General features: G+C 43.9%; 58 protein-coding genes and 1 pseudogene (1 of these 59 running past the window's edge). 21 read left to right on the top strand and 38 right to left on the bottom strand.

Annotated features, from left to right (window positions below; genetic code table 11):
• The 11 genes from IDJ77_RS22350 to IDJ77_RS22300 all read left to right on the top strand — a co-directional run.
• Positions 1–684, top strand: the 3' portion of a protein-coding gene (locus IDJ77_RS22350; protein WP_191191209.1) for a TraG family conjugative transposon ATPase. 1,782 nt of this gene lie to the left of the window's left edge; 684 of the gene's 2,466 nt are visible here — the last part of the coding sequence; the start codon falls outside the window, past its left edge; its stop codon occupies positions 682–684.
• 20 nt (positions 685–704) lie between these two features.
• A complete protein-coding gene (locus IDJ77_RS22345; protein ID WP_191191208.1) occupies positions 705–1,085 on the top strand; it encodes a hypothetical protein in 381 nt (126 codons plus the stop codon).
• A 64-nt stretch (positions 1,086–1,149) separates the two neighbouring features.
• A complete protein-coding gene (locus IDJ77_RS22340; RefSeq protein ID WP_191191207.1) occupies positions 1,150–1,842 on the top strand; it encodes a conjugal transfer protein TraI in 693 nt (230 codons plus the stop codon).
• The gene (locus IDJ77_RS22335; protein WP_191191206.1) at positions 1,829–2,509 is read left to right on the top strand and encodes a hypothetical protein; all 681 of its coding nucleotides are present in this window, start codon (positions 1,829–1,831) and stop codon (positions 2,507–2,509) included. The genes IDJ77_RS22340 and IDJ77_RS22335 overlap by 14 nt, the downstream gene beginning before the upstream one ends.
• Positions 2,510–2,555: 46 nt before the next feature.
• Entirely contained in the window at positions 2,556–3,167 is a 612-nt protein-coding gene (locus tag IDJ77_RS22330; RefSeq protein ID WP_191191327.1) for a TerB family tellurite resistance protein, read from the top strand.
• Positions 3,168–3,177: 10 nt separating this feature from the next.
• Positions 3,178–4,392: a conjugative transposon protein TraJ gene (traJ, locus tag IDJ77_RS22325; RefSeq protein ID WP_191191205.1), complete on the top strand. Its 1,215-nt coding sequence runs from the start codon at positions 3,178–3,180 to the stop codon at positions 4,390–4,392.
• A gap of 56 nt (positions 4,393–4,448) precedes the next feature.
• Complete coding sequence (traK, locus tag IDJ77_RS22320; RefSeq protein WP_191191204.1) at positions 4,449–5,075, top strand: conjugative transposon protein TraK; 627 nt, start codon at positions 4,449–4,451, stop codon at positions 5,073–5,075.
• Entirely contained in the window at positions 5,072–5,293 is a 222-nt protein-coding gene (locus tag IDJ77_RS22315) for a hypothetical protein (RefSeq protein ID WP_191191203.1), read from the top strand. The genes traK and IDJ77_RS22315 overlap by 4 nt, the downstream gene beginning before the upstream one ends.
• A 51-nt stretch (positions 5,294–5,344) precedes the next feature.
• Positions 5,345–6,394, top strand: coding sequence for a conjugative transposon protein TraM (gene traM, locus IDJ77_RS22310; protein ID WP_317174366.1), 1,050 nt, complete (start codon positions 5,345–5,347; stop codon positions 6,392–6,394).
• 24 nt (positions 6,395–6,418) lie between these two features.
• A complete protein-coding gene (locus tag IDJ77_RS22305) occupies positions 6,419–7,414 on the top strand; it encodes a hypothetical protein (RefSeq protein WP_191191202.1) in 996 nt (331 codons plus the stop codon).
• Between the two features lie 67 nt (positions 7,415–7,481).
• Positions 7,482–7,664, top strand: coding sequence for a histone H1 (locus IDJ77_RS22300; RefSeq protein ID WP_191191201.1), 183 nt, complete (start codon positions 7,482–7,484; stop codon positions 7,662–7,664).
• A gap of 60 nt (positions 7,665–7,724) precedes the next feature.
• Here the strand turns inward: IDJ77_RS22300 and IDJ77_RS22295 are convergent, their stop codons facing one another.
• The 3 genes from IDJ77_RS22295 to IDJ77_RS22285 all read right to left on the bottom strand — a co-directional run bounded on the left by IDJ77_RS22295 (position 7,725) and on the right by IDJ77_RS22285 (position 9,637).
• A complete protein-coding gene (locus tag IDJ77_RS22295) occupies positions 7,725–8,453 on the bottom strand; it encodes a hypothetical protein (protein ID WP_191191200.1) in 729 nt (242 codons plus the stop codon).
• Between the two features lie 27 nt (positions 8,454–8,480).
• Positions 8,481–8,771 carry a hypothetical protein gene (locus tag IDJ77_RS22290; RefSeq protein ID WP_191191199.1) on the bottom strand — a complete coding sequence of 97 codons (291 nt, stop codon included), beginning with the start codon at positions 8,769–8,771 and terminating at the stop codon, positions 8,481–8,483.
• Between the two features lie 137 nt (positions 8,772–8,908).
• Positions 8,909–9,637, bottom strand: coding sequence for a hypothetical protein (locus tag IDJ77_RS22285; RefSeq protein ID WP_191191198.1), 729 nt, complete (start codon positions 9,635–9,637; stop codon positions 8,909–8,911).
• 485 nt (positions 9,638–10,122) lie between these two features.
• Here IDJ77_RS22285 and IDJ77_RS22280 point away from each other — a divergent pair, with 485 nt between their 5' ends.
• The 6 genes from IDJ77_RS22280 to IDJ77_RS22260 all read left to right on the top strand — a co-directional run bounded on the left by IDJ77_RS22280 (position 10,123) and on the right by IDJ77_RS22260 (position 13,177).
• Complete coding sequence (locus tag IDJ77_RS22280) at positions 10,123–10,671, top strand: hypothetical protein (RefSeq protein ID WP_191191197.1); 549 nt, start codon at positions 10,123–10,125, stop codon at positions 10,669–10,671.
• A gap of 81 nt (positions 10,672–10,752) precedes the next feature.
• The gene (locus IDJ77_RS27885; protein WP_262892802.1) at positions 10,753–10,881 is read left to right on the top strand and encodes a hypothetical protein; all 129 of its coding nucleotides are present in this window, start codon (positions 10,753–10,755) and stop codon (positions 10,879–10,881) included.
• Between the two features lie 4 nt (positions 10,882–10,885).
• Positions 10,886–11,053, top strand: a complete 168-nt coding sequence (locus tag IDJ77_RS22275; protein WP_191191196.1) for a hypothetical protein — start codon at positions 10,886–10,888, stop codon at positions 11,051–11,053.
• 5 nt (positions 11,054–11,058) lie between these two features.
• Complete coding sequence (locus IDJ77_RS22270) at positions 11,059–12,126, top strand: DUF932 domain-containing protein (RefSeq protein ID WP_191191195.1); 1,068 nt, start codon at positions 11,059–11,061, stop codon at positions 12,124–12,126.
• Between the two features lie 52 nt (positions 12,127–12,178).
• On the top strand, positions 12,179–12,325 hold the full coding sequence (locus tag IDJ77_RS22265) for a hypothetical protein (protein WP_191191194.1): 147 nt from the start codon (positions 12,179–12,181) through the stop codon (positions 12,323–12,325).
• Between the two features lie 645 nt (positions 12,326–12,970).
• Positions 12,971–13,177 carry an SDR family oxidoreductase gene (locus tag IDJ77_RS22260; RefSeq protein WP_191191193.1) on the top strand — a complete coding sequence of 69 codons (207 nt, stop codon included), beginning with the start codon at positions 12,971–12,973 and terminating at the stop codon, positions 13,175–13,177.
• Here the strand turns inward: IDJ77_RS22260 and IDJ77_RS22255 are convergent.
• The 4 genes and pseudogenes from IDJ77_RS22255 to IDJ77_RS22240 all read right to left on the bottom strand — a co-directional run.
• Positions 13,170–13,418, bottom strand: a pseudogene (locus IDJ77_RS22255) (helix-turn-helix domain-containing protein); the annotation flags it as partial. The gene IDJ77_RS22260 and the pseudogene IDJ77_RS22255 overlap by 8 nt on opposite strands.
• 24 nt (positions 13,419–13,442) lie before the next feature.
• Complete coding sequence (locus tag IDJ77_RS22250) at positions 13,443–14,876, bottom strand: carboxylesterase family protein (RefSeq protein ID WP_191191192.1); 1,434 nt, start codon at positions 14,874–14,876, stop codon at positions 13,443–13,445.
• A 209-nt stretch (positions 14,877–15,085) separates the two neighbouring features.
• Positions 15,086–15,436, bottom strand: coding sequence for an MmcQ/YjbR family DNA-binding protein (locus IDJ77_RS22245; RefSeq protein WP_191191191.1), 351 nt, complete (start codon positions 15,434–15,436; stop codon positions 15,086–15,088).
• 172 nt (positions 15,437–15,608) lie between these two features.
• Positions 15,609–16,079 carry a nuclear transport factor 2 family protein gene (locus IDJ77_RS22240; protein ID WP_191191190.1) on the bottom strand — a complete coding sequence of 157 codons (471 nt, stop codon included), beginning with the start codon at positions 16,077–16,079 and terminating at the stop codon, positions 15,609–15,611.
• 136 nt (positions 16,080–16,215) lie between these two features.
• Between IDJ77_RS22240 and IDJ77_RS22235 the strand changes: the two genes are divergently transcribed.
• Together IDJ77_RS22235 and IDJ77_RS22230 are read left to right on the top strand one after the other, a co-directional pair.
• Positions 16,216–17,085 carry a helix-turn-helix domain-containing protein gene (locus IDJ77_RS22235; RefSeq protein WP_191191189.1) on the top strand — a complete coding sequence of 290 codons (870 nt, stop codon included), beginning with the start codon at positions 16,216–16,218 and terminating at the stop codon, positions 17,083–17,085.
• A gap of 157 nt (positions 17,086–17,242) precedes the next feature.
• Positions 17,243–17,635, top strand: a complete 393-nt coding sequence (locus IDJ77_RS22230) for an MmcQ/YjbR family DNA-binding protein (protein ID WP_191191188.1) — start codon at positions 17,243–17,245, stop codon at positions 17,633–17,635.
• A gap of 209 nt (positions 17,636–17,844) precedes the next feature.
• Here the strand turns inward: IDJ77_RS22230 and IDJ77_RS22225 are convergent, their stop codons facing one another.
• The 24 genes from IDJ77_RS22225 to IDJ77_RS22110 form a co-directional block, all read right to left on the bottom strand.
• Complete coding sequence (locus tag IDJ77_RS22225; RefSeq protein WP_191191187.1) at positions 17,845–18,576, bottom strand: SDR family oxidoreductase; 732 nt, start codon at positions 18,574–18,576, stop codon at positions 17,845–17,847.
• Positions 18,577–18,698: 122 nt separating this feature from the next.
• Complete coding sequence (locus IDJ77_RS22220) at positions 18,699–19,607, bottom strand: helix-turn-helix domain-containing protein (protein WP_191191186.1); 909 nt, start codon at positions 19,605–19,607, stop codon at positions 18,699–18,701.
• 714 nt (positions 19,608–20,321) lie between these two features.
• Positions 20,322–21,524, bottom strand: a complete 1,203-nt coding sequence (locus tag IDJ77_RS22215; protein WP_191191185.1) for an efflux RND transporter periplasmic adaptor subunit — start codon at positions 21,522–21,524, stop codon at positions 20,322–20,324.
• Positions 21,517–22,782, bottom strand: a complete 1,266-nt coding sequence (locus tag IDJ77_RS22210) for an efflux RND transporter periplasmic adaptor subunit (RefSeq protein ID WP_191191184.1) — start codon at positions 22,780–22,782, stop codon at positions 21,517–21,519. Before IDJ77_RS22210 ends, IDJ77_RS22215 begins: the two co-directional genes overlap by 8 nt.
• The gene (locus IDJ77_RS22205; protein ID WP_191191183.1) at positions 22,757–23,980 is read right to left on the bottom strand and encodes a TolC family protein; all 1,224 of its coding nucleotides are present in this window, start codon (positions 23,978–23,980) and stop codon (positions 22,757–22,759) included. Before IDJ77_RS22205 ends, IDJ77_RS22210 begins: the two co-directional genes overlap by 26 nt.
• The gene (locus tag IDJ77_RS27880; RefSeq protein ID WP_191191182.1) at positions 23,977–25,872 is read right to left on the bottom strand and encodes an efflux RND transporter permease subunit; all 1,896 of its coding nucleotides are present in this window, start codon (positions 25,870–25,872) and stop codon (positions 23,977–23,979) included. The genes IDJ77_RS22205 and IDJ77_RS27880 overlap by 4 nt, the downstream gene beginning before the upstream one ends.
• A complete protein-coding gene (locus IDJ77_RS27875; RefSeq protein WP_191191181.1) occupies positions 25,869–27,143 on the bottom strand; it encodes an efflux RND transporter permease subunit in 1,275 nt (424 codons plus the stop codon). Before IDJ77_RS27875 ends, IDJ77_RS27880 begins: the two co-directional genes overlap by 4 nt.
• Before the next feature lie 49 nt (positions 27,144–27,192).
• Positions 27,193–27,441 (bottom strand): heavy metal-binding domain-containing protein, encoded by a 249-nt coding sequence (locus IDJ77_RS22190; protein ID WP_224751194.1) that lies wholly within the window; start codon positions 27,439–27,441, stop codon positions 27,193–27,195.
• 124 nt (positions 27,442–27,565) lie between these two features.
• Positions 27,566–27,934 (bottom strand): HYC_CC_PP family protein, encoded by a 369-nt coding sequence (locus IDJ77_RS22185; RefSeq protein WP_191191180.1) that lies wholly within the window; start codon positions 27,932–27,934, stop codon positions 27,566–27,568.
• 53 nt (positions 27,935–27,987) lie between these two features.
• The gene (locus IDJ77_RS22180) at positions 27,988–30,012 is read right to left on the bottom strand and encodes a copper-translocating P-type ATPase (RefSeq protein ID WP_191191179.1); all 2,025 of its coding nucleotides are present in this window, start codon (positions 30,010–30,012) and stop codon (positions 27,988–27,990) included.
• 10 nt (positions 30,013–30,022) lie between these two features.
• The gene (locus tag IDJ77_RS22175; protein ID WP_191191178.1) at positions 30,023–30,244 is read right to left on the bottom strand and encodes an SHOCT domain-containing protein; all 222 of its coding nucleotides are present in this window, start codon (positions 30,242–30,244) and stop codon (positions 30,023–30,025) included.
• A 29-nt stretch (positions 30,245–30,273) separates the two neighbouring features.
• Positions 30,274–30,732, bottom strand: coding sequence for a 5-fold beta-flower protein (locus tag IDJ77_RS22170; RefSeq protein WP_191191177.1), 459 nt, complete (start codon positions 30,730–30,732; stop codon positions 30,274–30,276).
• Between the two features lie 129 nt (positions 30,733–30,861).
• Positions 30,862–33,537 (bottom strand): multicopper oxidase domain-containing protein, encoded by a 2,676-nt coding sequence (locus IDJ77_RS22165; protein ID WP_191191176.1) that lies wholly within the window; start codon positions 33,535–33,537, stop codon positions 30,862–30,864.
• Between the two features lie 2 nt (positions 33,538–33,539).
• Entirely contained in the window at positions 33,540–34,007 is a 468-nt protein-coding gene (locus tag IDJ77_RS22160) for a heme-binding domain-containing protein (RefSeq protein ID WP_191191175.1), read from the bottom strand.
• Positions 34,008–34,012: 5 nt separating this feature from the next.
• Positions 34,013–34,609 carry a DUF3347 domain-containing protein gene (locus IDJ77_RS22155; RefSeq protein WP_191191174.1) on the bottom strand — a complete coding sequence of 199 codons (597 nt, stop codon included), beginning with the start codon at positions 34,607–34,609 and terminating at the stop codon, positions 34,013–34,015.
• Positions 34,610–34,690: 81 nt separating this feature from the next.
• Positions 34,691–35,191, bottom strand: a complete 501-nt coding sequence (locus tag IDJ77_RS22150; protein ID WP_191191173.1) for a DUF3347 domain-containing protein — start codon at positions 35,189–35,191, stop codon at positions 34,691–34,693.
• Positions 35,192–35,268: 77 nt separating this feature from the next.
• Positions 35,269–35,745 (bottom strand): hypothetical protein, encoded by a 477-nt coding sequence (locus IDJ77_RS22145; protein WP_191191172.1) that lies wholly within the window; start codon positions 35,743–35,745, stop codon positions 35,269–35,271.
• An 83-nt stretch (positions 35,746–35,828) separates the two neighbouring features.
• A complete protein-coding gene (locus IDJ77_RS22140; RefSeq protein WP_191191171.1) occupies positions 35,829–37,079 on the bottom strand; it encodes a hypothetical protein in 1,251 nt (416 codons plus the stop codon).
• A gap of 154 nt (positions 37,080–37,233) precedes the next feature.
• Positions 37,234–37,674 (bottom strand): GNAT family N-acetyltransferase, encoded by a 441-nt coding sequence (locus IDJ77_RS22135; protein ID WP_191191170.1) that lies wholly within the window; start codon positions 37,672–37,674, stop codon positions 37,234–37,236.
• A gap of 52 nt (positions 37,675–37,726) precedes the next feature.
• On the bottom strand, positions 37,727–38,443 hold the full coding sequence (locus IDJ77_RS22130) for a class I SAM-dependent methyltransferase (protein WP_191191169.1): 717 nt from the start codon (positions 38,441–38,443) through the stop codon (positions 37,727–37,729).
• An 838-nt stretch (positions 38,444–39,281) separates the two neighbouring features.
• A complete protein-coding gene (locus tag IDJ77_RS22125; protein WP_191191168.1) occupies positions 39,282–39,845 on the bottom strand; it encodes a helix-turn-helix domain-containing protein in 564 nt (187 codons plus the stop codon).
• 24 nt (positions 39,846–39,869) lie between these two features.
• Positions 39,870–40,082 (bottom strand): heavy-metal-associated domain-containing protein, encoded by a 213-nt coding sequence (locus tag IDJ77_RS22120; RefSeq protein ID WP_191191167.1) that lies wholly within the window; start codon positions 40,080–40,082, stop codon positions 39,870–39,872.
• A gap of 18 nt (positions 40,083–40,100) precedes the next feature.
• Positions 40,101–42,335 (bottom strand): heavy metal translocating P-type ATPase, encoded by a 2,235-nt coding sequence (locus IDJ77_RS22115; protein ID WP_191191166.1) that lies wholly within the window; start codon positions 42,333–42,335, stop codon positions 40,101–40,103.
• Positions 42,336–42,482: 147 nt separating this feature from the next.
• Positions 42,483–43,535 (bottom strand): hypothetical protein, encoded by a 1,053-nt coding sequence (locus IDJ77_RS22110; protein ID WP_191191165.1) that lies wholly within the window; start codon positions 43,533–43,535, stop codon positions 42,483–42,485.
• 158 nt (positions 43,536–43,693) lie between these two features.
• Here IDJ77_RS22110 and IDJ77_RS22105 point away from each other — a divergent pair, with 158 nt between their 5' ends.
• Together IDJ77_RS22105 and IDJ77_RS22100 are read left to right on the top strand one after the other, a co-directional pair.
• Positions 43,694–43,915, top strand: coding sequence for a YdeI/OmpD-associated family protein (locus tag IDJ77_RS22105; RefSeq protein ID WP_191191164.1), 222 nt, complete (start codon positions 43,694–43,696; stop codon positions 43,913–43,915).
• Positions 43,916–43,928: 13 nt separating this feature from the next.
• Complete coding sequence (locus tag IDJ77_RS22100; RefSeq protein ID WP_191191163.1) at positions 43,929–44,540, top strand: class I SAM-dependent methyltransferase; 612 nt, start codon at positions 43,929–43,931, stop codon at positions 44,538–44,540.
• Here IDJ77_RS22100 and IDJ77_RS22095 read toward each other — a convergent pair whose 3' ends face one another.
• The 7 genes from IDJ77_RS22095 to IDJ77_RS22065 all read right to left on the bottom strand — a co-directional run bounded on the left by IDJ77_RS22095 (position 44,541) and on the right by IDJ77_RS22065 (position 56,808).
• Entirely contained in the window at positions 44,541–45,776 is a 1,236-nt protein-coding gene (locus tag IDJ77_RS22095) for an MFS transporter (protein WP_191191162.1), read from the bottom strand. It lies immediately after the preceding gene.
• A complete protein-coding gene (locus tag IDJ77_RS22090) occupies positions 45,769–46,944 on the bottom strand; it encodes an efflux RND transporter periplasmic adaptor subunit (protein ID WP_191191161.1) in 1,176 nt (391 codons plus the stop codon). The genes IDJ77_RS22095 and IDJ77_RS22090 overlap by 8 nt, the downstream gene beginning before the upstream one ends.
• Before the next feature lies 1 nt (position 46,945).
• Positions 46,946–51,292, bottom strand: a complete 4,347-nt coding sequence (locus IDJ77_RS22085) for a CusA/CzcA family heavy metal efflux RND transporter (protein ID WP_191191160.1) — start codon at positions 51,290–51,292, stop codon at positions 46,946–46,948.
• Between the two features lie 72 nt (positions 51,293–51,364).
• Positions 51,365–51,709, bottom strand: a complete 345-nt coding sequence (locus tag IDJ77_RS22080) for a hypothetical protein (protein WP_191191159.1) — start codon at positions 51,707–51,709, stop codon at positions 51,365–51,367.
• Positions 51,710–51,925: 216 nt separating this feature from the next.
• Positions 51,926–52,354: a PepSY-like domain-containing protein gene (locus IDJ77_RS22075; RefSeq protein ID WP_191191158.1), complete on the bottom strand. Its 429-nt coding sequence runs from the start codon at positions 52,352–52,354 to the stop codon at positions 51,926–51,928.
• 858 nt (positions 52,355–53,212) lie between these two features.
• On the bottom strand, positions 53,213–55,603 hold the full coding sequence (locus tag IDJ77_RS22070) for a phosphoketolase family protein (RefSeq protein WP_191191157.1): 2,391 nt from the start codon (positions 55,601–55,603) through the stop codon (positions 53,213–53,215).
• 5 nt (positions 55,604–55,608) lie between these two features.
• Complete coding sequence (locus IDJ77_RS22065) at positions 55,609–56,808, bottom strand: acetate/propionate family kinase (protein ID WP_191191156.1); 1,200 nt, start codon at positions 56,806–56,808, stop codon at positions 55,609–55,611.
• Positions 56,809–57,671: the final 863 nt, after the last annotated feature.

Here is a 57,671-nt window from a genome sequence, read left to right as displayed (position 1 = left end):
GGCGGTGAATTTGACTACCTGCTGAATGCTACGGAGAACCTTGACCTGCTGAATGAGCGCTTTATCGTGTTTGAACTGGACAATATCAAGTCGCATGAGATTTTGTTTCCAGTAGTTACGATCATCATAATGGAAATGTTCATTTCCAAAATGCGGAAGCTGAAAGGCAAGCGCAAAATATTGGCGATAGATGAGGCCTGGGTGGCTATAGCCAAATCCGGCATGGCTCATTTTATCAAGTTTCTCTATAAAACGATCAGGAAGTTCAATGGTATTGCCGCGTTGATTACCCAGGAGGTGGAGGATTTAATCAGCTCACCGATCATCAAGGAAACCGTGATCAATTTGTCCGATACCAAGATCCTGCTGGATATGCGCAAGTTCATGAACAAGTTTGATAAGATACAGGAGGTGTTGGGTTTATCGGATAAAGCCAAAACAATGCTGTTATCGCTCAATAAGTCCAACGAGCCGGGCAAAAACTACCGGGAAATTTTCGTTGACCAGGGCGGCCAGTCCATGCATGTTTACCGTAACGAACTTTGCTTAGAAGAGTATTTGGCATACACGACTGAGGAAAAAGAGAAGATGAAGGTTACGGAATATGCAGCGCGGTTCGGCGATATCGCCGGGGGGATCGCCTCGCTCGCCGCTGAGATTAGGCTTGGCAAAAGTGTATTATAAATTTTATTAATCAATATCATATGAAAGAGCAATTCAAATCATCAGCATTTATCCTTTTGGCCGTAGCTGCCCTATCGTTCAATGCTTGTAAAAGTGGCCTGTCATCGGGTGACATCGCAGGAACTTATGTCAATGATGCACAAAGCGAAGCCAGCATCGCCCATGATACGCTTGTCGTAGAAAAAGCCGGGGATGATAATTACTTGCTGCACCGCAAGACTGGTTTCCGGTTGGTTGTAAACGGCAAGCCGGGTAAATACCTGTATGAAACCGAGGAGTGGACAGCGGTGGCTGACCCTAAAACAGGTGTATTGACCGAGAGCCGTAAGGGAAAAGTGATCAAATTTCCGGATAGCCACAGCATGACCGTTGGTAAACGGCTCTACCGGCGGTTGAATTAACCACATTATTCACCACGTAAGCGCCTGCACCTCTTATTCGCAGGCGTTTATATAATCCATTTATATGCAAAAAAAATTAAGAACCTATATGGTTGTATTGCCGCTTAGTGCCATGACGATCCTGGTCGCGCTGCCATCCGGGGCGAATGCGCAGATCGCGATAGCCGAGGTGATCAAGGCGGGGATCAAAAAGGTCATTAAGGCGATTGATCTGAAGATACAGCGTTTGCAGAACAATACGATCTGGTTGCAGAACGCGCAGAAGACTATTGAGAACCAGTTGTCCAAACTAAAGTTGACGGAAATATCGGACTGGACGGAAAAGCAAAGAAAGCTGTACGCTACCTATTATGATGAGCTGGTCAAGGTAAAGGCGATGCTTGCTACTTACCAGCGGATCAAGGACCTGGCCGAAACGCAGACGGCCATCGTAAAGGAGTATCACTGGGCTATGGCCTTGTTCAATAAGGACAAGCATTTTACGCCGGATGAGCTTACGCACATGGAGGGCGTTTACAAGGGCATTCTGGATGAAAGTATCAAGAACCTGGATCAGCTCTTTATCGTGGTGAACTCTTTTAAAACGCAGATGAGCGATGCCAAACGGCTGGAACTCGTTAATGAGGCGGCAGCCAAAATGGATGCCAATTACAGCGATCTGCGCGAGTTCAATAACCAGAATATCACGTTAAGCGTCCAGCGGTCGCGATCACAATTGGAAGTTAAACAAGTCAAACAAATGTATGAAATCAATTGAGGTAAAGGCTGAAAGGCGAAAGCTAAAAGGTTTATGGAAGCGTGGGATATGTCTTGTTACTTTCTTCCTGATTCTTGCCGCTACACAAGTTCAGGCGCAGACGTTCTCAGAGTGGTGGAGCCAGAAAAAAACGCAAAAAAAATATTTGATCCAGCAGATCGCCGCTTTACAGGTGTATATCGGTTTCCTGGAAAACGGATATAATATCGTTCATTCGGGATTAAACACGATCAGGGATATCACCAACGGGGAGTTTCATCTGCATGACCTGTACATCAGTTCGCTTAAACAGGTCAACCCGGTGATCCGCAATGATAAGCGGATCGATGAAATTGTGGCGATGCAGGAATATATCGATGAGGCGTTTGGTAAGGTTACGGGTAGTCCGGTTTTAAGTGCTGATCATCGGGGTTATATTAATTCCGTCAGGGATCAGGTATTTGCCGAATGTAATGCGGATATGGACGAACTGTTATTGGTCATTACTTCCGGCAAGGTCGAGATGAAAGATGACGAACGGATCGCCCGGCTTAATAAAGTTTACTTGTCTATGCAGGATAAGACCGCCTTTACGCAAAGTTTTTGTAACCAGGTCGCTTTATTGATCAGGCAGCGAAGCGATGAGTTGGAATCTTTAAAACAGTTAAGGAGGTATTATGAATATTAAGCTCAGCGCACGTAGCCTAAAGCGGAAAGCTTTACCGGGGCTGCTGATGTGTTTTGGCCTTTCGGCTTTTTGTGTGGAGCCTGCCAATGCGCAATCCGACGAGATACAGCAATTGCTGCTAAACGTCGAAAAGCTGGCGCAGTTCAAAAGTATCCTGTCGGATATGAAAAAGGGTTATACCATTTTAAGTACCGGTTACAATTCTGTGAAGAACATCGCCCAGGGTAATTTCTCGCTGCATGAGGCTTTTATCGATGGTCTATGGCTGGTCAGCCCGGAGGTGCGGAAGTATGGGCGGATCGCGGATATTATCCGCGCGGAGGCGGCGCTGATCTCGGAATACCGGTCGGCTTACCGCCGCTTTACTTCCGGCGGGAACTTTACGGTAGCTGAACTGGATTATCTAAGTAAGGTTTACGGACAGCTATTGAAAGAAAGCGGTGCAAATATGGACCAACTGGTGATGGTGATTACGGCTAACCAATTGCGCATGTCCGATGATGAACGTTTGCAGGCCATTGACCGCATCTATGCAGATACGGATGATAAACTGGTTTTCCTGCGCTCCTTTAACCGGCAGACGAGTGTACTTGATTATCAGCGACAGCGTGAAAAGATGGATGTGGGTGCGATGAAACAGTACTATAACCTTAAATAACTAAATACTTATGAAAAGATTTTTTAACTCCCCCTTTAGGGGGCTGGTGGGCTTACTGTTGCTTTTTTTATTGCCGTCCGTTTCTCATGCCGAGGGGATTGCTGATACCATTGGAGGTATGCAACCTGTTTTGGATAACGTTTATAACGAGATGATCCCGCTTTGCGGTAAGCTGATCGGCGTAGCGCAGGGGTTGGCAGGATTCGGGGCATTATGGTATATCGCTTCTCGGGTATGGCGGCAGATCGCCAACGCCGAGCCGATAGATTTTTATCCGTTGTTACGTCCTTTTTGCCTGGGTGGCGCTATTGTTATGTTTCAAATCTTGGTGATCCCGGTGCTGAATGGTGTGTTACAGCCGGTGGTTTCGGCTACGGCTGGAATGGTAAGCAGTTCGAATGATGCGGTGGCGGCGTTGCTGAAAAAGAAAGAGGAGGCGGTAAAGAACAGTGAGCAGTGGAAGATGTACGTGGGGGAAACCGGCAGCGGCGATTCGGATAAGTGGTATCGCTACACGCACCCGAAAGATCCGGACCGGGAAGATGAAGGTATGCTGGAGGGTTTGGGCAATGATATCAAGTTCTGGGCGGATAAGAACTATTATAATTTCCGAAACTCGATCAAGGAATGGTTATCCGAGGTATTGCAGGTGCTGTTTGCTGCCGCTGCGCTGTGTATCAATACGATCCGTACATTTTATCTCATTGTCCTGGCCATATTAGGGCCGCTGGTGTTCGGTTTCGCTGTCTATGATGGTTTCCAGCAAACTTTATCGGTCTGGCTGGCCAGGTATGTCAATGTGTTTATGTGGCTGCCGGTGGCCAATATCTTCAGCGCGATCCTGGGTAAGATCCAGGAGAATATGCTCAAGATCGATATTAGCCAGATCGGCCAGCAGGGCGATACGTTCTTTTCTGTTAACGATAGCGCTTACATGATCTTTATGGTTATTGGGATCGTGGGTTATTTCACGGTGCCGAACGTGGCGGGGTATATCGTTCATGCCGGTGGCGGTAATGCGTTATTGCAGAAAGTAACGGCTATTGTTTCGGGTACCACGTCGACCGCGGCACAGTACGGCCAGGCAGGCGGTGCAGCGTTAGGCTCGCGCATGGCCAGAGGCGGGATAAACGTTTTAACTGCGCCGGGTGATATCGCCGAAGGGTACCGGAATGCCGGGCAAGGCAATGACTACCAAAAGGACAAACTATCCGGCAAGTCGTAATCAACAGAATTTTTAATCATTAAATCATTCCCCCTTCAGGGGGTTAGGGGGCATTTATGTTCAAACAACTCAGAAATATCGATACGGCTTTTCAGCATATCAAACGGTTCAGCTTGTTTTTGATTACGGCCAATGTGCTGGTCCTGTGTTTTTGCATCTGGAAAAGCTACAGCCTGGTCGATGAAGCGCAGAATCGGGTGCATATCCTGTACAATGGCAAGGTGCTGGAAGCACTGGCTTCCGACCGGAAGTTAAACCTGCCGGTGGAACTCCGGGATCATATCAAGACCTTTCACCAGTACTTTTTTAACCTGTCGCCGGATGAAAAGGCGATACAGGCGGGTATTACCAAAGCTTTGTACCTGGCGGATGAAAGTGCGAAGCAGGCTTATGATAACCTGCGCGAACAGGGTTATTACAATAACCTGATCTCAGCTAATATATCGCAGGAAATTACAGTGGACAGTATTAAGGTTGATGTGAACAGCTCGCCTTATGGTTTTACCTGCTATGCCACTGAAAAACTGGTGCGTTCGACCAGTACGATTTTCCGGAAACTTGTGACTCAGGGCCAGGTCAGGGATATGAAAACGCAGACGGATAATAACCCACATGGCTTTCTGATCCAGCATTGGGAAACCCTGGTCAATACGGATGTTGACCCTAAAGCGCTCAAACCATGAGGCTGTTCCGGAAAAAAGAACGGCCCATGAGCGCCAGGCAGGAACAGGTCGCGGGTAAAATAGCAGGCGACATACTCCAGTATCAGCGCAGGGCAGCGGACTACCTAAACCGCAAAACGGTTCACTTATCGGGCAAAGCAAGGCTTTGCCTGCTGGTTTTATTTTGTGCGGCCTTCGGCAGTTATTGCCTGTTCGTGCTGATCCGGGCGTTCCACTAACCCAATTATTCACTATTAAACTACATGAAATTTATGACACAAAATCAAAGAGTGGACAAGCGAAAGATCTTGTTATTCCTCCCCTTGCTTTTATCGCCTTTTCTCGCGCTGGGCTTTTATGCGCTTGGGGGCGGTAAGGGCGTGACGGGTAACGGTGTGGCCGTTTCCAAAGGTATCAATACCGAACTGCCCGGAGCGCAGTTTAAGAAAGCGGAGCCGGCCGACAAAATGGATATTTATAACCAGGCTGACCGGGATTCGGTTAGAACGGGTGGTAACGAGATCGCTGATGTGGCTGGCCGGCTAGGTTTCAACCCTGCCGATGACCCGCAGACCAAACAGATCAACGAGAAGCTGGCGGCTATAAATAAGCAAATCGCCGCGCCTGCGGTTCCCGCGGCAACGAGTTATGCACCTGTTCAGGCTCCGGCTGCGCCCGATGTTTCCGTTTCCAAAGATGTGGCCAAACTGGAAGCGATGATGAAGAATATGCAGCAGCAGAACAGTGGTGAAGACCCGGAAATGAAGCAGCTGAACGGGATGATGGATAAGATCCTGCAGATCCAAAACCCGGAACTGGTCAGACAAAGTCTGAAAAGGGAGCATGTGGCGGCACCGGACAGCTTGTTTAAAGCGATACCTGCGGTGATCTCCCGTGACCAAAAGGTCACTGATGGGGCGGTGGTGGAATTGCGCTTGCTGGATACAGTTATCGTTAATGGGCAGGTGATCCCGAAAAACCACAAGCTATACGGCCTGGCATCGATCAGCAACCAACGCCTGAATCTGGAGATTAGAAATGTGGGCTTGGGTACTTCTATTATCCCGGTGAATTTTACGGTGTTCGACGCGAAGGATGCGATGATCGGCATTAATGCGCCGGAAGCAGAATTAGGGGGCGCGGTAGGTACGGGCAGCAGCAATGCTTTGCAAAGTATGCAGTTCCTTTCGATGGATCAGACATTGGGCGTACAGGCGGCTGGGGCGGGTATTGAAGCGGCCAAGGGTTTGCTATCGAAAAAGGTCAAGCGGATCAAGGTTAAGCTCAAAGCAGGTTACCCTTTGCTTTTGCGGGATAACACCAGGAAAAATCAACAGTAATTATTCATTTAAAAACCATGATCAATGAATCGTAACAATTTGGAGAATTTAAAGGGCGAGCTGAAAGCCCTGGGCTTTGATGACAAGATCATTAAAGATATGGAAGCCAATATGGAGAAGAACCTCCCTGGTTTCCAGCTAAAAACACAATTGCCCGCCGACAAGGGGCAGATCGATGTGACCCTGAATTTCAGGCAGTCCGGCCAGTCGGATTACTATTATTTTAATCGCTATGATCTGGCATATAGTAAAACCAAACCGCTGGAGAACGAGCAGAAATATATTGTGATTTCGCCGGGCGATAATAACAAGAACCTGATGAAGAAGTTCGACAGCCCGGTGGAGGCCATCGATTTTTTCAAATCGCAGAAAGGAAAGAGCGAACTGGCTATTGGTAAAGCAACGGGTAATGACCTGCCATTCAAAACGACTTTGGCCACGATGAACGAGGGTAAGGTGGATTATGTGGCAAAGGAGTTTCAAAAGGACTTTTACAGCCCGGCGCTGACCAATCACTTTTATGTGGAAAAAGGTGCGGGTTTCCCGGTTAATCAGGCGGCCAATCTTTTACAGGGCCGTTCTGTGTACCGCGAAGATTTGGTGAACCGCGCCGGGGAGCAATACAAGGCCTGGTCTACTTTCCTGTTTGATAAGCCAAAAGATAAATACGGCAATTACGAGGTAAAGCAGTTTAGCGAGGGTTATGGCTATGATGTCAAAAAAGCCGTAGAAGAATTCAAGATAAAACTGGATGCCGATCCGAAAAAACAGGAGCAGTTAATTACTGACCTGAAAAACGGTAACCGGCCGGTGGTTACGGTAGAGGGCAAAGACGGGAAGGATATAAAGCTGCGTATCGAGGCGGTTCCCCGATATGGCAATATTAACTTCTACCAGGTGCAAAACGGTGCGCCGGAAAAACGCGAGGACTTCCTGAAATTACCGAAACAGGAGAAAGAACGCTCCAAAGGTACCGGCAAAGAGAAGGGTCAGGCTGAAAGCCAGGGAATGACCGTGTAGCCCATTCCTAATTAATTAACCATTTTTTTATACATTCACTTTTTTTTAAATTTTAAAATCATTTATTATGTCAACATTTCAGAAATTAAAAGATTTAGTAGCCGCTACGGAAGCTGATGCTGTCGCATTTCACGAGAAAAACAACAAAGCAGCCGGAACCCGTCTCCGTAAAGCTTACCAGGAGATCAAAGTACTTGCCCAGTCCGGCCGTGCCGAGGTAACAGAAATCAAAAACAAAGAAGCTAAATAAAAAGCAATAGCTGCTTTTGGGGAGGAAGCCCTGTTCCGCTTGGTTCAGGGCTTCTTATTTTTACGCCTGATTTAAAACCAGTGCCATTCTTAGCATCGTGTGGTAATGGTCAAGTTCGTGGTGAAGGCCGAGCCTGGTGATCAGGTAATCGATCCGCATATCTGAAATATTGTCGCTAACCTGCTGATCGGGTTCTTTTAAAATTCCGCTTTCCTGGTAAAGCGGGGATAATAGCATTTGTTCCTGCAACCCATTGGCGACCAGAATCATATCTGTTTTCGGGTCCCATTCAGTAGCCAGTAACTTCAGTTCTTTAAAACTCAGGTACGGTAAAATATTGACCTGCATTTCCGGAAGGAATATCTCAGCCATCGTCTCCATCCGCTCTTCGTTGAAGAAGCCCTCGTCGTCGGCACCCGCGAGGATACATATAAAGCTGATAAAGCGCTCCTTCGTGGCGACCCATTTCGTCGGCCACCAGGAGGGGTTGAAGAAATCGTTTAACAAGTCCGGCTCCCAACCCTGCATCCGGGACATGATGATGGCCAGCGTTGCCATAAAATAAGATTGTACCTCTCTCTGGGTAGTGACCATTCTGGCCATCAATACCGGGGCCGTAAATAAAGAGCCTTTTGACCCAAAGGCCTCACAAATCGCCAGGATCTCCTTGGGGTTGTCGGTGCCCCGCAGTATGTGCAACAGGAACTTTTCCTTATCCCTGTTTTCATCCAGATCAGTATCCCAGCCCTCCAATGCCATTTCGGCAATAATCGAATCCTTGTTATACATAGTGTATTTTTCACCTTTCATCCGTCCTTAGCCGATCAACCGCAGTTCGGGTTCACCTATATCTACCAGCTTTTCAATTTCCACCCTTTGATCGCTGTACATAAATATGATCTTATTTTCATTGCCCGGGTCAAATTCATATTCCAGTTCTTTGGCGAGATCGTTGAAGGGCCCGGGCAGCAAGTACCATTTCAAAAAGAAATTCGGTGACACGAAAATAGCGTGCAATTGGTACGGATTGATCGGTTTATAATCCCCTTCGGCCTTGTCCAATTGGTTCCAGCTATCCAGGAATTCAACTAATTCTGCTTTTTTCATACTCTGTATATTTAATAGGTTCTTGTTTCGTGATCGTTTGACGGTGTATGGTCTCTTTGCTCATCATATAGGTCTTCCTAGAGCCTGTAAAGCATTCTGCCCATCGTAAAGCCCACAATGTACAATGATGCCGTTTTTTACAATTCTTGTTGGTTCAGACATTCGGTTATCTTCAGCACGAAGCGGTAATATTCGAGATTGCCTTTCAATTTTAAACGGGCTACCAGGTAATCACACTGTAAATCCATCAGGGTGCCCGTTAAGAAGCTGGTGTCGCTTTTGCTGATACCCGCTTCTTCTGCGTCTGCTAATAACTGCTCTTGGGCCATCTTATCCAGTACCACACGATAATCTTTTTCAAAATCCGAATCACTTTGACATATCTTAAAATCTGCAAACGTTGGATAGGGTGATAGGTCGATCTCCATTTCTTCGGCAAGTATTGCTCCGATCCGGTTGACCTCACTTTCATCATGGCCTATCTTGATATAGATGTCGGCAATGACTTGCACATAACTTAGAAAAGTATTTGTGCTTCCATTCCAGCGGGGTTTCCAATGCCCGGTTTTAAAATACTCAGCAGGCAGTATGCTTCCTCTTGTTTTGGCCCGTGCCTTGATCAGGTCGATGGCGATATCCGTGAGCACTTTTGTTTCATCATTACATGTGTTCCGTTGGCCCAATAATGCAGGTACCGCGAGCACGGTACCGGATGCACCAAGTGCGTCAAGGAGTAGGGTAAGATCTTCGTAGTTTTCGGCACCGCATAATTCCTGTAGTACCATATACTCTTTTTCTTCCTGTTCCCGCCCAAACAGGCCACCAGCCAGCATCTCACGGGTGATCTTTAAAACGTTTTCATTCATAGCATTAGGATAGAATATTACAAACTTAAGTAATTTGTTTAAGCCTATCCAGCGGTAAAAGGGTGGTAAATTGGTATATACCCTTTTCTATCATTAAGACAGCGGTTCCAGCCGCTTCATTCCGTTCCGTCACTCAGCAGCTTCACCGCGTTTAAAAGCGCTCGCAATTTGGGCGTCGCTACCGCATAGCCCAAACCGCAAGCACTTTTGGCCTTCCACTTATAAAGCATTTTAAAAGACTGACCAAGTTATTATTAGGCTGTTTGAGCAACAAATTTCTGATCCGCGTGGCTCCCAGTCAAGGCCAAGCCCTGCGGGTTTTGGAAAAAAAATCTCCACACCTCGCTACGCTCGGGTAGTATTTTTTTTCCAAAAGCCTTGCCTGGAATCCCCGCTAAATCAGGAGAGGTTGCTTAACAAAAAGCCAGAAATGGCTCCTGCCGAAATGTAGTAGGCGGGGCGAAACAAATTTAATTCATTAAAAAATGGAAACTAAAGTTAAAGACAACGGACAGACTAAAGTAGCAAACACCGTTAATGCAGACAAAAAACCTCAATTCGTAGCAGGTAACCCGGTAAATGTGGTATCAAAAACCGAACCGGCAAAAGACGAACCAAAGAAAGATGCGGAGAAACCGCCGGTACAAACACCGCAGCAACCTGAACCGCCGAAAGCCGAAGTATTAAAGACCGAGGTTAAGGCTGAACCTATAAAGGAAGAGCCTAAAAAATTCGTGCTGAATTTAGAGGGTACGTTGAAATTCATCGAGGAGATGCACCGTAAGGCTAAGCAACGCACTAAGCTACAGGACACCATTAAAAATTTAGATGATTTTGAGGTAGAGTTGCGGGATGAAGCAGATACCACCGACACCAATTATTACAATGGTTGCGTTTTGACGATTGAAGATGATAACCGCAGGAAGTTTGAAACAAAGAACCCAACCATCATTTGGACAGTAGCACAGTTGGTTAACAATATGTGCGTAGAAAAACTGGCTGAAATTGAAGCGGGTATCGTGATACCGCAATAGGTAGTCAATAAGAAACGCCCCCTTTCCCAAAACTTCAAAGGGGGCGTTATTAAAATCTTTTCAAATCTTAACTAAGCGCAAATGTATCAACTATTTATAGAGTTAACCAACCAAATATTTTGGGAGGGTTACGCCGAACAATTAGCAAAAGAAAACCCCGCAGGGTTTCAAATGGAACTGGCACAGTTTACAAACGATTATAATTTATAAGATTATGTACGACACCATTTATTTACTGGTCAAAGCGACCATACAAACAAGGCATAAAAATGTACACGAGGCTATTACCGAGATACAGCAAAAGGCCACCTGTACCATCAGCAACACCAAAAAGGTAAAAATACACGAACTGAAATTTATGGACTACAAACTAAAATCTTAAACATCATGGCACACGATATTAATTTCAACGAACTTACAGGAAAACACAGCTTTTTTTCAGTTAAGGGAAAGGCTTGGCATGGTTTAGGTCAGGTAATCAGCGATTACCCGACCAGTGCAGAGGCGATCAAACACGCGTGTTTAGATTACCACATAGAAAAACGGCCTTTATTTACTTATGATACAGAAAATCACAACGGCGACCCCGAAACGGATATTATTATACCCGAAATAGAAGTGCCGAATTTTTACGCTACCGTACGCACGGATACAGAGCAGGTTTTAGGAGTAGTAGGTAATGATTACCAAATCTTACAGAACTTAAACGCCTTTACTTTTTTTGACACAATTGTAGGTGGCAAGGACGGCATTTTATACGAAACAGCAGGGGCTTTATCCAACGGCTCTAAAATTTTTATCACGGCGAAACTGCCCGACTACATCCGTGTCGGGCGCAACGATTGTGTGGAAAAATATCTTTTCCTTTCCACCTCGCACGATGGTTTGGGCAGTATACAAATCGCATTTACGCCAATCAGGATCGTTTGCGCCAATACATTAAACGCTGCTTTACGTAACCATACCAACTGCATTAAAATACGGCACACTGCAAGCGCAAACGATAAGCTAAAGGAGGCACATAAGATGATGGGTATCGCTAATAGTTTAGCCGATGAACTGGAAGCGATCTATAACCGCTGGTCAAGGGTTCGGATAACCGACAGGGAAGTTAAAAGATTGATACAATTGGCGATGGCACCAAGTAAGGAGGTATTAGCCAATGTACAGCAGGGGGCGGACGATGAGCTGTCAAGTCATTTTAATAATATGGTAGATAACGTATTTCAATACGCCATGATCAGCCCGACCCAACAAGAGGACACCACCAAAGGAACAGTGTTTGGGGCTTTCAATGCCGTGACGGGTTACTTTCAAAATGTCCGCAATTTTAAGAACGATGAGGCGAAATTTAAATCTATCATGTACGGCACAGGATTACAAAGAAGCCAGTCGGCTTTTGACCTCTGCCATGAGTTTACACAACACGGCTCATCCACTTTATTATTTAATTAATCAGGCAGGGGGATTTTATCCCCCTGTTATTTGCTCATTTAATACCATCCTTATGAAATCTATTAATAAGTATAACAATATCCAAAAAGCAAAAACCTTGCACCAGTTTCCCCCCAATGACATAAAAGGCTTTATTGCTTTTGTCAATGCCCATGCCGAACAGACCATTGCGCAAAAAGACGAGTTAGCCAAAAATTAGGGTAGCCAGCCTTTCAATTTAGATTTTTGGGTACAGCTTGCTGAAGAAGTTGTCAGGAAAACAAAGTTCTATAACGGTAAACTGGTAACCAACAGCGAGCTATTTTCCGAGAAACTACTTGACGGTAATTTAGCCATCTATACCAATAACTGTTTTGACCTGTATGCCAAGCAAGTCGATTGCCCGGCAAAGTTTAAACTGGCTATCGCTTTGTTTGTCCTGCCTTAATTTATCATAGCCCCCCAAACGGGGCTTAATTCTTCTTGAAAATCGAAATTATGGTGCAATTTATCATCAAATATCAAGGCTTAATACTTTTAATATTGGGCTTATTTATCCGTTATCATATCGGACGGCGCAGGTTTAACCGCAGAAGTATTGCAGGGGTGCAAATCTTTAGCAGTTATCTAAAAGGAAATATAATCACTATCATAGAAAACATTTTTATCCTTGTGGGTGCTGCGCTGATATTAGCAAGGCTTATAAGCCTAATTCTAAATTTATAAATTAACTGTTTTAGCCTTAAAATACATCTGTAAACGCTCAAAATCCCGGGCGGCCCTTACGGGCATCAAAAGTCTTTTCAAATATTAGAGGATTGCCAATAAAGATTTGTAAAAATGTTCAATGCTACATGCATAATATATGTCCGATTATCCCATATTAGATAGCCTAACCGTTGACGAAGCCATGAAACAATTAATGGTACAAACCGGCGGCATCCAGATGGGACACACGGCCGATCCGGAAGAAGTAGCCTCTTTGGTTCACTTCCTGATATCACCATCAGCCGCTTATTTGACCGGTGCGATCTACGCGATAGACGGCGGCTCATTACCGACGGTTAGTTAAATGCAGCCCGGAACTCTAATGGTGACAGATTCGTTTTCTTTTTGAACAGAGTGCTGAAGGACTGCGCATGTTCAAACCCTAAAGCATAAGCGATCAGTCTTTCATGAATATGCTGCTGGGTATTTTGGCCGGTATGCATTCGCAGCAAATCGCTCAAATAATTTGGTGACAGATTCATTTGTTCAGCGATGAATTGCACGGTTCGCAAACTCCCGACTTCGCTATTAAAATAGTTGTTAAGTCAAGATATTATGTCTAACTGCTCTCAGGTACGTTCGATGCCCTCGAAGGTACGCAGGACCTCGGCCGCGTGGGGGGTGGGGTCGTATGGTGAGTTGCCGATGTCGTGTGAGGTGGGTTTCGTGGTTACGGCGTTCCAAAGCCGGTCGTAGTTGCCTGCGGCAAAGTCGAGGAGGGTATCACGGATGAAGTTGTCACGGGTAGCTTGCTCATCGCTTTGTCCAGGGCGTGCTTGCCCGACGATGCCATACATCTCCGTGCCGTGTACGGCTGGCGCACCCTCGACAGGGCCAACGGTGAGCAGGTGGGCGTTGCCACCTGCGGCGGCGTGGGCGAGAGCTGCACGAGCGGCGGGAAGGGTAAAGAAGTAATCGGTGAACAGCGCCCCGCGGACCTCAACCGGAGTGCGTCCGTTGACATCGTAGGTGGCGACGATGCGCCGGGCACGGCTTCGGGGGATCCGTGACTTCGTTACTAGTTCGTCGACGATGTTGTCGATACTGCCGGGGTCGAACTTCCCGGTCGCGTTGATGACCCACCAGTCCGCTTCATTCGTCGCAGTGCTAAAGAGAATATCGACGTCGCGGTGACGTCCAGATTCGAGGACGCGTAGCGGCGTGTCAGCGAGAACAGCCCCGGTCTGAGAGCGGTCATTCACGATGCCAATAGTCGTGTTGTCGATGCCGTGTCGGTCGCCGATGTCGCGCGGGCTGACCTTGATGAGCGTCTCGGCGAGGAGCTTTGCATCCAGGGTGAGCAGTTGTTCGGGATCGTCCGCAATGCCGAGTTCGTTCAAAAACGTGATCGCGAGTTCTTCGGCCCACCAGGCTGGAACGATCCGAGATGCGCCGCCGGAGAACGCAGCGAGACGCTGATAAAGACCGTCGGCCGACGGAGCAGCGAGGAGCCCGATCGTAGAGTATGCGCCGGCGCTATGGCCGGTGACAGTGACCTTCTGAGGGTCGCCACCGAAGCGGGCGATGTTCTCCTGCACCCATCTGAGCGCGGTGATGATGTCCTGCAGGCCGAGGTTGGTGGCGTCCGCGAACTTGCCCCCGTACTGGGAAAGCGAGAGCCACCCAAAAGGGCCGAGCCGATAATTCAGTGATACACCAATGGCGCGGCCGGTAGCAGCGAGCCCGGAGAGGTTTGATGTGGTTTGTGTGTTCGAGCCGAGTTCGAAGCCGCCGCCGAAGATGTAGACGATAACAGGGAGCAGTTCGCCTCCGGCGTCCTCGGGTGCCCAGACGTTGAGGTTCAGGCAGTCCTCGCTCAAGTCGTTGTCGGCCTCGAGCCAGCTCGTGTCGCCGGCTTGGAGCGGCGCGGGGCCCTTTTGGTCGTAAGGCAGGTCCGGGTTGAACGGCAGCAAAATGGGCCGGCGGAAGCGTTTTGCGGTGGCGTAAGGAATACCCAGCCATGAGCGGATCGCTTGGGTGGTGGTCGATTTTTTTCTACTCATAACATTTAAAATTTATACTAGTCATTTTTACATGGGTTAGGGATAACGGCTTACACATTAACAATGGTTTGTGTAAAATTGAATATCGTAAACCTTTTAACAATGAAGTGAGAATCGCGCCGAAAAACGTTACAGTTTTTACAGCCTTCACTAATTTTGACGCACCCATGCCATAGATTCTATATAAGTGACATTACTACGCCCTGATTTTATGTACTTTTCCTTAATACACCATCTGCGACAAGTTGGTAAGATTTAGTAACAAGATCCTGAATTAATTCCCAAGAGACATCCCCGTTTAAATCTACACTTATCCAGTGTTTTGGACTCAAGTTGAATGGTTTGTCGATGCCCTCGTGTCCCCTAAGCTCATCAACAAAGTTAGGATCACATTTTAATGTACAACGATCAAATTTATCAAGGTCGAATAAGCAAAACATTTTCTTACCAACATAAAATACAAGGATAGACTGCGAATTTTTAAAGAAACCCTCGAACGGCATGCCTTCTTGTGTATCAGGGAATGACAGACAGAAATCTCTGAACTCTTCTACATTCATATAATATATTAGCCGGTCTGGTGATGAAGCTTGTCAGCTCCAAATTGGGAATTTGTCAAAGGCAATCGGCACCCATACCTCATCCCAAATAGCATTTTTATTCCATTATACACTGGTATCTAAAAATATCCAGGTACAATTTTTAAAAGCTAATTCCTGTAAAATGTTTGCATTAAACAATTTCTTTGCCTTTAAAAACACTGAAGTCCATATCCATGGGACGTATTATTGACCATGTTGAATGGATCACATACCATTCATCGTCGTTTTCTTTTTGAAATACTTCAATGCAATTATAATCCACATCTACCAAGTTTGTTTTGGCAAAAAGCTGATAAGTTAATACTGCCATATCTTGCCCAAACTGCACTCTTGGGTCACGAACCTCGAAGCTTTCCGCCTTTAAATTTCCTTCAACCTTTTTTAACAGAGAGGCCATGTCTTCAAACCGCTCCATACGCTTTGTTTCTACAGCATCAAAATACGTAAAGCTGCGTTTTGACCAAAGCCGTTCATAGCCCGATATATCACCATTAAACCACTTTTCAAGTGCCGATTCTTCCAACCCTATTATATAATCTGCCCTGGCTCTCTCATCATCATTTTGATAATCCCAGACTTTGTTTGATTCTTTTTCTTTCATAATAAGCGATGTTTTACCTGTACAAAATTAGCTTGTTACTAACGGTCATATATGAATTTTAACGGAAAGAAATGTCACTTTTCAGGACAGGTTTTTATATTAACACTACTTTTATAGACTGAAAACTAATTGCTGAATGAAATCGATACATCAATATAATTTCTACCGAAAAAAATATGGTATCGATTTACCTATTGACGTGGTTGCAATCAAAGATTTCAAAAGGTTTATCGAAAAAAATCCAACCCACCGCTTATCTTATTTTGACTTAACATTTATTGTCGAAGGCAATGAAGAATTGGTTATTAACGATTCCAAAATGATGGTAAAGCGGGGCGATATTGTGTGCTCAATTCCAGGGCAAGTGTGGAGTTGGCAAGAAAATACTAAACTTGAGGGTTATGCATTAGTCTTTGAAGAGGACTTTCTTCTTTCCTTTTTCATGGATAGGTATTTTTTAAGAAATCTTAGTTACCTACAAGTTCGCCGTCCATCGCCATTATTAACTGCAAATGAAGATCAATTTGAGATACTTCTGCAACATTTGAATTCCCTAAGATCTGAAATATTAAAAGTAGCTGATTGTAACACCGATATTTTAAGGGCCTTGTTATACCTTATTTTAAGTCTGTTGGGAAATTGCGAATTGAGAGCCTTGAAGAATTCCGAACAAAAGCAAGTTACAATCATAAACCGGTATATTGAATCGTTTACCAGTTTGGTGGATGCTAATTTTATGACAAATCGTGATCTTTCATTTTATGCGGATAAGTTATTTATCACAACCAACTACCTGAACAAAATAGCAAAAGAGGTTTTGGGATCAACAGCTAAAAAATTCATATTAAATAAAACAATAGGTGAATCTAAAAATTTACTCAACTACACCAGTTTGTCTATTGCTGAAATAAGTGATAGACTCAATATCGAAACCCCGTCTTATTTCATTCGTATGTTCCGCAAACATACTGGTATGACACCAAAAGAATTTAGAAATAATTGTTAACTCCTAAAGAAGCGATTCAGCTTCAATAGTCCTGAAAAGTGACACTTTAATCCTTATATGTATTTAAAGGTAGGCGGGTTATTATATAATTTTGGAGTGAAGAGTACTAAACTCTTTTTTTCGAACCATGACAAATTAAAAAGAAAAACATGCTACTATGAATATCGAAGAATTTAGAGCATACTGTTTGTCATTCAAAGGGGCTCATGATAAAATGCCCTTTAACAAAGCAACTTCCGATTATGATAAAAACATATTGACTTTTAGTGTAGTGGATAAATGGTTTTGCTTTGTGAATATCGAAGAGTTTGATTTTTGTGATCTGAAATGCGATCCAATGGAATCAAAACGGCTTCAATATGAATACGAAGGGATTACTCCAGGCTATCATATGAATAAAGACCATTGGATAAGTGTTCATTTTAAAAAGGATGTTCCAAAAAGCAAAATTGAATCTTTAGTTCAGGATTCGTATGATTTGATTGTTGCGGGGTTGACTAAAAAACAGCAGAAGAGCCTGATAAAAGTTCAAAATAATATGATAAAATAAACTCCTGAAGAATATTTGTCATATCTCACAAGGGTTTAATCGCGTATAAATTTTTCCGGGAACCTGGTATCTGCCCGGATATTTTAACATTTTCCGTCCGGATCAAATAACCCGGCACCGGTAAGGGCGTTAAAATATCCGGGTAAACAAACCGGCCTTACTCAAATAAGTATAACTTCATATTTCGGGTATAAAATATGGCTCAGTATTTACCATGGTAAGACCTCGCCAGACTCTGAAAAAGTACCCGTTGGTCCATTGTTATCCAGCAGGGCTAATGCTACGCCTGTTTTCGCACCGTCTTCAGGTGTAAGTGGCGCTTGATCTGAGCCAATTGATGTTTTAACCCAGCCAGGATTTGCCACGTTTACTTTTATTTTAGTTTCGCGAAGTGCGTGAGCCAGAAAAACTGTAAACTGGTTTAAAGCTGTTTTTGATGCACTGTAAGCATACGGTTTTAAAGCGTACAGCCAATGAGCTTCATTCAAATGAACGCCAAAGGAACCAGAAACGCTGCTGATGTTCACAATACGCCCCGCCTCGCTTTTTTTAATCGCCGGCAATAAAGCCTGGGTCAGCTCCACTGTTCCAAAATAATTAATGTCAAAAGTATCACGAAGAGTTTGTAATGTAACGGTTTCGGTGTTATTTCCGAACCATGCACTGTCTAAAAATACGGCTGCGTTGTTCACCAGGATGTCCAATGCGCCGTACTCGCCTTCAATGTAGTTTTTAACGTTTTCTATATCAGCCGAATCACTAATATCCAGTTTTATGTAGGTAACGTCTAACGACAAGCCCTGTAAAACTGCTTCTGCTTTTTTACCTTCAGTTTCATTTCTTGCCCCTAATAAAACCTTAATGTTATGTTGTGCAAGTTGTTTCGCTGTTTCAAAACCTATGCCCTTATTGGCACCGGTCACTAATGCTATCTTTGTCATGTTTGTAAATTGTTTAAAACGATACAAAGGTAGAACGGATAGTAACGCCGGTGTTAGCGCATATAAAACCAATCCTTACTAAAATCAAACTTAATGTTTCGGATCTTTAAAATAGCGAACTATTACTTATGGAATTTTCTGTAATCTGTAGGAGAACTGTTTGCGTTCTTTTTAAAAAACAAATTAAAATGGGAAGGCTCCTCGAAACCGAGTGCAGAGGAGATCTCCGCAATGTTCCAGTTGGTTAATTTTAATAAGATCTTAGCCTCCTGAACAAGCCTTGCTGCGATGATCTCACTTACGGTCCTTCCTTTAGATAATTTTACCTGGCGGTTCAAATAATTGGGATGGAGCGACAGGCTGTCTGCGAAATCTTTTGACGTTTTAAATTTGATCGCATGCTGCGGGGATTCTATGGGAAACTGCGATTCTAATAATCTGATGAAGGAACAGGCGATCACCTCGGTCGTATTATTTGTTTTTACGAAAGAGTTAGCCGGAGCTAGGTTTTGTGCATTAAAAATGATTTCAAGTAAATAAGTGCGTTGCAGATTAACGTTAAAGGCGCTATTTACTTGTTTTTCATTGAATATTTTAAGGTAGATATCAATAAAATCTTTCGTTTGCTCTTCGGTAAGCGAGTAGACGTTCTGCCTGCCTGGTTTATAGATTGGGAATTCAAGTAAACGATAACCACTGTTAGCTTTAGTAATAAACTCCTCTTTAAACATGCAGCTGATCCCGGAGTATCCCAAACCAGTCGCGTGTATCCCAAAAGGAATCTTGGTAGTGGTAAAAAGTAATGAGTTGCCCGAAATATCAATGTTTCTATCTTCAAATTCAAGTCGGTATTCCCCTTGCAATAAAGTGGCGGTGTAAAATACCTTCCTACTATATTCAAATGAAAAAATGGGGTTATCAGCTATGCTCAGATCCTGTATATGAAAATTATCTGCATCATTTTTAATACTGTCTGATATTGCAGAGGATTTGGAGGGAGCAGTAGAAGATGAATCATCAGCTATTATCATATACTAAAGTAGGTAAAAAAAGTATAAAAATTTAATTGATGCTGGGATTGGTGGCACTTATTGTGTCCGAATTATCGCGTTTGGGACGTAACCATTTAGTTACTGCTTCGAGGTATTTTTTCCTGTCTTATCTAATTGGTAATGCGGTATGATGGACATTCCGGAGGCATTAACCACATAATTCCAGAGCCTCTGTCAAATCATTCCGAAACACTTTGGACAAGCTTATTGCCTAATTTCCTATGCTCGTTTGCTTATATAGTTTACACAATTATATGAATCTGCGACATGGAATAGGATGGTTAGACCTCCCGGAATATCCATCCTATCATCTTAACTTTGGAATCATTGGGTGAAAACAACAATACCCTCCTGAAAAGAGCCTTCCTCAGTGAGTTTTAAAAGTGAACGTTTAATGCAATATGTCGTGACTATTGCGTAAGCATTTATATCCCGTAATCGGGCAGATTTCGAACCAACTTATTGAGCAAATGCGCATTTTAAACAATTGAAGCACTTTAATGAAACAGAAACCGAATAAGTTTCGAACCGGAATTACTCATGCAGAAGTAAACTGTTTATTTATTTTTTGAACGGCGTTAAACCACTGTCTAAAAAATTCAGACAGGCTTGGTTATTAAAAATGGCGCCTTGTGGGTCTCCTAAAGTTCATTTAGTTGATTGGTCAGAACCCGCCTGTCAACTGGTTAGATCTTACATCTTCATGCCATCCATCTGATCACTCCCTTTTTTAAAGATGGCCTCACTGTTGAGTAAATAAGCACCAATGGTAACCACCACATCACCAGCACTAACGCCCGATAAAATAGGGAGATAATTTTGATTACCCGCCCCGGTCTTGATCATTCTCGGTGAAAAGCTACCATTCGTATTTTTCACCCAAACTACGCTGCCGTTGCTATTGGTCAGGATAGCCGAAGCCGACACGGCTAAAGAACGGTTATTTCCACCTGATAACGCGATATAAGCTTGCATGCCCGGCCTGATCAAGCCCTGCGGATTGGGAATACTGATCCTTATCAAGTCAACTTTTGAAGCTTCTGATAGTTCCGGGTTAATAAATTCGACCTTGCCTTTGATGATTTGCCCACCCAGATCAGGAAAAGAAACATTAACCAAAGCATTCTCTTTGTAGTTTTCCGCTTCGCTGGCGTAAAGCTGCGCTTCTACCCAAAGGTTGTTCAATCCTTGTGTTTTCAGCACGGTCATACCTTCAGTAACGTAGTCACCCTCGTGAACGGCGATATCACTAACCGTGCCCGTCACGTTACTTAGTATGGTGGTTGTGGCAGCAACCTTTTGCGTAGCTGCTAAACTTTTGATCTGGGAAACGGACAAACCCCATAATTTCAATTTATTTTCGGCCGCGCTTATCAATTGATTGTAATCTATATCGGGGTTATGTAATACCTTTTGCTGCTGTTTGGCTAATAGGTATTCTTTTTCTGCTTCCTGCAGATCTTCACTGTAAAGCGAATAGACTGGTTGACCTATCGTTACCTTTTCGCCAACAGCCCGGACAAACAATTGCTGTACCCGCCCGGGTAACCTAGCGCTGAACTCTGCCGAAGTGTTTTCATTTGTCGTAACTGTACCGCTCAATGTTTTTTCGATACCTGTATTTTCTTCCCGAATGGTGTCCGTTTGTATCCCGGCAAGTAGTAATTGCGTAGCGTTTAAAGTGATCGTATTGGCGCTGGCGGCATCTGTCAACTCAACCCTAATTAGCTTCATACCGCAAATCGGGCAGTTGCCATCATGATCCTCATGCACCTGCGGGTGCATGGAACAAGTATAATAGGCTTTGTTTTGCTGGTCAACAATAGGTTTTGGCTTTTTATTGCAGGCCGCAAAGAAAACGGCGAACAACAGTATTATATAAATGAGCTTATTCATTTCCTTTAGTTTTAATAAAACTTTCGCTGTCTGATAAATATTGGGCATTGACCGCCAGGCTGTCCATGGCTAACAATCCTTTGGTTATTTGTATGTCGTTACTGCTTGTAAGCCCGGTATTAACCCCATGCGCTTTAAATGATGCGCCCTGTTTTAACCATACCACTTTGGTGTTTCCCAGATCCAACACGGCTGTTTTAGGTACCCACAAAGCTTTGATTGTGCCGGTTTGGATACTCGCTTTAACCAAAGCGTTTACTTTCAATTCATGATCCATGTTATCAAGAAATACCCGGATACTGGTGGTTTTATCACCACCCTGGAGAACAGGTTCAATAAAATTCACCCTTCCTTCTATCGGCATACCAGGCATATCCGGCAATGTTAGCTGAACGGCTTGGTTTAATTTTAAAGTGCCTGCCTGCGATTGGCTAACTTTAATGATCGCCCATAAGCGATGCGGGTTAACTACATTGAAAAGTGTTTGACCTTTGGTAACATACATGCCCTCCTTAATGACTAAAGGCGAATTATTTGTAAAGTCGGTTGGCGTTTCTATTGTCGCAGCGCCCGGCATTTGGCTATGCGCCACATCATGCACATGACCCTCATAAGTGCTATAGACAGGGACACTGTAAAACGCTTTGCCTGTTTTAACCACTTGGTTAACTTGATTCAAGGTCATGCCCAACAATAAAAGCTTTTGCCTGGCCGCATCGATCAATTCCATTTCCTGCGCCGAGTTTTTGGTCAGATAGATCAAATCGTGCTGTGCGGTTAAAAGATCAGGACTGTAAATATCAAAAATGCGCTGCCCGGCATGTATCTCCTGGAAAGCGTATTTAATATACAACTTTTCGATACGGCCAGAAAAGTGGGAAGCAATATTGTTAAATGTGCGGGTATCAAAATCTAAATAACCATCCGCTAAAATTTCGGTAGCGGTTACTTTTTCTACAGGCGTAATCGAGCCAACCGAAGAAATGACATTATTATTAACCGGCTGTAAAACCGTATTCAGGCTGATCCCGGCACCCTCACTGGCCTGGCCTGACTTCTTTACCAATGTCATCCCACAGATCGGACAGCTGCCCGGATGGTCTTCCATAATCTGCGCGTGCATCGGGCAGGTATATTTCACATCGGCTTTAGCGCTGGCTGCGACTGACGCAGGTTTCTTATTTTCGCAGGCACTTACCACTAACATTACAGCTAAGGATAAGATGAGCACTTTAATACTTCTCATATTCCCTTTCATAAGCTACCTGTAAGGTTAATAATTCCTGTAAGCGGTCCAATGCCGCCATTCTTGCCGCTTGCAAGCTTTTTATCCCGTCCAGTACAGATGGCAGATCGCCGGTATTTTGCTCGTAAGCCTGTAAAGACGTTTTATAAGTATTTTGCAGGGCAGGAATAATGTTTAGCTGGTAATTCCTCAACTGCCTTTTTTTGCTGCTCATATCGGTCCGATAGCCTTCAAGTTGCCCTTCTGCTTGGTTTAGGATATATAATTTCTTTTGTTGCAATTCCTGCACTTCGTAGCGGATACCCTTTAAGTTAGCCTTATATTCTTTAGATGCCCAGGGTACAATAGGAATGGTAACCGAACCCATTAAAATATATTGATTGGCCATACCGCCGTAGTTTTGCATATGCCCCGCCTGTATCCCGAAATCTGGCTTGCGCTTGGAGTACTCCATTTGTGAATTAAGTTGCTGTAATTCGATATTACGATTGATCCCTTTGATATCGCTTCGCGACCCGGCCAGTGTTGCCGTATCTGTAGTAACTGTTTCATAATCCTTTACTACGATAGTCGTGTCGACAGTAAAAGCAGTTTGTTGCGCTCGGTTCATCAATGTATTGAGCATGATGTTCCTTTGGCTGATCTCATTATTCAATTGTTCACGGGTATTATCCAATTCGAATAGGTCCGCTTTGGCCCTATAAATATTAGGCAGTTTTTCCTTTCCATAGGTCAGCCGGATATTGGCATCTTTCAGCATATACTCCAACAGGTTTTGTGTGTTCTCTAACTGCATCAGTTTTTTTTCCAGCACCACCCGTTCATAGTAGTATTGCCTGGCTTGGGCGATCAGTTGATTTTTCAGGTAATTCTTATCTTCCTTAGTGACATTGGATAAGCCTTTCATATAATCCTCCTTCGCTTTTAGCTTAGCCGGATTGGTGAACATCTGCTCGGCCTGGATCATAAAGGCTCCACCGGTCGGGTTAAGCTGATACGGAACCTGATACTGGCCCGCACTGACTTTTGGCGCATCCAGGCTTCTTGCACCTGTAGCATAGGCATCCTGTGCGCTACCTTTGGCATCGTAAGCCAGCAAAGCCGGATTATTGGCTACGCGGGCTAATACGCTATCTAACGGCAAACGTTGAGCGTTCGCCAAGTTTGCAGCACATAAAAGGCCTGTTAGTATGATCTGATATTTTTTCATGATTCCTTTACCTCCAATACTTCCAGTTTACCATGTTTCCTGAGCTCGTATTCTTTCACCATCAAAAAGATGAGCGGTGTTACCAATAAAATATGGGTAGAAGAGGTCAATACCCCGCCAATCATCGGTAGTACGATAGGCTGCATCACATCGCTTCCTGTACCGGTTGCCCATAGTACTGGCACTAAGCCAAACAGGGCGACACAAACCGTCATCAGTTTTGGACGTAAGCGTTTGACCGCACCATTCATGACGTATTCCCGCAGATCGGCTTTGGTAATCGTTTCCTTTGAATTGCCTTTCAGGGCTACCAATTGCTGCATGGCATCGTTCAAATAGATCACCATCACGATACCCGTTTCGACTGCTATCCCAAACAACGCTATAAAGCCGACAGCCACCGCAACCGATAGATGCACCCCGAAGAAGTAAACCATATAAGCCCCGCCAATTAACGCGAATGGAATAGAGATCAGGCTAAAAAAAGCTTCCCGGATCGAATGAAACGCGAAAAACAAACAAGCGAAAATAATGATGAGCACAATCGGCAAGATCATTTTTAAGGTATGTTCCGCCCGGATCAGGTTCTCATACTGGCCGCTCCATTCGATGTAATAGCCTTTGGGCAGTGTTTTAACCATCGTATTTAACCTGTCCTGCGCTTCCTTAACCGTACTGCCCAAATCACGGTCGCGTACATTAAACAATACCGTTCCACGCAACAAGGCATTTTCCGATTGGATCATCGCCGGGCCATCGCTAATCTTAATATCGGCTACCGATGATAAGGGTATAGGGCCGTTATTCATGGTCTGCACCAATGTTCGTTTGATGGCTTCCAAATTACTACGGTAATCCTGTGCCAGCCTTGCGTTAACGCTGAAACGCTGCCTGCCCTCTACGGTCGTAGTCAAATTCATACCACCCAATGCGCTTTCAACTATTTCGTTTACATCATCTACACTCAAACCATATCTTCCGATGGCATCTTTATTTACTTGTATATCCAGGTATTTACCACCCGTGATGGGATCAACATAAAGATCTTTTACGCCATCTAAACCAATCAAAGCTTGTTTCATTTTGGTGGATAGTGCGTTAATGGTGTCGAGATTCTGACCGTACACTTTTAAGCCTACATCGGTACGGATACCGGTGGAGAGCATATTGATGCGGTTAATGATCGGCTGTGTCCAGCCGTTCACCACACCGGGGATCTGCAATTTGGCATTCAGTTCATTGATAATATCTTCTTTCCTGATACCTGGCCGCCATTCACTTTTAGGTTTCAGTAATACAATGGTTTCCGTCATACTTATGGGCGAATTGTCGGTAGCCGTATTTGCCCGGCCCGCTTTGCCCAACACATTGGCTACTTCGGGTACGCTTTTGATAATCTTATCCTGTACCTGTAACAACTGTTTAGCCTGGGCATTGGATACATCTGGTTGGGTGACCGGCATAAAAAGTATTGTTCCTTCATCTAGTGGCGGCATAAATTCACTACCCAAAGAAAGCAAAAGCGGTACGCTAACGAGTAAGGCAACGATATTAATGCCGATAGTGGTTTTACGCCAGGTTACGCACCAGTTAAGTACCGGTCGGTAAATTCTTTCCAGTCCCCGGTTAAGCGGGTTATGATCGTCCGTTCTCAATTTGCCTTTCAGAAAAAAGGAGATCAACACGGGTGCCAGCGTCACCGCAAGTATCGCGTCAATAGCCAGTATAAATGTTTTTGTCCAGGCAAGCGGCCCAAACAATTTGCCCTCCTGTCCCTCCAGTAAAAATACCGGGAGAAACGAAGCGACGATGATGAGTGTCGAAAAGAACACGCCACGGCCCACCTGTTTACAAGATGCTTCTATAATCTTAAGTCGTTCTGCTGTGGTCATGATTTTTCTTTTTCTTGTGCAATAGATAAGTTCCGGTGCGAGTTTTCGACCATCACGATGCCGTTATCCACGATCACCCCAATGGCTAAGGCGATACCGGTTAGCGACATGATATTGGATGATATGCCAATTGCGTTAAGCAAAATAAAGCTGGCCGCGATGGTGATCGGTATTTGGATGATAATGCTTAATGCACTTTTAATACTCAATAAGAACAGGATAACGATAATAGATACCGTGATCATTTCTTCGATAAGCGTGTGCTTAACCGAACCAACCGCATTTTCGATCAGTTCGCTGCGGTCATAAGCGATCTTGAATTTAACACCAGCAGGCAAGCCTTTTTGAATATCTTCCATTTTAGTTTTAACCGCATGGATCACCTTGTCCGCATTCTCCCCATAGCGCATCACTACAATCCCCCCAACCGCCTCACCATTGCCGTTTTGGTCAAAAATGCCCAAACGTTCATCGCCGCCCATTTGCACGGTGGCAATATCTTTGATCTTGACCGGGATGGTATTGATCACGCCGACCGGGATGCTTTCCACATCAGCCAAGCTTTTAATATAGCCCAGCCCCCGGACAATATAACCGGTGCCGTTCATTTCAAACTTGCGCCCGCCCACATCGTTGTTATTGCTTTTGATGGATCTCAATACCTGCGATAGCGGGATATGATAATAGTTGAGTTTATTAGGGTCAATGGTCACTTGGTATTGCTTTTCAAAGCCGCCAAAAGAGGCAACTTCACTTACGCCGGGAACGGTTTGCAAACCCAGTTTTACATACCAGTCCTGTAAAGCCCTTTGTTCACCCAGATCCATGTTTTTGGCATCCAGCGTGTACCAAAGAATATGGCCGACACCCGTACCATCCGGCCCAAGTGTTGGGGTAATACCCTGCGGCAGTAAACGCTGCGCATAATTCAGCCGTTCCAGTACCCGGCTTCGCGCCCAATACACATCGGCTTTATCTTCAAACACAATATAGACAAAGCTCATTCCGAACATGGAAGTGGCGCGGATCGCCCGAACTTTTGGGATGCCTTGCAGGTTGCTCACCAGCGGGTAGGTCACCTGGTCTTCCATGACCTGCGGGCTGCGGCCCTGCCATTCGGTAAAAACGATCACCTGGTTCTCCGACAGGTCGGGAATGGCATCGATAGGGTTTTCACGAACTGCATAAACGCCCCAGGCAAAAAGCCCAATGGCAGCCAGCAGTACAAGATACCTGTTTTTTAAAGACAGGCTGATCAATTGGTTAATCATCTTAATTGCTTTAATCAGCCCTCCGCCGGTTGGCAGAGGGCTGAATGAATTACATTCTCATTTTTGCTGCCGGTTTCTTTTTGGCATCAACTTTTTTAACCAGGGTCATACCGCACTTCGGGCATTTACCGGGCTTGTCACTCAATACTTCCGGGTGCATGGTACAGGTGTATAGTACTTTAGCCGGCTTTATTTTTTTGGTTTGAGTAGTGTCGGACACGGGATTTGTAGAGTTTGCGGCAAAAACGGTCGCGGCAGAAAACAGGATGGCTATTGCCATCAGCATTGCTTTTTTCATGAGTTTTGAAATTTAAAAATGAATAAATAGCATAGGCAAAACCTATACACGGTTATGAATTAAGATGGATTACAAGGGAAGTATAGCCGGGTACAGAAGGTACGGGCTAAGAAGAAAATACAGGTCAGATTCTGTAGGTGCAGTTTAAAGTATAAATCGGTATCGGAAGATGCCCCGGTGGGGCGTGGCTTTGGTAGCCGATTGTTGCTATTTGTTCATTTACAGGGATTGTAACATTCCAGGTGCTCAATGAAGGCAGGATAACCGGCGAAAGATCACTTAAAGCAAAAGAGGTGGAGTTAACGTGTGTGTCCTTTACTTTGAAGGACTTAACATCATTCTTACAGCAATTATCCTTATCGGTATGGTCAGTTACCGCATAAGTTAACTCGATAGAAGTGAGTTTACCGCAGCAATAAAAACGGTTTACCCCTATACCCACCACGGATAAAAGGTAAATAGCCGTTAATAAGATAAGCGTGGAGCGTTTCATTATTACGAATATACTTATAAATTTATATGAATCCTTCACTGTTATTTCTGTTATTAAGATTTTACTTTTAACAGACTTGCATTAATAGCAACTACCACCGTACTAACCGTCATTAAAACAGCGCCCGCTGCCGGGCTTAATATAATCCCTTCTTTAAATAACACACCTGCTGCTAATGGCAGCGCTACAACATTATACCCAGTCGCCCAGGCCAGGTTCTGGATCATCTTCCGATAAGTCGCTTTACCAAATAAGACCAGGCTAACAATATCTTTGGGATTGCTGTTCACTAAAACGATTCCGGCTGTCTCTGCGGCTATATCGCTTCCCGAACCAACGGCAATACCAATATCCGCCTGAGCAAGCGCAGGAGCATCATTTACACCGTCCCCGGTCATTGCTACAAACTCACCTTTGGATTGTAATTCTTTTATTTTCTCCAATTTTTGATGCGGCAATACTTCGGCAATAAAGCTATCCATGCCTAAAGTTTTACTCACACTGGCGGCTACTTTGTTATTATCACCGGTTAGCAGGATTGATTTGATATTTTCTGCTTTTAAGGTTTTTACAGCTTCTGCCGATTCGGGACGTATCTCATCTGATAACGCAATGTATCCGGCCAGTTTCTGCTCGATCAGGACAAATACTACCGTCTCAGTATCGTTGGCGGTAAAACCATCAGGCAGTGTTAATTTATTTTCCGTTAAGTAACCGGGACTAACTACCAATAGCTTTTTGCCTTCTACAGTCGCTTCAACGCCCTGCCCAGTTATAGCTTTAAAGTTCTCTGCTGAGGGAATCGCCAATTTTAAATCTTTTACTTTTTGCAGGATGCCAGTCGCAATTGGGTGTTCAGATTTTTGTTCTAAGGCAGAAGCCAGGCGTATCAGTTCATTTTCGCTTATATCTTTTTTCAAAGAAACCACTTTAGATACCTCAAACTTACCTACGGTAAGTGTGCCCGTCTTATCAAAAACAATGGTTGTTATTTTTCTTGCGTTCTCAAATGCAGTCCGGTTTTTAATCAGCAAACCATGTTTAGCTGATAAGGCAGTTGACTTGGCGACCACCAATGGCACAGCCAAGCCCAAAGCATGAGGGCAGCAAATAACGATTACCGTTACCATTCTTTCCATTGCAAAAGCTAATGTTTGCCCTGTCAAATACCAATAGAGAAATGTACCAATACCCGTTACCAATGCGATTACGGTTAACCATTTGGCTGCCGTGTCTGCTAAAAGCTGGGTTTGAGATTTTGACTTTTGCGCGTCATCTACCAGTTTAACAACCTGGGACAAATAGGAATCTTTTGCCGCATGAGAGACAGTAACTTTAAAAGAGCCATTCCCATTGATCGAACCAGCGATTACCTTGTCGCCTTTAACTTTTAGTACCGGCTTCGATTCACCTGTGAGCATGGATTCGTTCAGATAACTTTCGCCTTCCAATATGATACCGTCTGCGGCAACTTTTTCGCCGGGCTTAACAAGTATAATGTCATTCTCTTTTAAAGTATCCGTTTTGACATCATGTACCATATCCGGCATGACCATATGCGCATCGGCAGGCATTAGCTGTACCAATAACTCCAGTTCATTTGAAGCGCCCATCACAGACCTCATTTCAATCCAATGCCCTAAAAGCATAATGAGAATAAGCGTAGCCAGTTCCCAAAAGAAATCCATTCCTTTTAAGCCAAACACAATAGCAACACTATAGCTATATGCCACGGTTATAGCAAAGCCGATCAGGAACATCATCCCTGGATTTTTGGCTTTGACCTCATCAATTAAACCTGTCAAAAACGGCCAGCCACCATAAACAAACACTGCTGAGGACAAGGCAAACAAAATATAAGATGAACCAGTAAATTGCCAGTTAACCCCCATAAAATGCTGTATCATGGTTGATAAGAGCATAATAGGAATGGTGAGCGCAAGCACTACATAAAACCGCATTTTAAAATCAGCGATCATCATGGAATGGTGGTCATGCTCTGACATCCCCATGTGCGGGTCATGCCCTTTGTGCATTTTACTGTGATCCATACCCTCCGGCATTTTGTTCATATCCATAAGTTTCCGTTTAATTGGCTAAATCCGTTTCAAGGATTTTTTTCTTCTCGTGGTACTCCTCTGTTGTAATTTCGCCGGCAGCAAATCGCTTTTGCAGCATATTCAACGGCGTGTCTTTCCGCTTACGCTGGCCCGGAATATCATATGGCGTTGCGAATATCCAGAACAGCATAATCATCCAAACGAACCACCATATCAGGTGCATTCCTCCAAAATTTCCGTAGTACATCATGATTTTTGATTTTAATATCAGTTAAACAATTAAGATTTTTTGACTGCTTTTTCCTTCGCCTTCATTAACCAGTAACAATGCGCGGCGCAAGCATGAAGCTTATAGTTTTTGTGCGTTGTTCCGAAATTATGCCCTTTTGGATCTAAAATGGCGCATTTCTCCTTGTCAATATCTTTGGTGTTTAAAACATTTTCGCCGTTGATATTATAGTATGATCCATTCTTTTTTGCCCTGCCAAATTTTCGTCCGTCGGAGCCAATAACATTACCGTCTTTGTCGATAAAATACAATTCTTTGCTGGTGTTATCCCTAACCATATCGTTTTTATCAATATAGCCGAGTTTTGTCCCGGCATGGTTATGTATCCCTCCCTTTGCATTAATAAAGATTTTCTGGGAAGAATCGCGGACTGTTTGGGCAAATGCACCTACGGTAACATTTGTCATTACCGTTAAGGCGATCAGCAATACCAGTTTTAGTTTTCTCATGATTTGATTTTTTAGTAGAAGTAATTGTTAACTATCACAAAAATCCACTAATCAGCTATATATTTATCTGACCATCAACAAGTTCATAAGTGATCCTTATCACTTATGAACCATGCAATTATAACTTTATCAATAAGTCAGCGTCAAGCCACCACCCATGCCCATGTCACTATCGTAATGCGTTGACAAGGAGAAATACTTAGTAACGATATATCTTAAACCAGCGGCGTATTCCTTATCCGTATTCACCATGATGTTAAAGCGTAGGCGACTTGAAACAGGTATATCGTCCCGGCCTAACTGGAAGCGCAATTTACCGTCGCCATCAATTCGCGCATCGGCCACAAAAAGCATCGGCAAAGTATAGGTCACACCGGCTACCACTGTATGGCGGTTTTCCTTATTGCTGACCTGTCCAAATAGGTTTTTATAGTCGCTGCCAAAGATGTTTTTCTCTTTTGGATTGAACTCTTTGTAATGATAATCAAAGCCAATGTATGGATACAACCATTGCATTCTCCCAATATAACGCCCGATCATTGTTTCGCTTTCATAGCCCATCATAGCATCAGTACCCAAATGCCACATGGTGCTTGCTTTCCAACGAGTATTAGATAGCATTATCTGCCCGTCGCTGCCATTACTTTCCAGTCCGATCTTCCCCATTAGGTGCGGCATTTGGTCGTCCCGAAATAACATACGTTGCGCCAGTTTAGGGTCGGGCACATCCGGGTTAGGCGGCGAGTTTTCATAACTGAATATTCTTCCCATACCGCTCATCATGTGGTACAAAATATGGCAGTGGAAAAACCAATCGCCGCCAGGTTCAGACGCGTTAAATTCGATGGTGTCTTTTTCCATCGGCATAATGTCCACCACGTTCTTCATCGGCGCGTTTTCACCCTGCCCGTTAATTACCCGGAAGTCATGCCCATGTAGGTGCATCGGGTGGCGCATCATACTGTTATTATACAGGATGATCCTTAGATTTTCACCTTTTTTGATCAAGATCTTGTCTGACTCAGATACCGTTTTATTGTCCAGCGTCCATACATAACGGTTCATGTTCCCGGTCAGATCAAATTTGAGTTCTCGCATCGGGCCTTTAGATAAAGTGGTATTATGAGGATCACGCAGCATCCCGTAATTGAGCGTAATGATATCTGAATTGTCGGGTTCCATATTCATACCTGACATGCTTTTGTCATTCGGCATCTGCATACCCGGCATGGCAGATTTTTTATCATCTGCCTGTGGCTTATCTGATCCTGTTATTTCCGGGTACATTACGGTATTCATGTCCATTGTTTGGTTCTGCATCTTCATACCTTCCATTTGGACCATGTTACCACTCATATCCATCATGTCGTTCATCATCTTCATCCCGGCAAAGTATTTGAGTTTTGGCATCTTTCCCGCAGATACTTTTGGCCCTTTTCCCAGCCAAAGGGATGCTGATTTGGTACGGTCTTCGGGCGTTACCAAAAATTCATAGCTTTTATTTTCAGGGATAGTGAGTACAATATCGTAGGTTTCAGATGGTGCAATGATGAGCCGGTCAACTTCGACGGGTTCAACGTCATTACCATCAGTCGCGACAACAGTTACTTTACCACCAGCATATTTGAGCCAGAAGTACGAAGTCGCACCCCCATTGGCGATGCGCAGCCTTACCTTATCCCCGGCTTTATATTGAGGCTGCTCGTTTTGATTCTTGCCATTGATCAGAAACTTATCATAGTAAACATCACTCACATCCATCGCATTCATGCGCTTCCACTCATTTGCCACTTTAGTTTTAAAATGGCCCGATTTGATCGCCTCCAGATAACTTTGGGTCGTTCCTTTTTGTATGGCGAACCAGTCAGATGCCGCGTGTAAACTACGATCAACCTCTTTAGGGTTCATGTTTGTCCATTCGCTTAACACCACTGGTAACGTCGGGATATTCCATTCTTTCCGCTTATTCATAATAAAAGCACCGTACATGCCGATCTGTTCCTGCAAGCCGGTATGGCTGTGGTACCAGTGGGTGCCATGTTGTTTGATCGGGAATTTATATAAATGGGTTTCACCCGGCATGATTGGCATCTGTGTCAAATTAGGCACGCCATCATAACGGTTGGGTAAATAGAGCCCGTGCCAGTGCAGGGATGTTTCTTCTTTCAGTTTATTATGTACGTAGATCTCGGCTGTATCGCCTTCGGTAAAAGTCAGGGTCGGCATGGGAATGCTGCCGTTCACCGCGATTGCCCTTTTGGGCTTCCCGCCATAATTGACAACGGTATCTGCAATGTAGAGATCATAACGAACTGTACGTGGCGGCACATTATTGATAAGCGTTTTAATCGGGCCTAACTTTTCTTTTGCGCTTTTCATATTATTGGCAGCTTCATTATCATCACCCATTTTCATGTCGTCCATTTTCATTCCACCCATATCATCCGCCTTTTTACCAGCATCTTTGGGCATTTGCATACCATCCGGCTTTCCGGCACCTGGCTTTTCCTGATCCATTTTCATCCCGTCCATCTTCATTCCATCCATATCGCCTGCTTTTTTTGCCGGGGTCTTCGCTGGCATGACGGTGGCTTTTTTAGGTGTAGCTTTAGGTTTCTCTTTAACCAGTTTCATGCCGCATTTCGGGCAATTACCCGGCTTGGACGCATGGATTTCCGGGTGCATTGGGCAAGTATAAGTGACCGGCTGTTGCTTTTGCATACCAGCCATATTTTGCATATCGTTTTGGGCGAACACAAACTGCTTTAAGCAAAGCATTATCGCCACGAATAATATTTTTTTCATCTTTATTTTTTTAGTAAAAGGCTATCGCTCGTCAGTTTAACCCAATTCATTAGTGTTGCTTTATCTTCGTTTGAAAGAATAGCATTCCTGTGAATGAGGGTATAGGAGGATAAAGGCATCGAGCCTTCGTCCAAACTTTCACCGATAGCCCTTAATTTACTTCTTTGTTTCCTGGAAGAATACGCGCCAAACTCACTAAAATTCAATTCTTCCTTTCCTTGCCTGACATGCCTGTCCATCATATAACGCATGGGTTGGATACGTGCGTAAAACGGATAATTGGTGTTATTACTGTGGCAGTCGTAACATGACCTTTTTAGAATAGCTCCCACATTTAACGAAATAGCGTATACCTTACTTATGTCATTCGCCGGCATATCTCCGCTTTCGTTATGATCGCGAGGCATCAACTGAATAATGATAAATAGAATTCCTATCACAGTAAGCGAAATCTTAATGGCACGTTTCATGGCGATTATTTAAATTCTTCCTGGATCATACCGCAGGTTGACATACCTGAACCCATATAGGGATTTTTGATCTCCTTTATTTCACTCAGCCAGATTGCTCCTTTTTTATCATTATACATCGGGCAATGATCTACAAACAAATGTTGTCCTGCACCAAATAGTTTAACCAGGTCGTACATATCCTTGCTTAACATATCAAAATGCTCCCGTTGATGGGGCAGCTTCCCGCCACTCATTCCGATATGCTCAGCCATTTCTTTCGCATCATCGGCGATGTCAGTAAAGGATTTCTTTTGCGTTGGTGTTAATACGGACTGATCAAGTTTTGCGAAGCCGGTTGACAGTGCTTTTGCAGCGGTAGCCGCATCGTTGCTGTTATCTTTGGTTAGCGCGTTTTTTAACTGTAAATAGTTTCCAACCATTTCCTTTATAGAAGTGGCGGTTTTTGGGTCAACGCCCCCTTTTGCAGTAGTTGCAGGCGCTGAGTTTGTTGAAGCAGTCGTATCCTTTGTACTATTAGCAGATGATTTATTTGTGTTATTGCAGGCTACCATTGAAAATGAAGCCAAACTGATAACTGAAACAATGATTAGATTTTTCATGGGATGAGTATAAATTTATTGATCACCCTGCGCAACATCGTTGCACAGGGAAATTAAATTATTAAGAAATGATTGGTTAGCTTATTTATTCAGGGTTTCAGTAACCTTACCGCAAGTGAGCATTTGGCTACCATAATAAGGGTTTTTGATCACATCCTCAGCCGATAACCAATAGCTCTTTTTCATTGGGCAATAGGCATAGTAAACAGGTTTATCCGTTAATTTTACCGCTTTGGCCAATTTGAAAAAGTTAGCTGAAAAATTGGCGAAATGCTCCCTCTGATGGGCGATATCTTTGCTTTCGGAAATATGCCTGGCATCGAATGCCAATTTTTCCTGCACAGCCATAAAAGCGGTCATATCAGCTTCGGGAAGTGCTTTCATATCTATACCGTTGACAGCTTTTAAAAACTCTCCGGCATGGGTAGCCGCATCGGCGCTGTTTGATTTGATCAAAGCGTCTTTAATGTCGTAATAAGAAGTAAGGAGAGATGTAATCGCAGTTGACTTAGTGCCCTGCGCAAAAAGTAGTTGGGTAGAAACAGTTGCCATTAAAGCAACCAATAAAAATATCTTTTTCATGATCTGAATTAATTAATAATGTAATAGAAAAATTGAAACATGGCGTGGCCATATAGTTCTGATGATCTATCAATTAATCAAATCTGAAAGCTCTGCAGCGCGATGCGGATAGGGTATGTAGGAGGCCGTCGTCGTCCGTCAATTGATAAGAATCGATTGGCTTGACTAATTGTAACCGGTTTTAAAAAGAATTGGTGATAAGTGCCAATGTAAGAAAGGGGAGCCAGTAAAACAATTTGGCTTGATTGAGGAGTTACTTTGGCTAAAGTATTAAAATTGTTAACGGCTGCCTGACAGCAAGGATCGTTATTAGCGATATAAGTTCCACTCGAAAATGGTTCCTCGTGAACAGAAGGCAGGGATATTTGCTGGTGTTCATGATGATGTTCCTTAGCTTCGTCACCATGATGACCATGTTCAGTAGCTTCACTACCTTTTTGGTGGTGTTCCGTAGCTTCCTCATGCTCGTGGATGGACATACGTAAAGCGCAAGCAAACCCGGTAGCCGTGTTTAGCAGGAATATGAATAACAATAAAAGTGCTTTACTTTTCATCTTCGCTTACAAAGTTAAACAACAGGCTGACAAATTGTTTTATATAATTTCGTTTTAAATTTACATCCTATTGTTATAGCCTATTAAACTACTGTCCGTGCTATCTTTTGCATGATAGCATGATCATCTCCAAATTTGCATAAGGCATCGCAGTGTTGCCTCAGATCGCTAAAACAGATATACTTCATTTGCATATTTCCTTGCTTTATGGACGGGCGGGATAGCTGCATGATCACATCTTTTTCCCGGTGATCTGGAACCACGAGGTATAAAACTTCTTCTTTGTTGTTCACGCTGCAACTCAGGTCAGTCAGCCTCAAAATTCCCGAGTAGATACTGGTACTCTTTTCGACCTCAAAAGCAGCGATTACTTTAGCCGTTCCCTTTTCAAACCACAGTACATCAATTAATTTAACGGTATTCAAGACTTCTTTATCTAAAGCTAAGTCCGGAAAGTCTGCCAGTGAAATAAAAGTAAACTTATTACCACTCCATGATTTAGATCGGTCATTAGAGGCCGCAATCACATCATATCCGAGCGCGTGGCCAATCTTCAACAAATGATACTGCATTTCATTATGCAAGTGTTCGTCCACCGTTTCAACCCGTTTGTCCTTATGCCGCTTTTCGATCAACCTTTCAAGCCTTGTGCGTTCAATTTCCGAAAGATATTCATCTTTACCTAACAACAACTTTTGTGTGCCTATCTCGAATAAAAGGCCTGCGAATGCCCCGGTGTCCAAAGACAGGTCATTGCAATGTTTGCGGTTCATATCCATGATGACTTCCCTTATCTTTAGATATTCGCTCCAGCTACCTAATTTCTTTTTGTCTTTAAAAAGGTAGTTGAACCCATTAATGATCGCTGTATTAAATGGAGGTATCAATGTTGGATGTAAAAAATAAAGAATGCTGGCCACAGCAGGCCCCAAACCTTTGATCTTTAAAGCATCCAGTTTTTCAATTTCCCTGATGATCTGTTCTTCATTTTTTGCATTAATACAATTCTCTAAAAATTGTCCAAAAGCGATCTTGTTAGGCTGGTTCTCGTAAATATCGGGAATCCTTAATTTGGGTTTCCAATAAAAGGGATGTGATGCCCCTTCAAAAACCTGTTTTTGCTCTGTAATGCAACTCAAAACAAATTCAAGTGAGGTTCCTTTAAAATCGTTCCCAAAGCGCTTGGTCTTAATGTCATCAATAACCTGTAATACTCCCCGGCGGATAGATCGAAACGCTTTCAATCGTTCTTCATTATTGATGAACCAGGTATTATAAACTGATTCCTGGTCGTTTTTATATTGACTGATAATAGACTGTAAATGTTCGCTCATGTTTAGGAATAAAGAACTAAGATAATGCAAATCCCTACCGGCAGCATTTTTTAACAAACAAAAATTTGAACAACCATACCAGACCGGCCTTTACTTTTTTCATTGCCTTTATTTAATTTACATACTTATCAATATGACTTTCCAACGCTATAAATTAAACAGTTTTAAATAAGAAAATATAGTGTTCCGCATGATGGTACTTAATATCGTTCTTAAATTCAGTTGCCAGCATGTGCTGGCTTGTCATCAGGCTTACAACACCGCATCCCTGGTCACGGGCAAATTGTTCCATATGTTCCAATAAAAGTTTTCCATGTCCCATTTTTTGCCTGTCTGGAGAAATAAATATCTCATCAATGTGCAACAGATCATTTGCCCACCATGTCTTTAAATGTCCCAATAATATACCCGTGATCTTATCATGTTCATATAAAATAAATCCGACAAAGCGGGTTTGATCAGCGAATTCCCGGAGATATTTTAATGCGGTATCATAGCTCCATTTATGATTCCAGGGCGGGCGATTACACGATTCTATACATAAGTCAACACATTTATCTATATCTTCTTTTTCTATTTTCCTTATATCCATCATACTTGAATGATTTTTAGCAGTAACTTTTTCTATTTTCCTGATCTGTCCGTATTTAGTCTTTCCTGAAAAAACCGTGATAATATTGATTGCCAAACAGGCAACTGACCTTTTCGGATTTATCAGCTAAAAATTCATCACATGCCAGCTTAACACCGGGGTGAGCATCAAAGCCTACACCGTTAACTTGCTCATCATAATAATCCATAAGCACACAGATTCCGCCCGTTGGCATTCGAGGATAAACCTCTTTTAAGCAGTTTAATATAACGTCTTTATGTAAAGATTGATCGCCTCCAAAACCACAGTCGATATGTATAAAACAAATTTGATCCGGTAGCTGTCCAGGGAGGGTGTCTTGAAATAACCCTCTATGTAGAACAGGTAACTTTAAACCCGCATCGTTGAAATTGCGGATCAACTGATCCTCTACCGCTCCTTGTATGGTATATTTGTTATCAAAAGTATCGTACAAATGAAGTTTTTTCGCCGACAGGTGTTGTTCTATGATCTTTTGAAACAGCATAGCACACTGTCCTGTAAAGCACCCTAATTCAACTACATCACCAGCGACATTATTTGATAAAACGTTATCTAATAAATGGTAATAATTAATTCGTTGTTCAATAGTGTTCATATCAACTATCGTGTCAACGGGGCTTACGGTGTATCCGATCTTTGAAAATCTTAACACCTTATTTATAAATGAAATAAAATAAGATTTCCCCTTTCTTTTACCGAAAGGAGGCTGAGTAATAAAATAATTGCTCATTATAATGTGATTAGGATGATAACTTAAATGATTGATTTTTAAAGATTATCTTATTAATCGCCGGGTATTTTAACACGCTTGATACAGTAGATCAAAGGATCTTCCGTTGGGGTTATTGTTAATCCATTGCCGCTCTAAACAAGAGGAGCTTCAATGTTTTTAATTAGCGTATGTTTAGATCGATATTCCCAATAAGGCGCTTAATTAAAAGCATCGGCCTTGTATGTATGTCATTCGATATTCAGCGTTAATAGATAATAGAGTACCTGGCCGCCTGGGTGGCAGCAACGCTTGATCAGATAAGAAGAGTTCTGTTAGAGATATAAATAGGTTGCCTAAATAAAAACGGTGGCCCCGTTGATCTTGGCCAACTGATGGACGGCTTAATAATTTCCGATATAAATGAAGAATACCTTTCCTGATTCCGGGGAACCAACGCAACCTGGCTAACCGAAAACTGAAAATCAATAGTGGCGCTAAAGTTCTCTTTTACTACATAATTCCCATGATGGTAACAGCAGGTACAGTCACCCTTTTTACAGTCATCATCATCCGCTTGTTCAGCCTGGTCGTGATCTTCGTTTCCCGGATGTACCTGAAGGTTTGTCGCAAATTGAGAGAAAACGAGATCAGCTGTGCAATGCAATAGGCACTCATAAGCACCTGTTGTCAACAACAGGTAAAACGATGTCATCACTAAAGCACAAAATTTCCTCATTAAACCAGCAGGGGATTACTGCTTAAAGATATTTATAATAAAGCTGTACAACAAGTTTTACGCTCGATTTCGTCAATTCTTTTGCCGGTAGGGTCATCACCGGGATATCCGATATTTATCTTAGATCTTATCAATCGCTTTTCTATTCGTTTTTCCCGAAGCTTTGAACTGGCTGGGCGTTAAACCAGTTATCGCTTTAAACTGGGCAGATAAATGCGCGCTGCTGCTGTAACCCATCTTCCAAGTGATCTCGTTTAAATTCAGTTCGCCATACTCCAGCAGTTCTTTCACTTTCTCGATCTTTTGCTGGATAATAAACTTTTCAATAGTCGTATCTTCCGCATCCGAGAACATCCGGCTGAGGTAGGCGTAATCCTTATTCAAGCTTTCTGACAAGTATTGCGAGAAGTTCAGATGCGTATCGGCCAGGTCACTATGGTGTACCTTTTCAATGATCAGGCTTTTGACCCGTTCAACGATGCGGTCCTTTTCATTGTCCAGTAACTCAAAGCCCAGCAATTTAAGCTGCGAAGAGATCAGGCTCAATTGTTCGCTGTTGGGTTCAGGTTGAACATCAGCGCTGCCTAAATTGACATCGCCGACGTTCAACCCGATATTTTGCAACTGCTGCCTAACCACCATGATGCAGCGGTCACAAACCATATTTTTTATATGCAGTACCATGTTTTTGTTTAAACAATATTACGACTAAATTTTCTCAGCATGATAGCCTTTGGCTTTTAAAGCGGTGATCACCTCGCCTGCTGTTAGTCCGTTGCCGGATTGCACGGTAAGGATCTTATCTGGGTTCGTGGCATCCACTTCCCATTTTTCTATGCCTTCCAGGTTATCTAAAGCTGGGGTTACGGTTGCAATACAGCCACCGCATTTGATATTGGTTTTGAATTTTAAAGTTTCCATGTTTGTTGATTTTAAAAATTAAAGATTAAGTTTTGAAAATTTTAGTCTCAGGCTGTTGCTGACCACCGATACCGAGCTTAAAGCCATTGCTGCGCCCGCGGTCATTGGGTTCAGTAAAAAGCCATTGACGGGATATAATATACCGGCAGCGATGGGGATACCGATCAGGTTATAAATAAATGCCCAGAACAGGTTTTGCTTAATTGTGCGAACGGTTAGTTTGGAAAGCCTTAACGCTTTGGGCACTTGCTGTAGATCCGAAGAAACCAGCGTGATCTTGGCTACGTCCATCGCAATATCGGAGCCTTTCCCCATTGCGATACTTACATCTGCTTCTGCTAATGCCTGGCTGTCATTGATACCATCGCCAATCATAGCAACGATTTTACCTTCTGCCTGTAGTTTTTTAACAAAATCGGCTTTGTCCGATGGCATGGTGTCGGCCAGAAAATGGTCAATACCCGCCTCTTTTGCAATAGAGGCGGCTGTCTGTGCGTTGTCACCCGTCAGCATATAAACGGCAATACCCTGCTTCTTTAATTGGTCAACCGCTGCTGCTGATCCTGTTTTGATCGGGTCGGCGATAGCTGCAATCGCCAACACCTGTGTTTGATCCGCAAAATAGATCACAGTCTTTGCCTGGTTTAAATAAGTTTCTATGGGAGCTTTTAACTCGTCCGGTATATCTATTTTTCTTTCTTCGATCAGTTTATGGCTGCCCACAAAATATACCTGTCCTTCAAAATTTGCTTCAACACCTCGTCCCGTTAAACTATTAAAAGAAGTTACTTTTACCGAAGCTTCATTGTCGGGTTTGAGGTAAGCTACTATGGCATCAGCCAGCGGGTGTTCTGATTGCTGTTCTACCGCTAAAAATAAAGCCTCTAACTGGCTTTGATTAATGGGCAGGACTTTTGCCCAAAGCAAATCAGTAACCACAGGTTTCCCCTGGGTGATCGTTCCGGTTTTATCCAAAACCACCGCGTTAACCTGATGCCCCAATTCCAGCCCTTCCGCATCTTTGATCAAAATGCCATTTTCGGCTCCCTTGCCAATGCCCACCATAATGGCCGTTGGCGTAGCCAGCCCTAAAGAACAGGGGCAGGCAATTACCAGTACCGTAACCATTGCCAGTAAGCCTTGTGTTAAGGCATGTTGACCACCGAACAGCAGCCAGGCACCCAAGCTTAATAAGGCGATCAGCATGACGATGGGTACAAAGATACCCGCGATCTTATCGACCAGCTTTTGTACCGGCGCTTTAGAACCCTGTGCATCCTGCACCAATTGGATAATTTGCGCCAGTAAAGTTTCGCCGCCAACCTTTTCAGCAGTAAAACGAAAACTTCCTTTTTGATTTAAAGTTCCCGTGAATACCTGGTCACCCGGCTTTTTCTCCACGGCCACCGGCTCACCGGTGATCATGCTTTCATCGACAAAAGAATTGCCTTCATCAACAATACCATCAACAGGGATCTTTTCGCCGGGACGAACCAGCAGGCGGTCACCAATCTGTACATCCGCAATGGCCGTTTCCTTTTCGCCATCCATTGTGAGGAGGATTACGGTTTTGGGCTGCAGGCCAATCAGTTTTTTAATGGCGGATGAGGTATTGGATTTAGCCTTTTCTTCCAATAGTTTCCCGAGCATAATAAAAACGATCACCACCGAAGCTGCTTCAAAATAAACGTGGGGGTGCAAGCCCTGGCTGTGCCAGAACTCGGGGTAGAATGTATTGAAGACACTGAATAAAAAGGCGATGCCCGTACTCATGGCCACCAGCGTATCCATATTGGTCCGGCCATGCCTGGCTTGTTTCCAGGCGTTAATAAAAAAGTTTTTGCCTGCGATAAAGATCACCGGGGCGGTTAACGCCATCATAATGTAATTGGCATAATGTATGTCCATAAAGACCATCCCGATCAGTACGACGGGAACAGTTAAAATAATGGCCCAGGTAATATTTCTTTTAAGCTGCTGGTAATGGCTTCGCTGTGCTTCTGCTTGTTTTTCTTTCCCATTTATCATATCGATGATCAGGTCATAACCGACAGATTGAACCGACTGCTGCAAACCTGCAGGCTGAATGATTTCGGGATGAAAAGCAACTTTAACGGATTGTGTGGCATAGTTCACTTCTGCCTTGTCAACACCCTTTTGTGCGCCGATCATCGATTCTACGCTTGATGCACAGGCGGCGCAGGTCATGCCAGTAACGGGGAAAGTCAATGTTTCTAATTGTAGTGCTGCCATGTCTTTTGTTTAACAGCACAAATTTACGCCCGGTTCGAGCTTTGGATTTTACAGGATTCTGCCTAAAATTTATAGAATACCGTATAGTTGGGTTATGGATTCTTTGAAATAAATTGCTTATTAGGTTTAGTCCTTTATTATTCCGGGCTATAGTTTCCTGTATCTGATCTGGTGATCCTGTTCCCAAACATAGAAGTTGCTATTGGCATTAAGCTGGACCGCTTTCAAAAAACCACCTGTACCGATCATAGTAGCAGTTTTTTGAGGGAATTTAACGACATTAAGGGTATCGCCGGTCTGGTAAGTGATCAACGGATTTGCGCCATTGCCAGCGATACTGCATGTCCGTCCCCTGGAAATATAAGTTTCAGGATTACCCGGAGTGGCATAATAAATATTCCCCTTACGCTGCCATACGGTCTGTATAGTATTTGACGGGCTGATGCGCAGGCCGCCGCCATCCATCGGGCAGCCGTTCAGTTTCCAGGTATCCATGCCCATCTTGACTGCCGGAGAAAAAGTTTTTCCCTGATTGGATGAACGGATTACATAAAGGTCTCTTGCACCGTTCAGCCAGTTCCTAAACATCAGCGCTACACTTGTTCCCTCAACGGCAATGCTTGGTCTGCAACATTCACATACGTGCTGGTCGGGTGACTGGTACGCCATGAGATTTTTTGACCATTTGAATGCTTTACCTGCCAATGATGAAAAATAGATCTGGTTATGCTTCCCTGTCCTGGTATCCAACCAAACCGCATAGAAATTATCTTTATCGTCAGCTGCGATATTCATCAGTCCCTCAGGTGCTGAATCTTTTAGGTCATTGACCACACCCATATATTTCCATTTGGCAGTAGCATGATTGAGTTGATACCAGTGAATATTCCCGGCTTTGTCCATGGCAGTGATCACCGAGAAATTCTTAGAACTGGTGAATTGCGGGCCCCTCGACATACCCAGGTGCATTTCCGGAACTTTAGCAACCAGCAGAGGTTTGCCAAAAGATGCGCCATGATCGGTGGAAGTGGCGCAAAAAATCTGATCGGCAGAGCCGAATACAACCCTTACAATTCCTTTAGTGTCAACACTTACCTGCGGCTGCTGTCCGGCTCCAATAGAATTAATAGGGAGATCAGATAATGATGATAAACTAAAAAATGCCAATGCCGGCAAAATCAGGAAAAGGAACTTTTTCATTTGGCAAGCAGGTTTTGAATCTTGGAAGTTAAAAGTATTAAACGATATAAGGCAATATTAAGGACAAAAACTAAACAAGTCACAGCCTAAATGCCCTACATTTGATTAAAGAGTAATGTGGGGACAAGGGAAATATAAAACACTGCTAATTAATTGCCATGCTTAAAAAAGGGGAACATATTGAAGGCACACCTGCGGAATTACAGGTGCTTTTAGACCAGGACGTAGAAGCCGATACATTTTTTGAAAGCCTTTCCAAATCTTACAAACAGGGTTATTGTGATTGGGTGGGATCAGCTAAACAAGAAGATACCCGTAAAGTCAGAGCTGATAAAGCGATGATCATGCTACGTAACAAACAAAAGACTTTAAAGACTTAACTACTTTTGTTCCATGGAAGAAAACATTCAGGCACATTGGGAAAAGGTCTATCAAACCAAAAGTCCTGAAGAAATAAGCTGGACACAAAAGGTACCACAAACTTCGCTTGACCTTATTAATAGCTTTAATTTACCAAAAAATGCCAGGATCATCGATATTGGTGGTGGCGACAGCACATTAGTTGATCATTTATTACAAGCAGGATTTACTAACCTTACGGTATTGGATATATCTGAAGCCGCGCTCCAAAAAGTAAAATTACGGCTTGGCGATAAAGGAATCTCGGTTAAGTGTGTCGTTTCTGATATTACCGAATTTGAACCGGAGGAAAGCTACGACTTATGGCATGACCGGGCTACCTTTCATTTTTTAACAGATGAAGCCCAAATAGCTACTTATAAAAGTATCGCCGCCAAATCAGTCAAACAGTATTTGATTATTGGTGCCTTTTCTGAAAATGGCCCTGAAAGATGTAGCAGCCTGCCTGTTCGACGATATTCGTCAGGCCAATTACAAGATCAGTTCTACCATGATTTTACCAATCTAAGTTGTACCATAGAAGACCATATCACGCCATTTGGAACCAAGCAAAATTTCGTGTTTTGTAGTTTTAAAAAACGGTAATTATTGACGCTTGGCAGGCATAACAATTAAAGCAACGCCCAAAAGGATAAACGAAATAATCCCGCCATACATAAAATCTTTACCCGCAAAATGACTACCGGTATAACCGGCTATCGGGTATGCAATCGCCCACCACAAATGTGAAAAAGCAAAGTGCGAACCATAGACCTTGCCCTGTTCATTCTCAGGGATGTTTTCACCGATCAAAGTTTCGGAAGGCATTTCCGCTAAACTCTGTCCTAAGCCTGCAAACACCCATAAAACCATCATAATTGGAAAGCTGACAAAGTTGGTAATGGAAATGGTTATCGCCAGTATCAATGCACCTAAGATCAAAGAAATACGCCTTGTCTTGGTTTTATCCAAACTTCCCGCGACGAAAGCCGCTATACTTGCACCAATACCAAATGCTGCCATGATCCAGCCATAGTGCTTATCATCTAAATGTAAACCGCTTTTGATATGACCAACCGAATTGACCAGTATCTGCGCACCTGCAATAGCCGACACAAACTCAATGATCAGTGCAAAGCGAATGATAGGATTGCCAAATAGCAGCCGGATACCCTTGATCACGTCCTGCCAGGCCGTAAACGTTTTTTGTGTTTTGTCCGCTTTCTTTTGCAGCTTATCAGCAGGAAGCATCAGGATCAATATGCCGGCTACAATAAATGAACCCGCATCAATAAAGAAGATCTCTTGTGCGCCGAACCAAACGGCTAATATACCCGCCAAGCCAGGGCCCAGTACACCCAAAATCTGGAAAGTTGCCGTTGATAAACCAACCGCCTGCCGATAATGTGCCTTGTCAACTACCTGGGGGATTACCGCCCTGTACGTTGGGGTAAAAAATGCGTTAAACACATTCAAGCCAAATACCAAAGCATAGATCTGCCATTCCGCGTTGACGAACGGGAGGCAGGCCACAATACCCATGCGGATAAAGTGCGTGGTTACGAGAATGGTTTTCCGGCTTACCCGGTCAGCCAATACTCCGGCAAATGGTGAGAAAATAATAAAGGCAGTTACCCGCAAGGTTAAGGCACTCGCCAAAATGATCGCCGATTTTTCCTTTCCGAACTGGTAAGATAATAAGGCCAAACCTACCCAGGTCACGGCGTCACCCAACAAACTAACAGATTGTGCGAAATACAAGCCTGCGAAAACCTTGTTCCTTAAGGCGACGAACGTATCAGCAAATGCCGACAGCCAGTTCCCCGTTTTGCTATTATTCATCTTCGCCGGTATTTTTCATTTTCATCAATAAACTGTAGGCACCTTTGGTTACGAAAGTGATATTGCGCAATTCCGTGCCGCTTGCAGCCAGTTCCATGTAGCCGTCTTTCGTTACTCCGGGTTTGACCATTATCATTTCATAAGCATTCTTACCTGTTACCTTAAAAGCATAGCTTTTGTTTTCATAGTTGACAATCGCATCTTCAGGCAGTGTCAGCGCATTGTTGGCCGTTACTTCGATCTCAGCGTTCATAAAGGTGCCCGGTAACAAGGTTTTATCATACTGTTCAAAATGGCAATGTACTTCGGTCTTGCGCTGGTCGGTCAGGTCTTTACCGATCAACACAATTTTACAGATATATTTTTTATCCGGGTTGCTGTTCGTATAGGCGATTACCTTTTGCCCTTGGTGCAATAAGGTCACATCTTTTTCAAATACATCCAGCGCCAAATGAATATCCCTTGGATCAACGATCTCAAACAGCACATCGCTCGGGTTGACATACTTTCCAATATTAACATTTACCTTACTTACATAGCCGTCAATCGGTGAACGCACCGCTGCGCTACGGGTAATGTTGCCATCGGTCATTTTAGCGGGGTTCATACCGATCAGGCGTAATTTTTCTGCAAGAGAACTGACTAGGATCTTTTGGCTTTCATAATCAGCCTGCGCCTGTTGATATACTTTATCGCTATTGGCTTTACTTTGATTAAGGTCGCGCTGGCGCTCAAAATCTTTTTGCGCATAATTCAGTTTGGCTTTGGCTGTTAAATAATCCTGCTGTAATTGGATAAATTGTTGGTCTTCCATCAAGGCAATCGTTTCACCGCGGCTAACGTGCATTCCCGGTAGCAATTGACTGGATTTTAAATAACCGCCCATCGGGAAACTGATGCTCACCATGTTTTGCGGTGGTACATCAATGGCACCCGTCACTTTTAAGGTAGTCGCTACCGCACGGGTAACCGCGTGGCCGGTATCAATACCGGCAGTTTTGACCTGGGCATCGGTTAAGGTAACGGCCATACTGTTTACGGCGGCGGGTTTGTCCGCCGTTTTTATTTCCGGTTTATTCGCCTTGCCGCCGCCGCAGGAAAACAGGGACAATGTTGCCAGCGTGATCGCGGACATTTGCAGATATGTTTTTATCGTTATTGATTTCATCTTATTTATTTTGAAGCGAGTTGATTTGAATAATGGCCTGGTTTAAATTGTTGACCGCATCGGTGTATTCACTGCGGATAGCGGTCGCCTGGTTAATTAATAATACATATTCCAGGTAGTTGACCTGCCCTGCCGTAAATTGCAGATTGGCGGTCTTCAGGATAAGGCTGGCATTCGGCAGTCCTGTCTTTTCGTAATAAGCGACCAGTTGCAGGTACTTGCCGACCTCTGCTGTTGCCTGTTTATACCGGCTTTGCAGGGCTTGTAAACCTGATTGGTAATCCACCTGCGCCTGCTGTTCCTTGATTCGGAATGCGCTCACCCGGTTCTTTTGTGCGCCGCCAAATAAGGGTATGGCAACGCCCAATTGCACCGATGAAAAACGGTTGCCACCATCATAGTTGTGGTTAACGCCATTCACGGTTTGGGTACCATTAAAACTCTGGTTAAAATAACCCAGACTCAGATCGGGTAACAACTTAGCCTGTTCGGCCAGTGTTTGCGCTTTAGATACCTGCTGTTGCTGGCTGAGGTACAATGCCTGCGGATGATTGCTGAAAGCTGTATCTGTTATCATTGGCACCGGCAATTGAAAAGCACCGACTTCCGGCCGATAATCAACCGTAGTATTGAGTAATACCCGGAAGCGGTCATACGCTATAAACAGGTCGCTGTTCAACATTTCGGATTGCCTCGCTATTTGCGCCCTTTGCGTTTCCGCGGTGGTTTTTTCCAGGATATTACTTTCGCCTTTGTCAAAACGCAGGTTCGCGTTTTTTACAAAAAGGGCGTAAGTACTGTCAGCACTTAACAGCAATTGCAGTTTCTGTTTCAGGTAAAGGATATGGTAAAAACTTTCGGTTACCGAACGCTCCATATCACGTCGCCGCAGGTTGACATTCAATTCCCCCGCCTGGTATTCCGCATTCAGTAATTCCTTTTGCCGGGTATAGACAGTCGGGAAATTAACCGACTGTACGACTGATAAACGGTTATCGTTGTAAGCGCTGTTGATCTGGCCGTATTCACCCGTAATACTGGTTTTCGGGATGGTAACGCCTGTGCCCGTATTCCGTTTCAGGTAATCCGCGTTGAGCTTTTCGCTTTTCAGGGCCAGGTTATTTTTAATGGCGGTATCGATAGCCGCTTTCAGCGAAATTGGGGTTTGCGCTTTGGCATGGCCTGCGAACAAGCCCAATGAAGTAAGCAGTAAGATCACCGCAGGTTTAACCGGTACTTTCATCGTTTTTCCTTTCTCAAATAAAATATATAAGATCGGCAGGACAAACAGCGTCAAAAATGTAGCGGTAATCAAACCGCCGATCACCACCGTTGCCAATGGCCGTTGCACTTCCGCGCCTGAACCATTGCTCAAAGCCATCGGCAGGAAGCCTAATGAAGCTACCGAAGCGGTCATCAATACCGGCCTTAGCCTAAGCTTGGTACCCTCGATAACAATGGCCCGCAGGTCGTCCCATCCTTCTTTGCGTAAGCGGTTAAATTCAGAGATCAGTACCAAACCATTTAATACCGCCACACCGAACAGGGCAATAAAACCGACACCCGCGCTGATGCTGAACGGCATTCCCCGGACCACCAGCGCCAGGATACCGCCGATAGCGGATAAAGGGACTGCGGAAAAGATAAGCAAGCCCTGTTTAGCCGAACCAAAAGCCAGGTACAGCATCAATAAGATGAGTAGCAGGGAAACCGGAACAGCGATCGTCAGGCGTTTTTTGGCGGCATTCAGGTTCTCAAAAGCGCCGCCATAGGTAGCGTAATAACCCGGCGGCAATTTGATCTCGGTATTCACCTTTTGCTGTAATTCCTCGACCATGCTTTGCACATCACGGCCCAGGACGTTGAATCCGATGATAATGCGCCGCTGGGCATCCTCCCGCTGTATCTGGTTTGGCCCTTCTTCAATTTTGACATCGGCTACCTGTTGTAAGGGTACCTGGTTCCCGGTTGGTGTAGGTATCAGCAGATTTTGCACGTCGCTCAATTGCTTGCGCTGCGCACCGGCCAGCCGGACAACTAACTCAAAACGTTTTTCACCTTCATAGACCGTGCCGCTACTTTGCCCGGCAAAAGCCGTGTTGACAACCCTATTGATATCTTCCACGTTCAGGCCGTATTCTGCTATGGCCGCGCGTTTATAACGGATCACGATCTGCGGCATACCGGTGATGGATTCTATGTAAATATCCCGTGCCCCTTTAATACTTCCCGCAATCGCGCCCAGCTTCTTGGCAAAAATAGCCAGGGTATCCAGGTTTTCCCCGAAGATCTTACAGACCACATCCTGCCTCGCACCGGTCATCAACTCGTTAAAACGCATTTGTACCGGGTACTGGAAACCAAAGCTGACGCCCGGCACAGCTTCCAGTTCTTTAGACATTTTGGTAGTCAGCTCATCAAAGGAACTGGCCGAGGTCCATTTGCTTTTATCTTTCAGGATCACCATCATATCACTGGCATCAATGGGCATCGGGTCGGTAGGTATCTCCGAGCTGCCTGTTTTGCCGACCACCTGTTCCACTTCCGGGAATTTGGTCAGCAGGATTTTGGATCCTTGTTTGATCGCGTTGACTGAAGTTTGCAGGCTACTCCCCGTTAGCACCCTGGTTTCTACGGCAAAATCGCCCTCCTCCAGTTTGGGGATAAACTCACCGCCCAAACGGGTGAGTATGAACACGGCCACGATAAAGGAAATCGAGGCAATAGCGACGACCATTTTTGGATGTTTGATCACTCGTTGCAGCGCGTTTTGGTAATGTTTCAGGAAAAAATCCATCATCCTGTCCGACCAGTTCTTTTCATGTTTTCCGTTACGGCTCAAAAATAGGCTACTCATCATCGGTATATATGTCAGGGAAAGTATAAAGGCCCCGATCAGCGCGAACGATACGGTCTGCGCCATTGGCTTAAACATTTTGCCCTCAATACCTTGCAGCGTAAATATGGGAATATAAACGATCAGGATGATCAGGCCGCCGAATACGGCCACATTCTGCATCCGGGTAGATACGGTGACCACTTCGGTATCCATTTCTTCTCGGCTGATCTTTGTTTTATCTGTCAGGTAAATATGATGCATGATCGCTTCCACGATGATCACCGCGCCATCAACGATCAGGCCGAAATCCAGCGCACCCAGGCTCATTAAATTACCGGATACGCCGAACAGGTTCATTAAAATTACAGCGATCAGCATCGCCAATGGAATTACAGAGGCGACCAGTAAACCCGCCCTGAAATTTCCCAGGAAAACGATCAGCACAATCAATACAATAACTATCCCTTCGATCAGGTTATGCTCTACCGTACTGATGGCATTGTTCACCATCTTGGTACGGTCCAGAAATGCGTCGATCACCACACCTTCCGGTAAAGTTTTCTGAATTTGAATAACTTTATCCTTAATATTTTTGATCACCTCGTTGCTGTTGGCACCTTTCAACATCATCACTACCGCGCCGGATACTTCCTGTTTCCCGTTCCAGGTCATCGCGCCGTAGCGGGTAGCATGGTCTAAACCAACTTCTCCAATATCGCGGATCAATATAGGCGTGCCGTTGGGCAGGTTCTTTACCACGATACTGCCAATGTCCTCCAAAGAGCCCACCAGGCCCTCGCTGCGGATAAACAACACGGTTGGCCCGTGCTCAATATATGCGCCGCCGGTATTATTATTGTTCTTTTGCAGGGCGGTGAACACATCGGTAATAGAAACATTATTGGCTTTCAGCCGGTCGGGGTTTACCGATATTTCATACTGTTTCAGGAAACCACCGAAGCTGCTAACATCAGCCACGCCGGGCAGGCCCAGCAACTGTTTACGCACGATCCAGTCCTGTATGGTGCGCAAAGCCATCGCATCGTATTTCTGTTCATACCCGGCTTTTGCCCTGACCGAGTATTGGTAAATTTCGCCTAAACCGGTCGTTACCGGTGCCATTTCGGGCTTTCCAAACTCAATGGGTATCGTAGAAGTAATATCATTTAACCGTTCGGCAACCTGTTGCCTGGCCCAATAGATCTCGGCCTTATCTTCGAATACAATGGTCACTACAGAGAGGCCAAAGCGGGAAAAACTGCGGATCTCTTTAACATCAGGTATGTTGCGGCAGCTTTGTTCGATAGGAAAGGAAATGAGGCGTTCCACATCCGGCGCACCTAATGAAGGGGTACGGGTAATGATCTGTACCTGGTTGTCGGTAATATCAGGTACGGCATCAATGGGCAGGCGGTTCACTTCGTACAGGCCGAAGCCGATCAGACCAAATATAAACAGGCCGATAATGAGCTTATTCCTTACGGAAAACTCAACGATTTTATTTAACATGAAGAAAGAAGATTAAAAGTTAACGTTCAGAAAAGGGCCAAAGCATGGCCAGAAGCTGTGAATACAGCAGCGTTAACAGTTTATAGGGGGGCCGCGAAGAATGGTTTGGTCGGTGACCCATCCCGGCGGATAGGGTTCATCGGGTATGATGACTGGCTGAATAGGTAAGGTAACCGGGAATAGTACAATACGATATGCGGGTGAGTAAACTAAGTCAGGAACAATTGCTTGCAGACCATCAAAATGATAAACCTGCGGGGAAAAGACATGGTCTACCTTTGCGTGTTCCAGCACATCGTTATCATGATGCGTAATATGGTCATCGTGGTCATCATCATGGTGATGGGCGACGATATTATGGAACAGCAACAGGACAAGTCCTGTCATTAAGAATATCCTGCTGATCCATAGCTTCATAAAAGCAAATATATAATATTAACTGAAACCTAATTAAACAAATATTCTAAATAATAGAGGGCTCATTAACTCTTGATTTTGAATTAGTTACAAAATCAAGAGTTAACCAATAGGTATTCATCCAGATTTTAACAAAAAGCACTCTAAAAGATCCGCGTATCTTTAGGCCTTATCCAAAAAAACATTTGGATGATCCTATAGGTGCGCAAGCTAATATCAGTCTTTTTTCAGGAAGTTGCCATTTTTATCAAAGATCAGGTCACCACCCTTTATCTCTGCCTCGTACATGGTTTTTCCAGCGGCATCGGTTACTTTTCCTGCCTCCTTAATTTTTGCCCCCTTATAATGTGCGGCTACATAAGGTGCAATTGTTTTAGGCAATTCACTTATAGAGATTGCTTCTAATATTTCCACAAATGCCCCAGCGGGTGTAAATACAACAGAATTGGCTTCACCGGATTTTCCGCCCCAGTTGGCCTCATAATTGCCTTTTTCTTTTTCCCAGCTTATTTTGGCAGCTTGTGGGTACTTATTCACCAATGCTGCTCTAACAACAGAAGGCACAGCTGAACTTTTTAGTTCCTGCGCCATTACATCGCCCGCAATTAGAAAGGCAATGACTACAAAAAAACATTTCTTTTTCATTTTTTTAGATTTTAATCAATGGTAAACAATCTTTCTGTAGAAAAATGGTTTAGCGTATCATGCTTGCTGTCATTGCTTATTTAGTCATTGATACTTGTTTTTTACGGTGCCACCTTGCTTTTGATTGATGGCTATTCTCCAAATTTTAATAAATACATCCTGCAATAGTTCATCCGCATCTTCATGAATTAAACCCACTCTCCGCAGAAAGCAATAGACTTATCGTTAAATTGGTTCATCAGCAAACTCAGTGAAATGTTTTAAGTTCGATGGGTTGGTCTGGTATATCGGACATCATACCGATAATTCACTGGAGCTACCATTGCCTACTTATTCATCTGACTTTTTCTTTCTGTCTTTGTAGACTTCTCGAATTACATTTAAAATACCCTCTAAATGTTCAAATGGGGTACCTTGGTCCCCGCAGATAAGAATATCAAAACACATAAAAACCCTGTAAATCACATGTTTACAGGGTTTTTTCGTTTCCGGAAATGCTCAAAACACGTGCGAATGCGCAAAACCTTAGCGCGACATTCATTGAGACTTTTTTTCGAAAAATTCTCAACGAAAACATCTTGTAATTAATTACAGGATGTTTAAATACTAAACATCCTGACTTTTATAGACTGCATTTCGATATTTATTCACTTTTAAAATGCGTGTTATTTATTCAAAGGAATAATAATCGGTTCGATGGTTCCGGCGTATGGGCGGTAAAACAACTTTTTTTTACTTCTTCTAAGTTTAAGTTTCCAGCGCCTGGTCAATCGCGAATTCCATCGAAAAGTAAACGACACTGATCCCATATTTTTTATCCGGCGTATAGCCGAATACGTCATCTCTGTTCACGGGAGATTAGTTAGTTTTTGTTTCTTCCGACCATTTCCAGTTGAGTATTTCGGGCATATCTTTCCCGTTAGTACATATATATTGTTTGTGTTCTGTCAGTTTGTCCATCAGTTGCTGCTTAAGGTAAACGCCTTTACTTCCGGTTTGGGGCAGGCGGTCTATTACGTCCATTACCAGGTGAAAACGATCCATTTCGTTAAGTACCGTCATATCAAAAGAGGTGGTTATTGTACCCTCTTCCTTGTAACCACGTACATGTATATTGCTATTATTTACCCGGTTATAGGTTAAGCGGTGCACTAACCATGGGTAGCCGTGAAAGGCGAAGATCACTGGCTTATTTGTGGTAAAAAGCGTGTCAAAATCGTGGTCGTTTAAACCGTGGGTGTGCTCGGTGTTCTTTTCAAGTTTAAAAAGGTCTACTACGTTTACCACCCGTATTTTAAGCTCAGGTAAATGTTCGCGCAGGATGGTTACAGCGGCCAGTGTTTCCAGCGTAGGTACGTCGCCGCTGCAGGCCATTACAACATCCGGCTCGCTATTCCGGTCATTGCTGGCCCAGTCCCATACCCCGATGCCCCGTGTGCAATGTGCCACTGCTTCATCCATATTCAGCCACTGCGGTGCCGGATGTTTCCCGGCGACTATTACATTAACATAATGCCTGCTGCGCAGGCAGTGATCAGTTACCGAAAGCAGGCAATTGGCATCAGGCGGAAGGTAAACGCGAACAATTTCCGCTTTTTTATTAACCACATGATCGATGAACCCCGGATCCTGGTGGGTAAAGCCGTTATGATCTTGCCGCCATACGGTGGAGGTTAACAGGATATTGAGGGATGCGATATCGCGTCTCCAGGGAATTTCCCGGCATGCTTTTAACCATTTTGCGTGCTGGTTAAACATCGAATCGATAATATGGATAAAAGCTTCATAACAATTAAAGAGGCCATGCCTGCCTGTTAGTAAATAACCTTCCAGCCAGCCTTCACACTGATGCTCGCTTAGCATCTCCATAACCCGTCCGTCACCAGCCAGAAACTCATCAGCAGGCTCCACAGTTGCGTTCCATTGTCGGTTAGTTGCTTCCAGCACAGCATCAAGGCGATTGGATACGGTTTCGTCGGGCCCAAATATCCTGAAATTTCGCTGATGCTGATTTTGCCGTATAATATCCCGCAGGAAGCGCCCGCACACGAAGGTATCGCCTTCGCCGCCGGCACCGCGGAAGGGCACAGGTACTCCGTATTGCCGAAAATCGGGCATGCGCAAATCGGTAAGCAGTTGCCCGCCATTGGTATGTGGGTTGGCGCCCATCCTGCGTTCGCCTTTAGGTGCCAGTTCGGCCAACCCGGCACTCAATTTCCCGTTCTCGTCAAAAAGTTCCTCGGGATGATAGCTTCTTAACCAATTTTCAAGCATCTGCAGGTGCTCCGGAGGTGTACTTGCAGAAACCGCTAACGGTACCTGGTGCGACCTGAAATTACCCTCAATTTTATGCCCGTTTACTTCTTTTGGCCCTGTCCAGCCTTTAGGCGATCTCAGTACGATCATCGGCCAGCGTGGACGGGAGTGAGCATCTCCTGTTTTGATTTTCCTGATCTGTTCAATTGCATCGTCCAGAGCTGCTGCCATTGCTTCGTGCATTGCCATAGGTTCGTCGCCTTCTACAAATAATGGGTTCCAGCCATAACCACGGAATAATTGTTCTAATTCTTGGTGGGTAATCCTTGCCAGGATGGTTGGGTTAGAGATCTTATAACCATTCAGATGCAGGATAGGAAGCACTGTCCCATCGGTAATGGGATTTAAAAATTTGTTCGAGTGCCAGGCGGTAGCTAAGGGGCCTGTTTCTGCCTCGCCGTCACCCACTACGCAAGCCACTATCAAATCCGGATTATCCAATACCGCACCGAATGAGTGGCTTAAAGAATAACCCAGTTCGCCACCCTCGTGTATAGAACCGGGCGTTTGCGGAGAGGCGTGGCTGGGAATTCCGCCGGGATAAGAGAACTGGGTGAATAGTTTACCAAGGCCGTCTTCATCCTGGCTAATGTCCGGGTAAACCTCGCTGTATGTACCTTCCAGGTAAGTGCCTGCCACTACTGCCGGGCCGCCATGGCCGGGACCGGAAACGTAGATCACGTTCAAATCATACTGTTTGATAACGCGGTTCAGGTGTGTATAGATAAAATTTTGCCCGGGGGTAGTTCCCCAATGCCCAAGCAGCATGCTTTTTATATGTTGGAGTTTTAAGGGCTCTTTCAGCAGCGGATTACTTCGTAAATAAAGTTGCCCAACAGACAGGTAATTGGCCGCACGCCAATAAGCATCTATTTTTTGAAGTAGATCTGAAGACAGCGTTGCAGGTGGTGTATTGAGTGTTGATGTTTCCATAGTTATTAGTGTTTGTTTTGAGATATAGTAGCATTTACCAGTTGGGCTATCATTAATTCCTCGTCGGTTTTTATGACACGGACGGTTACGCGGCTTGTTGATTTTGATATGATGTTTTTATTGCCTGTGTTCTTTTTTGGGTCCAGTTCAATGCCTATGAAATCAAGGCCCTGGCAAATACGATCACGAATAGAGGCAGCGTTTTCTCCGATGCCACCCGTGAATATCAACGTATCTAAGCCCTCTAAAGCTGCAGCAAGTGCTCCAATAAATTTTTTGGCGCTATAACAGAATGTTTTTAATGCTGCTTCGGCTTCGGGATGATGTGGGGCTTTTTTCATCAGTTCCTGCATATCGCTTACACCGGCTATTGCCTTTAAGCCCGACTCCTTGCTAAACAATTCATCCAGTTTGGCCGGTGCCATTTGGTATTGGTTCATCAGGAACAACAAAACACCAGGATCCAGATCGCCGCAGCGGGTGCCCATTACAAGGCCGCCGATAGGGCTAATGCCCATTGTGGTATCTATACTTATACCGTGGTCTACCGCAGCCATACTGGCGCCATTACCCAAGTGGGCGATAATGATTTTTTGTTGCGCCGCGTCTGCATCCTGCTCTTTTAGTTTCTGCATTATATAGGAGTAAGAAAGCCCATGAAAGCCATATTTAAACAAGCCTTTTTGGAGGTATTGGGCTGGCAAAGGATAATTTTTAGCATGCGCCGGCATGTGGGCGTGAAATGCAGTGTCGAAACAGGCAATCTGTCTGACATGCGGATAAGCTGATATGAATTTTTCGATAGTGCTTATTTCATCCGGCAAATGGTTAGGTGCCAAATAAACATACTGCTGCAGGTTGTTTAATAATTGCAATGTTATCAATTCGGGCTGCCGGTGCAGCGGCCCGCCCTGTACCAGGCGATGACCAATTGCGGTAATAGGATAATTAATTTCATTCTCTTTTAGCCATTCTATCAAATCATCCGCAGCGGCGGCAATGTTTTTTTTTCCAGCGGGTTTACGTAAGATGATTTGCCCGGAAATCCCTTTTATTTCTAAACACGAATTGGCTTTCCCAATTGAGCCCACTTGTCCCCTAATAACCAAAGCATAAGAATGGACTTCGTAAATGCCAAACTTTAAGCTCGAAGAGCCACCGTTGATACATAAGATGTAGTTTTTGGCATCTTCGGTTAATTTCATTTTAACTCGTGTTATGGTATAAAAGTAGGGTAGGCTTTAGTAGTTTAAAATGATGAGGCATGGCATAAAAAATGACTACGATTATTATTCGTCAGTAGTCGATGCCGGCAGACGGTTAATTATACAAGCATTTGAATCAGTTATTGTTTCAGGGCATGAAAAACAATTCCGTGGACGTAGTAGCTTAAACGAGCGGCAAAGGCACCCTGCAGCAGCCGGGTACTTATTTCTATTCTATAGAATACAAGAAGGGGACGGAAACGTTGAGGAAGACGGGGTATATAGTGGTGAAGTACTAATACGAAGTTATTGCCCGGCGGGCAAAGGATCGTTTAAGTATAGTTAATGGTGTGTATTCGTTGCAGATAATAATGGATTTATAAGTTATTTATTATGTGTTTGTAGTTTAAATATTGCTTTTAAAGGAATACGCCACCTTAGCCTAATATGATGTGGTTCTGATTTCAATTTTATTTAGCTGTTAATTAGTCAGTTGTATTTATTTTGTTTTTTAATTCGTTAAATTAAAAAACAAACGTACATTTGCACTCCCGAAACGAAGGGCATTTGAAAGCGACTTTCAGATGAAATGAAATAGAAGTTAAGAAGTGTTAAAGCTTCGAAAATTTATATAGCCAAACCGGGATGGAGAGGCGCAAAGTTCTTTTAAGAAATAGAAAATCATGTAGTGTAACAATCGAAAGATAGTTATGATACAAAACTTGGTAGATAATGTAAGAGAATATTTTTTTTTTACAAGTTTCTATTGATTGAGTTTAATAGGGCTTGGATATAAACAACACATTATACAATGGAGAGTTTGATCCTGGCTCAGGATGAACGCTAGCGGCAGGCCTAATACA

It is taken from the genome of Mucilaginibacter pankratovii (assembly GCF_014773265.1).
In the GTDB taxonomy this organism is placed as follows: domain Bacteria; phylum Bacteroidota; class Bacteroidia; order Sphingobacteriales; family Sphingobacteriaceae; genus Mucilaginibacter; species Mucilaginibacter pankratovii.
The sequence above is the reverse complement of the archived record's forward strand: the minus strand, read 5'-3'. Positions and strand labels throughout refer to the sequence as shown.

Coding starts and splice junctions, on each gene's coding strand:
- IDJ77_RS22275 (WP_191191196.1), top strand. CDS start 10,886: ATGTACGACACCATTTATTTACTGGTCAAAGCGACCATACAAACAAGG.
- IDJ77_RS22155 (WP_191191174.1), bottom strand. CDS start 34,609: ATGAAAAATCTAATCATTGTTTCAGTTATCAGTTTGGCTTCATTTTCA.
- IDJ77_RS22070 (WP_191191157.1), bottom strand. CDS start 55,603: ATGGAAACATCAACACTCAATACACCACCTGCAACGCTGTCTTCAGAT.
- IDJ77_RS22130 (WP_191191169.1), bottom strand. CDS start 38,443: ATGAGCAATTATTTTATTACTCAGCCTCCTTTCGGTAAAAGAAAGGGG.
- IDJ77_RS22090 (WP_191191161.1), bottom strand. CDS start 46,944: ATGAAATCAATAACGATAAAAACATATCTGCAAATGTCCGCGATCACG.
- IDJ77_RS22210 (WP_191191184.1), bottom strand. CDS start 22,782: ATGAAAGGGAATATGAGAAGTATTAAAGTGCTCATCTTATCCTTAGCT.
- IDJ77_RS22235 (WP_191191189.1), top strand. CDS start 16,216: ATGAAATCGATACATCAATATAATTTCTACCGAAAAAAATATGGTATC.
- IDJ77_RS22285 (WP_191191198.1), bottom strand. CDS start 9,637: ATGAATGAAAACGTTTTAAAGATCACCCGTGAGATGCTGGCTGGTGGC.
- IDJ77_RS22085 (WP_191191160.1), bottom strand. CDS start 51,292: ATGTTAAATAAAATCGTTGAGTTTTCCGTAAGGAATAAGCTCATTATC.
- IDJ77_RS22270 (WP_191191195.1), top strand. CDS start 11,059: ATGGCACACGATATTAATTTCAACGAACTTACAGGAAAACACAGCTTT.
- IDJ77_RS22120 (WP_191191167.1), bottom strand. CDS start 40,082: ATGGAAACTTTAAAATTCAAAACCAATATCAAATGCGGTGGCTGTATT.
- IDJ77_RS22340 (WP_191191207.1), top strand. CDS start 1,150: ATGCAAAAAAAATTAAGAACCTATATGGTTGTATTGCCGCTTAGTGCC.
- IDJ77_RS27880 (WP_191191182.1), bottom strand. CDS start 25,872: ATGACCACAGCAGAACGACTTAAGATTATAGAAGCATCTTGTAAACAG.
- IDJ77_RS22160 (WP_191191175.1), bottom strand. CDS start 34,007: ATGAAACGTGCCATTAAGATTTCGCTTACTGTGATAGGAATTCTATTT.
- IDJ77_RS22110 (WP_191191165.1), bottom strand. CDS start 43,535: ATGAAAAAGTTCCTTTTCCTGATTTTGCCGGCATTGGCATTTTTTAGT.
- IDJ77_RS22095 (WP_191191162.1), bottom strand. CDS start 45,776: ATGAATAATAGCAAAACGGGGAACTGGCTGTCGGCATTTGCTGATACG.
- IDJ77_RS22205 (WP_191191183.1), bottom strand. CDS start 23,980: ATGAAAAAATATCAGATCATACTAACAGGCCTTTTATGTGCTGCAAAC.
- IDJ77_RS22125 (WP_191191168.1), bottom strand. CDS start 39,845: ATGGTACTGCATATAAAAAATATGGTTTGTGACCGCTGCATCATGGTG.
- IDJ77_RS22115 (WP_191191166.1), bottom strand. CDS start 42,335: ATGGCAGCACTACAATTAGAAACATTGACTTTCCCCGTTACTGGCATG.
- IDJ77_RS22135 (WP_191191170.1), bottom strand. CDS start 37,674: ATGATGGATATAAGGAAAATAGAAAAAGAAGATATAGATAAATGTGTT.
- IDJ77_RS22065 (WP_191191156.1), bottom strand. CDS start 56,808: ATGAAATTAACCGAAGATGCCAAAAACTACATCTTATGTATCAACGGT.
- IDJ77_RS22225 (WP_191191187.1), bottom strand. CDS start 18,576: ATGACAAAGATAGCATTAGTGACCGGTGCCAATAAGGGCATAGGTTTT.
- IDJ77_RS22335 (WP_191191206.1), top strand. CDS start 1,829: ATGAAATCAATTGAGGTAAAGGCTGAAAGGCGAAAGCTAAAAGGTTTA.
- IDJ77_RS22330 (WP_191191327.1), top strand. CDS start 2,556: ATGTGTTTTGGCCTTTCGGCTTTTTGTGTGGAGCCTGCCAATGCGCAA.
- IDJ77_RS22305 (WP_191191202.1), top strand. CDS start 6,419: ATGAATCGTAACAATTTGGAGAATTTAAAGGGCGAGCTGAAAGCCCTG.
- IDJ77_RS22185 (WP_191191180.1), bottom strand. CDS start 27,934: ATGAAACGCTCCACGCTTATCTTATTAACGGCTATTTACCTTTTATCC.
- IDJ77_RS22230 (WP_191191188.1), top strand. CDS start 17,243: ATGAATATCGAAGAATTTAGAGCATACTGTTTGTCATTCAAAGGGGCT.
- IDJ77_RS22265 (WP_191191194.1), top strand. CDS start 12,179: ATGAAATCTATTAATAAGTATAACAATATCCAAAAAGCAAAAACCTTG.
- IDJ77_RS22240 (WP_191191190.1), bottom strand. CDS start 16,079: ATGAAAGAAAAAGAATCAAACAAAGTCTGGGATTATCAAAATGATGAT.
- IDJ77_RS22220 (WP_191191186.1), bottom strand. CDS start 19,607: ATGATAATAGCTGATGATTCATCTTCTACTGCTCCCTCCAAATCCTCT.
- traK (WP_191191204.1), top strand. CDS start 4,449: ATGTTCAAACAACTCAGAAATATCGATACGGCTTTTCAGCATATCAAA.
- IDJ77_RS22145 (WP_191191172.1), bottom strand. CDS start 35,745: ATGAAAAGTAAAGCACTTTTATTGTTATTCATATTCCTGCTAAACACG.
- IDJ77_RS22250 (WP_191191192.1), bottom strand. CDS start 14,876: ATGAGTAGAAAAAAATCGACCACCACCCAAGCGATCCGCTCATGGCTG.
- IDJ77_RS22315 (WP_191191203.1), top strand. CDS start 5,072: ATGAGGCTGTTCCGGAAAAAAGAACGGCCCATGAGCGCCAGGCAGGAA.
- IDJ77_RS22075 (WP_191191158.1), bottom strand. CDS start 52,354: ATGAAAAAGAAATGTTTTTTTGTAGTCATTGCCTTTCTAATTGCGGGC.
- IDJ77_RS27875 (WP_191191181.1), bottom strand. CDS start 27,143: ATGATTAACCAATTGATCAGCCTGTCTTTAAAAAACAGGTATCTTGTA.
- IDJ77_RS22345 (WP_191191208.1), top strand. CDS start 705: ATGAAAGAGCAATTCAAATCATCAGCATTTATCCTTTTGGCCGTAGCT.
- IDJ77_RS27885 (WP_262892802.1), top strand. CDS start 10,753: ATGTATCAACTATTTATAGAGTTAACCAACCAAATATTTTGGGAGGGT.
- IDJ77_RS22245 (WP_191191191.1), bottom strand. CDS start 15,436: ATGAATGTAGAAGAGTTCAGAGATTTCTGTCTGTCATTCCCTGATACA.
- IDJ77_RS22215 (WP_191191185.1), bottom strand. CDS start 21,524: ATGAATAAGCTCATTTATATAATACTGTTGTTCGCCGTTTTCTTTGCG.
- IDJ77_RS22280 (WP_191191197.1), top strand. CDS start 10,123: ATGGAAACTAAAGTTAAAGACAACGGACAGACTAAAGTAGCAAACACC.
- IDJ77_RS22295 (WP_191191200.1), bottom strand. CDS start 8,453: ATGTATAACAAGGATTCGATTATTGCCGAAATGGCATTGGAGGGCTGG.
- IDJ77_RS22175 (WP_191191178.1), bottom strand. CDS start 30,244: ATGATGTACTACGGAAATTTTGGAGGAATGCACCTGATATGGTGGTTC.
- IDJ77_RS22100 (WP_191191163.1), top strand. CDS start 43,929: ATGGAAGAAAACATTCAGGCACATTGGGAAAAGGTCTATCAAACCAAA.
- traJ (WP_191191205.1), top strand. CDS start 3,178: ATGAAAAGATTTTTTAACTCCCCCTTTAGGGGGCTGGTGGGCTTACTG.
- IDJ77_RS22150 (WP_191191173.1), bottom strand. CDS start 35,191: ATGAAAAAGATATTTTTATTGGTTGCTTTAATGGCAACTGTTTCTACC.
- IDJ77_RS22080 (WP_191191159.1), bottom strand. CDS start 51,709: ATGAAGCTATGGATCAGCAGGATATTCTTAATGACAGGACTTGTCCTG.
- IDJ77_RS22300 (WP_191191201.1), top strand. CDS start 7,482: ATGTCAACATTTCAGAAATTAAAAGATTTAGTAGCCGCTACGGAAGCT.
- IDJ77_RS22190 (WP_224751194.1), bottom strand. CDS start 27,441: ATGAAAAAAGCAATGCTGATGGCAATAGCCATCCTGTTTTCTGCCGCG.
- IDJ77_RS22290 (WP_191191199.1), bottom strand. CDS start 8,771: ATGAAAAAAGCAGAATTAGTTGAATTCCTGGATAGCTGGAACCAATTG.
- IDJ77_RS22180 (WP_191191179.1), bottom strand. CDS start 30,012: ATGGATATGAACAAAATGCCGGAGGGTATGGATCACAGTAAAATGCAC.
- IDJ77_RS22260 (WP_191191193.1), top strand. CDS start 12,971: ATGTCCGATTATCCCATATTAGATAGCCTAACCGTTGACGAAGCCATG.
- IDJ77_RS22165 (WP_191191176.1), bottom strand. CDS start 33,537: ATGAAAAAAATATTATTCGTGGCGATAATGCTTTGCTTAAAGCAGTTT.
- IDJ77_RS22105 (WP_191191164.1), top strand. CDS start 43,694: ATGCTTAAAAAAGGGGAACATATTGAAGGCACACCTGCGGAATTACAG.
- IDJ77_RS22140 (WP_191191171.1), bottom strand. CDS start 37,079: ATGAGCGAACATTTACAGTCTATTATCAGTCAATATAAAAACGACCAG.
- IDJ77_RS22170 (WP_191191177.1), bottom strand. CDS start 30,732: ATGAGAAAACTAAAACTGGTATTGCTGATCGCCTTAACGGTAATGACA.